At 45.5% G+C, this 57,671-nt stretch carries 55 protein-coding genes, 9 tRNA genes, 1 rRNA gene and 1 pseudogene (1 of these 66 running past the window's edge); 16 read left to right on the forward strand and 50 right to left on the reverse strand.

Annotated features, from left to right (window positions below):
* The 10 genes from OJ16_RS00005 to OJ16_RS00050 all read right to left on the reverse strand — a co-directional run.
* Positions 1–413, reverse strand: a 16S ribosomal RNA gene (locus tag OJ16_RS00005); the annotation flags it as partial.
* A gap of 839 nt (positions 414–1,252) precedes the next feature.
* Positions 1,253–1,660 carry a VOC family protein gene (locus OJ16_RS00010; protein ID WP_040985933.1) on the reverse strand — a complete coding sequence of 136 codons (408 nt, stop codon included), beginning with the start codon at positions 1,658–1,660 and terminating at the stop codon, positions 1,253–1,255.
* 141 nt (positions 1,661–1,801) lie between these two features.
* Positions 1,802–2,530 (reverse strand): serine protease family protein, encoded by a 729-nt coding sequence (locus OJ16_RS00015; protein ID WP_152613800.1) that lies wholly within the window; start codon positions 2,528–2,530, stop codon positions 1,802–1,804.
* A gap of 247 nt (positions 2,531–2,777) precedes the next feature.
* Positions 2,778–3,317: a manganese efflux pump MntP gene (locus tag OJ16_RS00020; RefSeq protein ID WP_040985935.1), complete on the reverse strand. Its 540-nt coding sequence runs from the start codon at positions 3,315–3,317 to the stop codon at positions 2,778–2,780.
* Positions 3,318–3,512: 195 nt separating this feature from the next.
* Positions 3,513–4,280, reverse strand: a complete 768-nt coding sequence (locus OJ16_RS00025) for an ETEC_3214 domain-containing protein (RefSeq protein WP_152613801.1) — start codon at positions 4,278–4,280, stop codon at positions 3,513–3,515.
* 183 nt (positions 4,281–4,463) lie between these two features.
* Positions 4,464–5,855 (reverse strand): transglycosylase SLT domain-containing protein, encoded by a 1,392-nt coding sequence (locus OJ16_RS00030; RefSeq protein ID WP_040985937.1) that lies wholly within the window; start codon positions 5,853–5,855, stop codon positions 4,464–4,466.
* Positions 5,856–5,939: 84 nt separating this feature from the next.
* A complete protein-coding gene (locus OJ16_RS00035) occupies positions 5,940–6,539 on the reverse strand; it encodes an LPP20 family lipoprotein (RefSeq protein ID WP_040986264.1) in 600 nt (199 codons plus the stop codon).
* A gap of 20 nt (positions 6,540–6,559) precedes the next feature.
* Complete coding sequence (locus OJ16_RS00040) at positions 6,560–7,540, reverse strand: hypothetical protein (RefSeq protein ID WP_152613802.1); 981 nt, start codon at positions 7,538–7,540, stop codon at positions 6,560–6,562.
* A 31-nt stretch (positions 7,541–7,571) separates the two neighbouring features.
* A complete protein-coding gene (locus tag OJ16_RS00045; RefSeq protein ID WP_040985941.1) occupies positions 7,572–8,534 on the reverse strand; it encodes an LPP20 family lipoprotein in 963 nt (320 codons plus the stop codon).
* 557 nt (positions 8,535–9,091) lie between these two features.
* Positions 9,092–9,176: transfer RNA gene (locus OJ16_RS00050), tRNA-Leu, on the reverse strand.
* A gap of 190 nt (positions 9,177–9,366) precedes the next feature.
* Here OJ16_RS00050 and OJ16_RS00055 point away from each other — a divergent pair.
* A complete protein-coding gene (locus OJ16_RS00055; protein ID WP_040985942.1) occupies positions 9,367–9,843 on the forward strand; it encodes an RDD family protein in 477 nt (158 codons plus the stop codon).
* 106 nt (positions 9,844–9,949) lie between these two features.
* On the opposite strand, the gene luxS is transcribed toward OJ16_RS00055, so the two are convergent.
* From luxS to pncC, 22 genes are all read right to left on the reverse strand, one after another.
* Positions 9,950–10,468 carry an S-ribosylhomocysteine lyase gene (gene luxS, locus OJ16_RS00060; RefSeq protein ID WP_040985944.1) on the reverse strand — a complete coding sequence of 173 codons (519 nt, stop codon included), beginning with the start codon at positions 10,466–10,468 and terminating at the stop codon, positions 9,950–9,952.
* Between the two features lie 17 nt (positions 10,469–10,485).
* Entirely contained in the window at positions 10,486–11,097 is a 612-nt protein-coding gene (locus OJ16_RS00065; RefSeq protein ID WP_040985946.1) for a transglycosylase SLT domain-containing protein, read from the reverse strand.
* Positions 11,098–11,102: 5 nt separating this feature from the next.
* Positions 11,103–12,668: a glutamate--cysteine ligase gene (gshA, locus tag OJ16_RS00070; RefSeq protein ID WP_040986266.1), complete on the reverse strand. Its 1,566-nt coding sequence runs from the start codon at positions 12,666–12,668 to the stop codon at positions 11,103–11,105.
* A 109-nt stretch (positions 12,669–12,777) separates the two neighbouring features.
* Entirely contained in the window at positions 12,778–15,636 is a 2,859-nt protein-coding gene (locus OJ16_RS00075; protein ID WP_040985948.1) for a M16 family metallopeptidase, read from the reverse strand.
* A gap of 9 nt (positions 15,637–15,645) precedes the next feature.
* Positions 15,646–16,107 (reverse strand): YqaA family protein, encoded by a 462-nt coding sequence (locus tag OJ16_RS00080; protein ID WP_040985950.1) that lies wholly within the window; start codon positions 16,105–16,107, stop codon positions 15,646–15,648.
* Positions 16,101–17,051, reverse strand: coding sequence for an NADP-dependent oxidoreductase (locus OJ16_RS00085; RefSeq protein ID WP_040985952.1), 951 nt, complete (start codon positions 17,049–17,051; stop codon positions 16,101–16,103). Before OJ16_RS00085 ends, OJ16_RS00080 begins: the two co-directional genes overlap by 7 nt.
* Positions 17,052–17,188: 137 nt before the next feature.
* Positions 17,189–18,319, reverse strand: a complete 1,131-nt coding sequence (locus tag OJ16_RS00090) for a sodium ion-translocating decarboxylase subunit beta (RefSeq protein ID WP_040985954.1) — start codon at positions 18,317–18,319, stop codon at positions 17,189–17,191.
* Positions 18,320–18,328: 9 nt separating this feature from the next.
* Positions 18,329–20,107 (reverse strand): sodium-extruding oxaloacetate decarboxylase subunit alpha, encoded by a 1,779-nt coding sequence (gene oadA / locus OJ16_RS00095; RefSeq protein WP_040985956.1) that lies wholly within the window; start codon positions 20,105–20,107, stop codon positions 18,329–18,331.
* A gap of 32 nt (positions 20,108–20,139) precedes the next feature.
* Positions 20,140–20,394: an oxaloacetate decarboxylase subunit gamma gene (locus tag OJ16_RS00100; protein WP_040985958.1), complete on the reverse strand. Its 255-nt coding sequence runs from the start codon at positions 20,392–20,394 to the stop codon at positions 20,140–20,142.
* A 439-nt stretch (positions 20,395–20,833) separates the two neighbouring features.
* Positions 20,834–20,910, reverse strand: a tRNA-Arg gene (locus tag OJ16_RS00105).
* Positions 20,911–20,979: 69 nt separating this feature from the next.
* Positions 20,980–21,056, reverse strand: a tRNA-Arg gene (locus OJ16_RS00110).
* Positions 21,057–21,125: 69 nt separating this feature from the next.
* Positions 21,126–21,202, reverse strand: a tRNA-Arg gene (locus OJ16_RS00115).
* Positions 21,203–21,272: 70 nt separating this feature from the next.
* A tRNA-Arg gene (locus OJ16_RS00120) sits at positions 21,273–21,349 on the reverse strand.
* 75 nt (positions 21,350–21,424) lie between these two features.
* Positions 21,425–21,501 (reverse strand) — tRNA-Arg (locus tag OJ16_RS00125).
* Positions 21,502–21,568: 67 nt separating this feature from the next.
* Positions 21,569–21,661 (reverse strand) — tRNA-Ser (locus tag OJ16_RS00130).
* 23 nt (positions 21,662–21,684) lie between these two features.
* Positions 21,685–21,761 (reverse strand) — tRNA-Arg (locus tag OJ16_RS00135).
* 66 nt (positions 21,762–21,827) lie between these two features.
* Positions 21,828–21,920: transfer RNA gene (locus OJ16_RS00140), tRNA-Ser, on the reverse strand.
* Positions 21,921–22,103: 183 nt separating this feature from the next.
* The gene (csrA, locus tag OJ16_RS00145) at positions 22,104–22,301 is read right to left on the reverse strand and encodes a carbon storage regulator CsrA (RefSeq protein ID WP_009387595.1); all 198 of its coding nucleotides are present in this window, start codon (positions 22,299–22,301) and stop codon (positions 22,104–22,106) included.
* Positions 22,302–22,387: 86 nt separating this feature from the next.
* Entirely contained in the window at positions 22,388–23,596 is a 1,209-nt protein-coding gene (locus OJ16_RS00150) for an aspartate kinase (RefSeq protein ID WP_040986268.1), read from the reverse strand.
* A gap of 153 nt (positions 23,597–23,749) precedes the next feature.
* Positions 23,750–26,347, reverse strand: a complete 2,598-nt coding sequence (gene alaS / locus OJ16_RS00155) for an alanine--tRNA ligase (protein WP_040985963.1) — start codon at positions 26,345–26,347, stop codon at positions 23,750–23,752.
* A gap of 325 nt (positions 26,348–26,672) precedes the next feature.
* Positions 26,673–27,713, reverse strand: a complete 1,041-nt coding sequence (recA, locus tag OJ16_RS00160; RefSeq protein WP_040985965.1) for a recombinase RecA — start codon at positions 27,711–27,713, stop codon at positions 26,673–26,675.
* A 214-nt stretch (positions 27,714–27,927) separates the two neighbouring features.
* Positions 27,928–28,416 carry a nicotinamide-nucleotide amidase gene (pncC, locus tag OJ16_RS00165; RefSeq protein WP_040985967.1) on the reverse strand — a complete coding sequence of 163 codons (489 nt, stop codon included), beginning with the start codon at positions 28,414–28,416 and terminating at the stop codon, positions 27,928–27,930.
* Between the two features lie 84 nt (positions 28,417–28,500).
* On the opposite strand from pncC, the gene mutS reads away from it, so the two are divergent.
* The 8 genes from mutS to yacG all read left to right on the forward strand — a co-directional run bounded on the left by mutS (position 28,501) and on the right by yacG (position 37,280).
* Positions 28,501–31,068, forward strand: a complete 2,568-nt coding sequence (gene mutS / locus OJ16_RS00170) for a DNA mismatch repair protein MutS (protein WP_040985969.1) — start codon at positions 28,501–28,503, stop codon at positions 31,066–31,068.
* A 235-nt stretch (positions 31,069–31,303) separates the two neighbouring features.
* Positions 31,304–31,741, forward strand: coding sequence for a pilin (locus OJ16_RS20250; protein WP_040985971.1), 438 nt, complete (start codon positions 31,304–31,306; stop codon positions 31,739–31,741).
* Positions 31,741–33,447, forward strand: a complete 1,707-nt coding sequence (pilB, locus tag OJ16_RS00180) for a type IV-A pilus assembly ATPase PilB (protein WP_040985973.1) — start codon at positions 31,741–31,743, stop codon at positions 33,445–33,447. The genes OJ16_RS20250 and pilB overlap by 1 nt, the downstream gene beginning before the upstream one ends.
* Positions 33,448–33,479: 32 nt before the next feature.
* Positions 33,480–34,703: a type II secretion system F family protein gene (locus tag OJ16_RS00185; RefSeq protein WP_040985975.1), complete on the forward strand. Its 1,224-nt coding sequence runs from the start codon at positions 33,480–33,482 to the stop codon at positions 34,701–34,703.
* Between the two features lie 51 nt (positions 34,704–34,754).
* Positions 34,755–35,624, forward strand: a complete 870-nt coding sequence (locus tag OJ16_RS00190) for a prepilin peptidase (RefSeq protein WP_040985977.1) — start codon at positions 34,755–34,757, stop codon at positions 35,622–35,624.
* A 4-nt stretch (positions 35,625–35,628) separates the two neighbouring features.
* The gene (gene coaE, locus OJ16_RS00195) at positions 35,629–36,237 is read left to right on the forward strand and encodes a dephospho-CoA kinase (RefSeq protein ID WP_040985979.1); all 609 of its coding nucleotides are present in this window, start codon (positions 35,629–35,631) and stop codon (positions 36,235–36,237) included.
* A gap of 33 nt (positions 36,238–36,270) precedes the next feature.
* Positions 36,271–37,011: a cell division protein ZapD gene (gene zapD / locus OJ16_RS00200; protein ID WP_040985981.1), complete on the forward strand. Its 741-nt coding sequence runs from the start codon at positions 36,271–36,273 to the stop codon at positions 37,009–37,011.
* 74 nt (positions 37,012–37,085) lie between these two features.
* Complete coding sequence (gene yacG / locus OJ16_RS00205) at positions 37,086–37,280, forward strand: DNA gyrase inhibitor YacG (protein WP_040985983.1); 195 nt, start codon at positions 37,086–37,088, stop codon at positions 37,278–37,280.
* Between the two features lie 329 nt (positions 37,281–37,609).
* Here the strand turns inward: yacG and rplS are convergent, their stop codons facing one another.
* The 5 genes from rplS to ffh form a co-directional block, all read right to left on the reverse strand.
* Positions 37,610–37,963, reverse strand: a complete 354-nt coding sequence (gene rplS, locus OJ16_RS00210) for a 50S ribosomal protein L19 (RefSeq protein WP_040985985.1) — start codon at positions 37,961–37,963, stop codon at positions 37,610–37,612.
* 49 nt (positions 37,964–38,012) lie between these two features.
* Entirely contained in the window at positions 38,013–38,762 is a 750-nt protein-coding gene (trmD, locus tag OJ16_RS00215; RefSeq protein WP_040985987.1) for a tRNA (guanosine(37)-N1)-methyltransferase TrmD, read from the reverse strand.
* 27 nt (positions 38,763–38,789) lie between these two features.
* Positions 38,790–39,344 carry a ribosome maturation factor RimM gene (gene rimM, locus OJ16_RS00220; RefSeq protein WP_040985989.1) on the reverse strand — a complete coding sequence of 185 codons (555 nt, stop codon included), beginning with the start codon at positions 39,342–39,344 and terminating at the stop codon, positions 38,790–38,792.
* Between the two features lie 24 nt (positions 39,345–39,368).
* Positions 39,369–39,617: a 30S ribosomal protein S16 gene (gene rpsP, locus OJ16_RS00225; protein ID WP_004410028.1), complete on the reverse strand. Its 249-nt coding sequence runs from the start codon at positions 39,615–39,617 to the stop codon at positions 39,369–39,371.
* Positions 39,618–39,830: 213 nt separating this feature from the next.
* Positions 39,831–41,210: a signal recognition particle protein gene (gene ffh / locus OJ16_RS00230; RefSeq protein ID WP_040986009.1), complete on the reverse strand. Its 1,380-nt coding sequence runs from the start codon at positions 41,208–41,210 to the stop codon at positions 39,831–39,833.
* A gap of 182 nt (positions 41,211–41,392) precedes the next feature.
* Between ffh and OJ16_RS00235 the strand changes: the two genes are divergently transcribed.
* Positions 41,393–42,187, forward strand: coding sequence for a cytochrome C assembly family protein (locus OJ16_RS00235; protein WP_040986011.1), 795 nt, complete (start codon positions 41,393–41,395; stop codon positions 42,185–42,187).
* Between the two features lie 130 nt (positions 42,188–42,317).
* A complete protein-coding gene (locus OJ16_RS00240; protein ID WP_040986013.1) occupies positions 42,318–43,592 on the forward strand; it encodes an HlyC/CorC family transporter in 1,275 nt (424 codons plus the stop codon).
* 81 nt (positions 43,593–43,673) lie between these two features.
* Here OJ16_RS00240 and rpoS read toward each other — a convergent pair.
* The 11 genes and pseudogenes from rpoS to folB form a co-directional block, all read right to left on the reverse strand.
* Positions 43,674–44,657, reverse strand: a pseudogene (gene rpoS / locus OJ16_RS00245) (RNA polymerase sigma factor RpoS).
* 75 nt (positions 44,658–44,732) lie between these two features.
* Positions 44,733–45,653, reverse strand: a complete 921-nt coding sequence (locus OJ16_RS00250; protein ID WP_040986015.1) for a peptidoglycan DD-metalloendopeptidase family protein — start codon at positions 45,651–45,653, stop codon at positions 44,733–44,735.
* Positions 45,654–45,655: 2 nt separating this feature from the next.
* Positions 45,656–46,282 carry a protein-L-isoaspartate(D-aspartate) O-methyltransferase gene (locus OJ16_RS00255; RefSeq protein ID WP_040986017.1) on the reverse strand — a complete coding sequence of 209 codons (627 nt, stop codon included), beginning with the start codon at positions 46,280–46,282 and terminating at the stop codon, positions 45,656–45,658.
* Positions 46,279–47,028, reverse strand: coding sequence for a 5'/3'-nucleotidase SurE (gene surE, locus OJ16_RS00260; RefSeq protein ID WP_040986270.1), 750 nt, complete (start codon positions 47,026–47,028; stop codon positions 46,279–46,281). The genes OJ16_RS00255 and surE overlap by 4 nt, the downstream gene beginning before the upstream one ends.
* 26 nt (positions 47,029–47,054) lie before the next feature.
* On the reverse strand, positions 47,055–48,137 hold the full coding sequence (truD, locus tag OJ16_RS00265; RefSeq protein ID WP_040986019.1) for a tRNA pseudouridine(13) synthase TruD: 1,083 nt from the start codon (positions 48,135–48,137) through the stop codon (positions 47,055–47,057).
* Positions 48,138–48,206: 69 nt separating this feature from the next.
* Positions 48,207–48,686 carry a 2-C-methyl-D-erythritol 2,4-cyclodiphosphate synthase gene (ispF, locus tag OJ16_RS00270; RefSeq protein WP_040986022.1) on the reverse strand — a complete coding sequence of 160 codons (480 nt, stop codon included), beginning with the start codon at positions 48,684–48,686 and terminating at the stop codon, positions 48,207–48,209.
* A 3-nt stretch (positions 48,687–48,689) separates the two neighbouring features.
* The gene (ispD, locus tag OJ16_RS00275) at positions 48,690–49,397 is read right to left on the reverse strand and encodes a 2-C-methyl-D-erythritol 4-phosphate cytidylyltransferase (protein WP_040986024.1); all 708 of its coding nucleotides are present in this window, start codon (positions 49,395–49,397) and stop codon (positions 48,690–48,692) included.
* Positions 49,397–49,678, reverse strand: coding sequence for a cell division protein FtsB (gene ftsB, locus OJ16_RS00280; RefSeq protein WP_040986026.1), 282 nt, complete (start codon positions 49,676–49,678; stop codon positions 49,397–49,399). The genes ispD and ftsB overlap by 1 nt, the downstream gene beginning before the upstream one ends.
* A gap of 104 nt (positions 49,679–49,782) precedes the next feature.
* Positions 49,783–50,586, reverse strand: coding sequence for an undecaprenyl-diphosphate phosphatase (locus OJ16_RS00285; protein WP_040986028.1), 804 nt, complete (start codon positions 50,584–50,586; stop codon positions 49,783–49,785).
* Between the two features lie 21 nt (positions 50,587–50,607).
* On the reverse strand, positions 50,608–51,093 hold the full coding sequence (folK, locus tag OJ16_RS00290; RefSeq protein ID WP_040986030.1) for a 2-amino-4-hydroxy-6-hydroxymethyldihydropteridine diphosphokinase: 486 nt from the start codon (positions 51,091–51,093) through the stop codon (positions 50,608–50,610).
* Positions 51,090–51,443: a bifunctional dihydroneopterin aldolase/7,8-dihydroneopterin epimerase gene (gene folB, locus OJ16_RS00295; protein ID WP_040986032.1), complete on the reverse strand. Its 354-nt coding sequence runs from the start codon at positions 51,441–51,443 to the stop codon at positions 51,090–51,092. Before folB ends, folK begins: the two co-directional genes overlap by 4 nt.
* Positions 51,444–51,591: 148 nt before the next feature.
* Between folB and plsY the strand changes: the two genes are divergently transcribed.
* Entirely contained in the window at positions 51,592–52,188 is a 597-nt protein-coding gene (gene plsY / locus OJ16_RS00300) for a glycerol-3-phosphate 1-O-acyltransferase PlsY (RefSeq protein WP_040986034.1), read from the forward strand.
* A gap of 78 nt (positions 52,189–52,266) precedes the next feature.
* Here the strand turns inward: plsY and OJ16_RS00305 are convergent, their stop codons facing one another.
* Positions 52,267–53,082 carry an alpha/beta fold hydrolase gene (locus OJ16_RS00305; RefSeq protein ID WP_040986272.1) on the reverse strand — a complete coding sequence of 272 codons (816 nt, stop codon included), beginning with the start codon at positions 53,080–53,082 and terminating at the stop codon, positions 52,267–52,269.
* 215 nt (positions 53,083–53,297) lie between these two features.
* The gene (tsaD, locus tag OJ16_RS00310) at positions 53,298–54,314 is read right to left on the reverse strand and encodes a tRNA (adenosine(37)-N6)-threonylcarbamoyltransferase complex transferase subunit TsaD (RefSeq protein WP_040986035.1); all 1,017 of its coding nucleotides are present in this window, start codon (positions 54,312–54,314) and stop codon (positions 53,298–53,300) included.
* Between the two features lie 480 nt (positions 54,315–54,794).
* On the opposite strand from tsaD, the gene rpsU reads away from it, so the two are divergent.
* The 4 genes from rpsU to rpoD form a co-directional block, all read left to right on the forward strand.
* Positions 54,795–55,010 carry a 30S ribosomal protein S21 gene (gene rpsU / locus OJ16_RS00315; protein WP_001145625.1) on the forward strand — a complete coding sequence of 72 codons (216 nt, stop codon included), beginning with the start codon at positions 54,795–54,797 and terminating at the stop codon, positions 55,008–55,010.
* A gap of 25 nt (positions 55,011–55,035) precedes the next feature.
* Positions 55,036–55,479 carry a GatB/YqeY domain-containing protein gene (locus OJ16_RS00320; protein ID WP_040986254.1) on the forward strand — a complete coding sequence of 148 codons (444 nt, stop codon included), beginning with the start codon at positions 55,036–55,038 and terminating at the stop codon, positions 55,477–55,479.
* 146 nt (positions 55,480–55,625) lie between these two features.
* On the forward strand, positions 55,626–57,383 hold the full coding sequence (dnaG, locus tag OJ16_RS00325) for a DNA primase (RefSeq protein WP_040986256.1): 1,758 nt from the start codon (positions 55,626–55,628) through the stop codon (positions 57,381–57,383).
* A 98-nt stretch (positions 57,384–57,481) separates the two neighbouring features.
* Positions 57,482–57,671: the 5' portion of an RNA polymerase sigma factor RpoD gene (gene rpoD / locus OJ16_RS00330; RefSeq protein ID WP_040986258.1), read on the forward strand. The gene runs 1,664 nt beyond the window's last position; 190 of the gene's 1,854 nt are visible here — the first part of the coding sequence; it begins with the start codon at positions 57,482–57,484; its stop codon lies beyond the right edge, outside the window.

The raw sequence follows: 57,671 nt of genomic DNA on the forward strand, positions 1-57,671 counted from the left end.
TCATACACGCGGCATGGCTGCATCAGGCTTGCGCCCATTGTGCAATATTCCCCACTGCTGCCTCCCGTAGGAGTCTGGACCGTGTCTCAGTTCCAGTGTGGCTGATCATCCTCTCAGACCAGCTAGGGATCGTCGCCTTGGTGAGCCATTACCTCACCAACTAGCTAATCCCACCTGGGCTAATCTTAACGCGAGAGGCCCGAAGGTCCCCCTCTTTGGCCCGTAGGCATCATGCGGTATTAGCTATCGTTTCCAATAGTTATCCCCCACGTTAAGGCATATTCCCAGGCATTACTCACCCGTCCGCCGCTCGTCAGCAAAGAAAGCAAGCTTTCTTCCTGTTACCGCTCGACTTGCATGTGTTAGGCCTGCCGCCAGCGTTCAATCTGAGCCATGATCAAACTCTTCAATTTAAGATTTTGTCGGCTCAATGAATACTGACTTCAAAACTGTTCTTACTCGAAAGTAAGAAGTAATTTTAAAGCTATTACCATTCCAACAGAATGGTAATGAATTGACTGTGCCAAATAACTACAAGTAGCTATTTGTATTGGTCACTCAGTTCATTGAACCCAATTGTGTTTCCGGAGAAACAGTCGTTACCGCTCTTTATAAAAAGGAGCAGAACAACTTATTGGATTATCATCAACGAGTGCCCACACAGATTGATAGGTTTATATTTTTAAAGAGCGTCGCTTCGGAGAAGTTATCTCGAAGCGGGAGGTGAATTCTAACGAGTTAATTGAAAGAGTCAAACACTTTTCCAAATTAATTTTCTCGGCATCTTCTACCTCTCCAACAATCGCTGAAGCCTTGCGGCGTCTGCCCTGTCAGTGGATGCGCATTATAGGCACGTTAGTTTTATTGGCAAGCATAAAATGAATTTTTTCTTATAAAAAGTGCTTAATTGCGCAATCATTGTACGAACCACCACGAGCACCTTAGATACCCCCACCTTACCCACCGCTTAACCACAAAATTCTGTTGATAAGTTAAATTTGTTCTTTGGTAAAACATAAGCCCCGAGAACTAAAATTAAGCCGCCGTTTAAATTTCAAAGCATTTAGGCGCTAAAACTGGCCGCCCTCTTATCTATTACTTCCCTTATAGAGAGGTAATAGATAAGAGGGCGAATTGAACACGTCAACGTCCATCTTCTAAAGGATTTGTGAATCGGCACGAACGTCTATCTATATAGATAACGCTTATCCAAGTGTGTTTGATGCATTCATACAAATACTGCCGTCATTCATCACTTAACCAGATCACAATGCAGCATCCAGCGAATACCGAACTTATCTTGCACCTTACCAAATCTTGCTCCCCAAAAAGTATCCGCTAACGGCACCATTACCGCACCATCGCAAGAGAGCTTATCGAACAGCCGTTCTTGGAGATCAAGATCATCTAGCACGAGCGACAACGCAATAGTATTGCCTGATACATCGCTGACCACCATGCCATCGGATAACATTAACTTCATGCCAAACGCTTCAAACTCGGCATGCATAATCCAATTGGGATCGGCGCCTTCAACAGATTGCGGTGCATCGCGAAAATATTGCTTGGTCAATACAACACCACTAAAGCAGCGCTGATAAAACTCAAGCGCTTCTTCACAGCGTCCTGAAAAGCATAGATAGGGGGTTAATTGATACATCGCGATTCTCCAAACTCATTGCTTTAGTTAAAGAATAGCGAACTGTGAGCTTATGTAATTAGAACTTTAGTCCTATTAAAGCGGATAGCGGCGTAGCAATTCATCCAATTGCATCTCCATTTTTCAAGATACTGCGACTTATTACTTATACGCTTGTGGGCCAATTGAGAAAGCGGAAGAGAGTTCAAGTGTATTTTCTGCCTCTAACACTGGCGAAGAGGCATAGTACCCATCCACCTGCTTGATAATCCACTCACTGACATAGAGCAATGGTATAAAAAGGGAGATTCGCTCGGCTTCAATGACCGTTCCATCCGCAAGTTGAATCCCCTCGGCCATTGCCGATATAACTCCCACGAGCTCTGAGTTAGCATTATAGACTCCCCCACCACTCATTCCTGATTGTACTGGCGCATCAGAAATGCTCGCGGGACATCTCTCGAAGAGTTCGTGGCCTTGCAGATAGACATCACGATAATATCGCCCCTCGCCAATTAACGTACGACCAAATGCATTTCGCCCTACCGTTATGAGTATTTGTTCTGAATGAATAATACCAAGCTTAGAAAGTGATTTATCGTGATTATCTTGCTCAATAAGCGCTAAGTCACAATCTGGGTGATAAGCAATCACTTTGCTGTAATCTAGAATCGCTACATGCTTCGCCGTTAAGCTTACCTCTCTCGTTAAAGGCACGCTCGTCCCATGCCCTCCCAAAAGAAAAGGGATACCAACCGGCAAATAGCTCACGTGATGATTATGGTCATCGGAATAACTTAATGACCCATTAGAGCTGATACACCCTTGAGTAAAGGCGATAACAGTCAGTAACAAAGCTGATGGGATATGCATCATAAGAGATATTCTCATTCGCAAGCCATAACAAAAACATAGCTAATGATATAAATATCAACAAGAGGCCGTTACGTATAAATTTAGAATGAGATCGCCCATCGGCAGGCCACAACGCCTTTTGGTACGCCGATGGGGAATTGCATTGAAGCAGATATAGAAGATCATCAAACCATTCAGATCGAGAATATTTTTGACCAAATACAACAAAGCCCCAACTTACGTTGAGGCCTTGCCATTTAATATCGAAAGTTAGCTTGGACCGTCATAGCAACAACATTTTAAAACCAATGAGTATCAAAACAATACCACCTAACAATTCCGCCTTACTCTCCAACCAAGTTCCACTTTTTTTGCCGACAAACACACCAAGCCAGCTAAAACAAAATGTGCACACGCCAATAATAAGACAAGCAAGTAAGGGATTGACATCAAGTATGGTTAAAGTAAAACCTGCCGCCATCGCATCAACACTGGTTGCGATGGCCAGCATTAGCATCACTCTATGGGTAATAATGGCGATGTCTTCTTCAATCCCCTCAGAGAAAGACTCATAAATCATTTTCCCACCGATCAGCACTAGCAATATAAACGCGATCCAAGGAGCATAGGATGCGACCCAACCTAAAACCCCTTTACCTGCCATATACCCCATTAAAGGCATTAGCGCCTGAAAAATACCAAAATATATCGCCGCAATAAAAGCGAGTGAAGTGGTGTTTTGATTGTTTTTAGAGCCTAAACCAATTGAAACAGCGAAAGCATCCATGCAGAGTGCTAATGCCAAAATGAACACTTCTATCATTTCTAATAACTCCGAGTTTATTTGCTATCACTCCTGTGACATCCAAACAGAGAACAAATATGGTTTCGTTACCGTGATATTGTGCAGTCCAGCGAGCACTGCCAAAACCGCCGCTCACTATAGCGCATTTCTAAAAAACAAAAAAAAGGCAAACGCATAGGACGCTTGCCTTTCACCTTTTGATCCCACAGATATTCAGCTATTGATCAAACGAAACTCTGTTAACGTCAAAATAGCGTTCTCGAGAACACCGATGCCCAAAATGCTGTACCCATAGAAATTCGGCACGATAGACTCTCGAAGATTGATAATCTCTTTATCTGAGTTTTTCCCCATAATGAGTCGATCAGATATTTTTTTCAACATACTGCGAGTTTCACTATCGAGCGGACCTAATGTCTCACTGAAGCCAGAAACCGACTGATACAAGCGACTAAACTCCCCGCCTAAATTGGCTTCAAGATAGTAGGTAACTGACGGAGAATCATTCACTCGAACATCATTAACACTTAAATGGTTAAATGGCACTTCGAGCAAAGCGTTACCGCCAGAATGCTCGCTAGTATTAGGCTTAAACCCTTGTTTAGGGAACACGAGGAATGCCACAATCGCATTATCTTGTGTTACTGCGGACAAAATAAAACGTTTGTCACTGTAGTACTCAATCGAGCGCCCATCTACATCCTCTTTAATGTAAACCGGCGCGCCAAAGTGCTCTTCAAGTACGGCTTTAGATGAACGTATATAGATGTGTTCTAGCTTATTGTGGGAAGGAATGTCGGTAAACTGTGACAAGGTAAAGTTAGACATTTTTTCCACCGCATCCCATGAATCATTGATTCCACCCAATGCGATAACAACGATAGATACAAACGTAATCGTCTTGGCCCACTTCTCACGAACTTTATCGCGAATGTTATTTTGCGAATTAGACATCGCTTGAGCCACTTCAGAGTCTGCCATCTGGTTAATACCTTTAAATATTTTTAACGTTCCACACCTTTCATGTGGCGTGAAACACTTACAACGTGATTAAAACAGCCCGTCATATTCCAAGAGAAAATACTCGCCCGCTCTCAGTGACTGACTATCAGAAAAAATAGACACTGAACGCTATATCAGCGATCAGTGCCATCCAAAAGTGCATCAATACAATGCCAGACTGGCCGTTACTCTAGATAAATACGTTTTGGTTTCAACGTGTGGTAGACGGTCCAAAAGCTGTTGATAGACTTCTTCTGGCGTCATTGTATTAATGATGCCTATCGCGTTATCAAGGTTCATTGCACCATCTGGATTAAACGCTCTACCCACATTTCCAGCTCCCGTGTTGTAAGCGGCAATCATGCAATAGACTCTGCTTTGTTCATCTTTGATCTTACTGAGATAATTATCTTGCAAAATCCGCAAATAAACAGTGCCCGCCTCAACATTGATTTCAGGTACAAACAGGTCTTCCGGCGTCATCGGCGCATCAATCTTTCTAACTCGACGATTGACATCATGGCCCGCACTAGTGGGAACAATTTGCATTAATCCATAAGCTGGTGCACCCGATACAATCTTTGGCCGAAATGACGACTCGTTATGCATAATGGCCATAATAAGCGCGGTATCGATCCCCCACTTTTCACCCTCTTTGACGGCAAGTGGACGATACTTTGCTGCCGCTGCGCTTAGGTTATTGTCAGGTATTTTGACGGTATAATTGATGACCTTTTTTTCGATCTTTTGTGGTAATGCTTTTTCCGCTACCAAGTCAGAAGTAGGCACAACATCAGCACTTGGATTTACGGCCTTTTTCGCCGTCACAGGTTGTTCGCTTGAGGTTTTAGTCACCGCGTCAACATTAATTCCAAGTTGCTCGCGCTTCGCGGCAAATTGAGCGCTAATCGCCGCGACGCGTAAAGTAGCAGACTGGATCAATGCCATTTTTTTATCTTGAGCTCGTTGATAAATAAAATCAGCCGGAGCCCCTGTATTCGCCGCAATCAAACGATCGGCTTGTACATCTAATTGACGCAGTTGTGTTTGAACCTGATCAACGACAAACTGTTTTTCTTTTTTCTCTTGATCTATCGAGTAATCAACGAGTACCTCTTTCTTTTGTGCATGCTTGAGAGAGATCGTCTGCCCATCAATTTTAAATTGTTGGATTGGTTTTAGACCGTTCTCTTGTTGATCGGCATCGACAAGCACCGAGACAACCGCGGTATTGTTTTGGTAATCGATAACCTTTTTAATATCACCATCGTACTCCACGGTTCTGGTGGCATTCGATACCTCACCAGAACCCCACTTATCAATGAGCACTGAACGTTCTTTGTCTAACTCCGTCGTGTAATCGACGCGCCACGCTTCATATTGTGAAAAGTATTGATCTAGCCACTGATGGAACTCGGCAATTTTTTGTTGTTGTGGTGTATTGGCTTTATTGATCGCATTTCTAAGATCATCAAATGCATCTTCAGCACTCGATACATTCGAAAAGACGAGTGCGACTGTTGTCGCCAGTAATGAAATATTTTTTCTGAGCATGACTAACCCCTAGCCCGATAAAAAACGAGGCTGTCCAATGACAACCTCGTAATGATTAACCTCAAAACATCTGGGTTAATTCTATTATTGCTGCTTCATACTTTCTAAAGCTTGTTGAAGATCTTTGGCCGCTTGTTCATTATTGAATGTATCCCAAAGCTTCGAATCATTGTTTAATGCATCTACAGCCGTTGTTATATTGGCGTTATAAGTCGCTTGATCCATACCAAGCAATAGGTAGACACCACCTTTAGGACTTACCATGCTCATTTGGATTCGCGCGCCGTTTAAAGTCTGAGACACAACGTTTTCTGTTACGTCTTCAAACGTTTCAATCACCGACTCCAGCGCTTCATCATCAACACCACTGGTTACTGATGAATCAATCAGTTGAGTAAATTTATTGCCAACTTGAGTCTTTAACTGAGTTGCCAAAATCACTTGAGCATTCGCCAATGCCACCTTTTTCATCATCCCCATACCCGCGGCACTTTTCTTAGCGTAGCCCGTCGCTGAAATAGCTAGGTCAGTTGGAGTAATATCACAAACCCAACCTGGTGCGTCGTCAGATGGTGAATCAGGAAACGAACAAGACACAAAATTTTGGCTTTGCTCAATAGTTTGATTATTTGAACACGCAGATAAAAGAAGCGCTAAACTTGCCGCTATAAGAGTTTTATTGATCACTGCTAATCCTCGAAATTTTAGTTAGTTAAAGTACAAGCAATGTCGTACCAGTTACATTTCGGAACAAAGCGTGCGTGGTCACCTTTTTTCACTTGTTCGCCAATCTCATCATCAACATCGACCCAAGAGTGTTTCGTACCGACGGCATTGATCTCATTGTCAATCACGTAGCCTTCACCCAGCGGGTAAATTTCTAACTCACCTTCATCTGATTTAAAGATTTGCGAGATAATAATTGGTGAATTAGGCTGGATATTCTTGTTCTTACCCATCGAAATCTTTAGCTGCATGCCTTCATCACATTGACGCATCTCCATTACGGTTGCTGACGGTGCCAACACCTTTTGTAGAGCCAAGCTTTGCTCAATTGAACTTTGAGCAGCCTCAATCGCCATACCAATGTACGAACCTTGAGTCACTGGACAATCTGAATCATTCGTTTCTGTTTTTGAAGTATCTGTGCCCTCAAGCTCAATACGTTGAATCAAACGCATCTCAGGAAGTGATACCACTTTTAGCGTTGTCTTCACTTCCGTTCTGAAATCACAGTGGGCCGGTATTACTTTGGTTTCACCTTTTTTGTTCTTGTAAGTATCTCGTTCGGTGAAACTGTAAAATAGATTACTCGCGGTAACTTCTGACATTATAGCGATGTCAGCAATTGGTACTCCGTTGGTGTTGTAACGACCACTCTGCTCAGCAAGCTTGATTTCATTTTTTAGTTTGCTCGCCAATTTACGGTCAATCAGTTCACTACCAGACTGGGTAACTGTTGACTCAATATCGTTCAAAATCACAGCTTGTAGACGTTGTTTCGCTGAATCTTTAAAGGCAATATCAACCGGCAGCACAATCACTTTGACGTCTTCTGAGTTTTTAGATTGCACATCGGCAATATCAAGATCCACACGAGAATTTGGATTACACACCACTGAACTTGGGGCACACCCTGACAATACCGATACCAATGCTGCTGCCACTAACGTTTTATTTAACACGACATAACTCCATAACATTTATTATTTATAATTATTTAAAGCCTAACGACGACCAGATGCCCATCTCTTCAATTTGTCGTCCAAAGTGACGTTCAGCCCCTTCATGAGACAACGTAAAGTTAGACATAGAATTGGCTGTCGAAATTATTTCATTGCTTGCTAATGTCTTGCCTGCGCGGCTTTTCAACGTTAGCTGCGTCAATTTGGTCGTGATATACGCCTCACCGACACGATTGCGACGATAGTCTGCGTCCATGACTAGTTGGTGCGTAACTGCATTCGACCAGCGTTGGGTCGTATTAATCTCTTCTGGATTAAAGCTTTGCACCACTAGATCGGCACTTTTCACATCATTGGCATCTGATTTGATATAGATAAGTAAGCCTGATTTCGCCACGGAAACCGCGCTTGTCACCTTATCTACCGAAGAAGAAAATGGGCGTTTTTGTCCCATTGAATCGAGAATGGCAAGACGAAGGTAGTATTCCGCGAGTACCGCGGAGTAATCTTTATTGGCTAACCACCAAGTGAGTTTGTCTTGATATTGGTATTCATTGAGCAAGCGAGTTGCATTCTGCTCTATTTGATCGAGTTCATTATTGAGTTGTAGCTTAACAGCATCGCGCTTAACTCGAACCTGCGCATAATAAGTGCGCTCGTGTTTATCGGTATTTAGAAATTCAGCTCCGGAGAGAACCAAACGCGCTGACTCAACATTCATTCGGTTTCGGATCGTTTCACGATTAAATGTCGTCTCACCATGAGCTCGGTACTCGACGCTTTGCATAAAGTTGGAGTCAACTTGTGTCCAAAGCTGTTCATTCACTTGGGTTAGCGCAGATTTTTGGGCTGAACTTAAACCAAACCCTTCTCCGACCGCATAAATATATTGAGGATCATGATTCATTTCACCCAAGTACCAATCGGGTACCGAGGTGGATTGACAGCCAGAAATAGCGAGCGTAAAAAGCAACAACGATGTTTTAATGTTCATAACAATCATCCATAAGATTCAGTAAGGTAAATGCTCACTAGATTGTCACTTTTACAAAGAAAATAATGGCAACCGCATAATTAATGGATAATTATCTTAAAATACAAACAATTCACAACATTAACCACACCACTAAATGTCATGGCGATGTGTCATGTTTGATAAGTTTGCGTCAAATCACATATTTGTGATCTTAATTCCATAATTAAAAACAAAAAACTCCAACATGGTTATCCAACATCTTTCACAAAAAAAACATAACACTTTGTATTTTAAAAAATGATTAAAATACAACTTGGCGCCAACGGCATAAATCGATGCTCATTGTGCCGCCATCTGCGAACAAAAATCTTGTTCATCCTGGTCTCTTCTCGAGTTACCTACCCAAGCCCCAGATACAACAAAGCCCCGACTTTCATCGAGGCTTTATTTTTATATGACACCATTTAATAGACTGACCGTGACAGGGCAAATACACCTAAATGTGTCCGATTTGATTTTCTAAATTCCAGATACAACAAAGCCCCGACTTTCGTCGAGGCTTTGTCATTTAAATATGGTACCGGTAGGCGGACTTGAACCGCCACGCCCGAAGGCAACGGATTTTGAATCCGTCGTGTATACCAATTTCACCATACCGGCATCTTGAGGCTATCGCCTTTCGATGGTTGGCATTATACGTAACAACACGCGTCGTGCAAGCGTAAAAAGCTGAATCACCAACTGTTTGATGATAATTTAGCCATAAAACACCAACCTGTGCGTAAGGTCTCTTTTCACAAGCGTTTTGAAACATTATCCTGACGCCTATTTTACAGCTTGAGAACCCGTTATGAGTAACCATCAGCCACTTCCACCAGCAGGATTAATGCGACGCTTAGGCGCGCTGTTTTATGATAGCTTAATTATTCTCGCGATTGAGATGATGGCAGCCGGTGTTGTAGTCGCAGCACTACAAGCCTTAATGGCGCTAAACCTAATAACGATGGCACCCTACACGGATATTGGTGACTTTCTATCAAATAGCCCGATTTGGAGTCCCCTCTTTACCTTCTATCTTGCTGCTGTGTGGGTCTACTTTTTTGTTTTCTTCTGGACTCGAGCAGGACAGACGCTCGGTATGCGCGCTTGGAAAATTCAACTGCGTAATTTAGATGGCGGACGTATCACCGTCACTCAGGCACTAATTCGCTTGGCGACATCAGGATTTGGCCTAGCCAACCTCGCGGTACCGCTTGATCCTAAAAAACGCGCATTCCATGACATTTGGGCAAAAACCCAAGTCGTCGTCCTGCCAAAAGTACAATAACCGTCGACAAAGATTATCGAACCGAAATCCCAAACGAAAAAGGAAGGCGCGATGCCTTCCTTTTGTCTTTATTGCCGATTTTCTACGCCGCTGCGGCTGATACTGATTAATCTACGCGTAACTCATTCAGCATCTCAGCAGGAAGAGCAAGATCATCATTTTTATTAACAGAAATGCCAGCGGCAATGATCGCCTGAGCGATCAACTTGGCCTCTTCTAGCGAGTGCATCGCCGCAGTACCACATTGATACTCATTGAGCTCTGGGATCTTATTTTGGCTTTCCACCGTTAATACGTCCGCCATCGCGGCAAGCCATGCGGTAGCGACTTGCTGTTCATCTGGCGTGCCAATCAAACTCATGTAAAAACCCGTGCGACATCCCATTGGTGAAATATCAATAATTTCCACAGAATCACTGTTAAGGTGATTACGCATAAAACCCGCGTATAGGTGCTCAAGCGTATGAATACCTTTCTCGGATAAAATGTCTTTATTTGGCGCGGTAAAACGCAAATCAAAGACTGTAATCGTATCGCCTTTTGGCGTTGTCATGGTTTTCGCTACACGCACCGCTGGTGCATGCATGCGAGTATGATCGACTGTAAAGCTGTCTAGTAGTGGCATCATCCCTCTCCTGCTGATTAGAAAAACCAGCTTCTGTTATTTTCCAACTCTTGGCGGCACTGTTTAAGTTGCCAGCCGTAATCCTTTGCTTGTTGCTCCACTCGTCGAGCGACTTTAATTAATGACGGCTTACGTTGGTAGGTTTTGCGTTTATACCCACCGCGACCTTCATGATAGGCGAGATATTGGTTATACGGATCCCATTTAGAAATCCCTAACTGCTTTTGGGTTTCACTGGTATACCAACCGATAAACATCAAAGCATCATCAAAGTTCGTGCGTGAACCGCCGTGCCCAGTTGCTTTTTGAAAATCTTCCCACGCAGGATCTTGCGCCTGTGCATAACCATAAGCACTGCTCACTCGCCCCCATGGTATGAAGCCTAATAGATAATCTTTTGGTGGTCTTGCATCATGACGAAAGCTGCTTTCTTGCTTTACAAAAGCCAAGGCAATATTAATGGGGGTTCCCCACTCTTCTTGCATATCAACCGCGTCATCATACCAACTCGGGTTTTCACGAAAAATTGAACAGATATTACTTTGATTGGCCGGCGGTGGCGTGGCGCAACCGGCAATGCCCGTTACGCCAATCAATAACGCCAATTTGAGAGTCCTTTCTTTGAACATAATGATTACTTTAAGTAGGCGAAGTAGTCTTCAAGAAATTCATCAAAAGCCTGTGTATCTGACGCCTCTAGCGCTGACTGAGCTTCACGAGAACGAACAACTTCTTGTTCCATTGTGTCTTGATTATAAAAACGGTATTGGTGCGCTAAGTGTTTCTCACGATACTTTTTACCCAAATCACAACCCAACCCACCAAGACCACCAAGGCGTTTGGTTTCTTCCAATATTTGGCCTGAAATCGTCAACTCTGGGTTATCAATCCAAGTGAGCAATTTTTCACACACTGCTTGGTACTCGTTCCCCCCCAGAGCTTTATCCATCTCAACAGCCAGTTGAGATAATTCAGCAAAAACGCGTTTCGCCCATTCTTGTAACGTGAGCGTTTCACCCTTACAGCCGATTTGCAGTTCAAGACCGACCTTACGACCTTCGACAATCACCTTGTTCCAGTTTTCACGCCAGCACGCTTGCTCACAAAAATCCATCGGATCGGAATCCGTCAAGGCTCCCCAAGCAAGGAATAAATCGAGGAAACGAATTTGATCTTTATCCAGCCCCACAGAGCTGTAAGGATTCACATCGAGCGAGCGCACTTCGATGTATTCAACGCCGCCTCGCGTCAATGCTTCTGATGGTTTTTCACCGTCATTGGCGACACGCTTAGGACGGATTGGCGCGTATAGCTCATTCTCAATTTGCAGTACGTTACTGTTTAACTGGCGGTATTCTCCAGCGACTTTAACGCCAATTTCAGCAAACTCCGCCGAAGGGGTGCGAATCGCACTGTTTAACCCATCTAAATATTGTTCAATGCTATTAAAGCCGATTTTCAACACGCTTTGTGCATTGTTGGTATAACCTAGATCGCTTAGGCGCAACGAAGTGGCCTGCGGCAAAAAGAGTGTTTTACCGATATTTTCAAAGGGTAAATCGGTCTCTCGTCCCTTAAGGAACGAAGGACAAATTGCCGGTGAAGCGCCAAAGAAGAATGGAATTAACCAGCCAAAGCGGTAGTAATTACGAATAAGCGCAAAATAGCCATCTGAGCGAGTGGCCTGACGCGCCGCTTCATCTTGCTCACCGTACAATCCATCCCAGAAAGATTCTGGGAATGAAAAATTATAGTGCACACCAGAAATGATCTGCATGAGACTGCCATAACGACGTTTTAGGCCTTCACGGTATAAAGTCTTCATTTGCCCTGAATTTGATGAGCCATATTGCGCAAGGTTAATATCGTCCTCATCGTCAACATAGCAAGGCATCGATAACGGCCACATTTTTTCATCACCCAACTTTGTTTGGGTAAAATGGTGAATATCTTCTAACTGCGCTACGAGCGTATCAATATCACGTGAAACTGGGGTAATAAACTCGAGTAGCGACTCAGAGAAGTCGGTCGTAATCCATTTGTTTGCGTAAGCAGAACCCAATTCCTCTGGGTGCTGAGTAGTCGAAAGCTTGCCATCCTGCTTATAACGTAGGGTTTCTCTTTCCACGCCACGGCCAAAGGTTTTAAACACTTCAGCATTACGGGATACTCGCTCTAATCGCGCAGCAAAATCTGTCAAAATGGGATCGCCTATATTCATTGTTCTCGCGTTAACATGAGAACTGGCTTAAATAATTCGATAACGCGACATTAACTGCCGCGCTACGTATCCACTCTTTATGTGTCCTCTAACGGACAATTTCAAGCTCTTTGATCGGAATCTGTAACGATTCCAGTTGAGGCTTTAAGCGGTTTGCATCACCGACAACGATAATTTGATAGTCACTCGGATTAAACCATTTCGCCGCTAATGCATTTAAAACGGTTTTGTCCACGCTCTCTACAATGTTATTACGCTGCTGCAGATAATCGTCATCCAAACTGTAGGATAAAATGCTACCGAGTAGCTGTGTTTTCTGTGATGGTGTTTCGTATTTTAGCGCATCTTGTTGGCCTACCGCTAAGCGTAAAAATGCCATCTCCTGCGCAGTCATACCCGACTCACTGAAATGCGTTAACTCTTTTTGCATCTCTTCTATCGAAGCGACGGTGGCATCAGCGCGAACTTGCGCAGAGAAGACTAACGCACCCACTTCACGATTTGATGCAAAATAGCCGCTCGCTCCATAAGTGTAGCCTTTGTCTTCACGTAAGTTTTGGTTCAAACGGCTATTAAAGTTGCCTGCCAAGTTAAAGTTTGCCAATTGCGTTAGGAACACCTCACCCGTTGCATCAAACGGTAAACCCTGACGGACCATTCGTACAATGCTTTGTGGCGCTCCAGGCTTATCCACTAAATAAATCGTTTGCCCTTTAAGTGGCTGAATTGACTCCGCTCGTATCATGGGTGCGGGTTCACCATGCCAGTCATTCACAAAACTCAATTGTTCTGTCAGCGCTTTTTCTCTCATATCACCGACGGCTACTACTTGCGTGCCCTCTGGGGTGTATTGCTTCTGATAGAACTGCTTCACATCGTCTAAGGTCAAAGACTGAATCGACGCTTCGGTACCATCACTCGCACGCTGGTAAATTGAACCACCAAATAACACTTGTCGCGTCGCCTGAGAGGCTAACCAATTCGGTTTTTGATGTTGATAAACTAAGCCTTCTAGCATCTGTTTCTTTAAGCGGTCAAAGTCTGCTTGGTTGAAGCGAGGGTTTGATAGCACATCCTCTACAATCGCCAATGTTTGAGGTAAGAATTTCTCTAAGCTCGACACGGAAATCGTGGTGGTGTAGTTCCCTGCATTAATCGACATTTGACTGCCCATGCTATCTAATCGCGCTTGCAGCTCTTCCAGCGTTGAATCGACCGTACCTTCTTGCAACATGGCCGCCGTCAGGTTCGCTAGGCCTTCTTTGCCTTCGGGCACATAACGCTCACCCGCAGGGAAGCGAATATCCATCTGCATCGTCGGCGTTTCATTCGTCACTGTACCGAGTAATTCCACCCCATTATCAAAATAAACGCGGTATAGCGCGGGCATTTGTGCCTTAACTGGCTCCGCAACTTTAGGCATGACGGTACGATCAAAATCATCGCTCGCTCGGCGGTAACTTAGATCACTTTCCGTCACCTTTTGGTAGTCGGGAAGCTGGCGTTCCGGCGTGATGAAGCTAGCGGGTACCACGGCAAAATCCAACTTGCCTTTTGGAACCACACTTAAGGTCACATTATGATGCCCATTCACGTATTGCTTATAAGCCGCCATCACTGACTCAGGGGTGACCATGCGAATGTTGGCCAACTGCGACTGCAAACGATCGGGTTGGCCATAAAAAGTTTCATTGGCTGCCAGTTGACTCACTTTGCCTTTGACACTTTGCAATGCAAACACCGCATCCGCTTCAGCCATGCCATTAATTTGATCTAAACGGCTCTTGCTGATGCCCTGCGACTCAAACTGTTCAAGTACCTGCATGACCTCTTCATACAAAGGCTGCAACTGACCTTTTGAGCCTGATGGTGCCATCGCATACACGTAGAAGTTACAAGAGAGCTCAGCACAATCTTGGAAGGCTCCGGCATCAACGGCTTTTTGTGTTTTCACTAACTGTTGATAAAGCAATGAGTTCGCGCCACTTCCCAGCGCCGATGCTAACGCATTAAGCGCCATTTCATCTTCATGGCCTTTATACTGAGTGGGCCAACCAATCAACACCATCGGCTGTTGGATATTGTCTTCTAATGTAATGTATTTATCTTGTTTTAATTGCGCAGGTTGCTTCGCTGCACTCTCAACCGCGGGACCCACTGGAATTGAGCCAAAGTACTTATCAACCCACGCCAGCGTCTGCTTAACGTCAATATCACCACCAATGGTTAATACGGCGTTGTTAGGCCCATACCAACGCAAAAAGAACGCTTTGAGATCGTTAACGTCTACGCGATCCAAATCTTCGACGTAACCAATGGTTTGCCATGAGTAAGGGTGGCCTTCCTCATACATTGCTTCACCCATTCTTTCCCACATCAAACCATACGGGCGATTATCGTAGTTCTGGGCTCGTTCGTTTTTAACGGTATCTCGCTGAATTTCAAATTTGCGCTGTGAGACTGCATCAAGCAAAAATCCCATGCGGTCTGACTCTAACCACAACATTTTTTCCAGTTGATTGGCCGGTACCGTTTCAAAATAATTGGTTCGATCGCGGTTGGTCGTGCCGTTTAGGCTGCCACCGGCTTCCGTGATCAATCGAAAATGCTCTTGATCACCCACATGCTCACTGCCTTGGAACATCATATGCTCAAAGAAGTGAGCAAAACCTGATTTACCGATCGCTTCACGGGCTGAGCCCACATGATAAGTGACGTCAACATGGACCAGAGGGTCGGAATGATCCGGCGTTAAGATCACGGTGAGACCATTATCGAGGGTGTACTTACTGTATGGAATTGTTGCTTTACCCGCAACAGCATCGACCTCTTCCACCAAAGTCACGCCTTGTGGTAATGAAGAGAAAAACGGCATGGAATAATCGATATTGGAGGTGCAACCAGCTATCGTGGCAAGAGAAAATGCACCAAGTAAAAATTTCTTCATCGTCTTTCCTTAGAAAAAACCGTAATAAAGAGCGGAAAGAAGCGTGTAACGGAATGCTTTACCAATCAAGATAAGCCAAAACGATGGTAAAAATCGCATCCGTAACCAGCCTGCCGCTAGACATAGAGGGTCACCAATGATTGGCAACCAACTAAAAAGTAATGACCAGTAGCCGTATTTCTGCAGCCACTGTATGGCTTTATGACCATGCTTTTCATTCTGAGTTCTATTCGGCAACCACAACCCTAACCAATAATTGGTTAAGCCACCCAAGGTATTACCGATAGTCGCCACTAAAATCACCGTCGCGACCGAATATTGATTGAGACTTAGCGTTGCAATCAGTCCTGCCTCAGAGCCCCCGGGTAATAAGGTCGCACTAAGAAAACCACTAAAAAAAAGCACCCAAAGGGCCGAATCTGAAAACCATAACGCGAAAGATTGAAACGCGGTATTGAATGTTTCTAGCATTGCATATCCAACAAAATTTTTCCTCGTGTATGCCCCGTTTCCATTTGTTTGTGGGCGTCCACTACCTGATCCATTGGGTAGATATGATAAATCGCTGTTTTCAACAAGCCGATGCTCGCCATATAGAGCATAGTATCGAGTTGCTGAGGGTTGGGCTCTACTAGCATGCCCGTCGCTTCAAAGCCAAGCAAGTGCGCTTTTTCACAGATCAATTCCGCGCTTAACGTCGGCAGTGTCACGACCCTTGCTTTGTCTTTCATGCATTTAAGCGCATCTAATGCTGCATCTCCCCCAACAAGATCAATCAGCACGTCAGCTTCTTCGACGCGCTCTGAGACGGGGGAAAAATGATAATTGACAGCATGAGCGCCGAGCGTGGCCAAATAGTCTAAATTAGCCTCACTGCAGGTCGTGAAAACTTCCGCTTTCGCCGCTACTGCGAGCTGCACAGCGATATGCCCAACGCCACCGGCCCCCGCTAAGATCAGGACTCGTTCACCTTCTTGTACCAGCGCTTTATCTAGTGCTTGTACCGCGGTTTGCCCTGCAAGTGGTAATGCCGCAGCCACTTCTAGTGTCACGGATTCTGGCACCCTACTCAAAACTTTTTCAGGTACGGATAGGTATTGACTGTACCCACCCCCTTGCAATGGAAAACCTATCAAGCCAGCGACTCGATCGCCGACGTCCAACTGCTGCACCGTATCGCCACATTGGTATACCTCACCGGAGATATCATAACCAAGCACCCAAGGTAAGTGGTCTTTATTCTGTGCCGCTGCCCAGCCAAGACCGGCTCGCGTTTTTACATCAATCGGGTTAATACCGGCAAAGGCAACTTTCACCACCACTTCACCCGCGAGTGCGCGAGGTATAGACGCTTGTTGGATAGTGAGCACTTCTGCTTCACCAAATTGTGGGATAGCGACTTGTTTATTTTCCATTTCAACCCGTCCTTGTTGATGTAAAAAGGGATGCCGAAGCATCCCTTGAATATATAACATTAGTGTCGCTTTAGTTAACCATTTGATCGAAATTTAACCCTGCGATTACCTAACAGATCAGGCACTTAAAGTTAAAGCTATCCAACCAGCGCTAACAAAATACCCGCAGCAACGGCTGAACCTAATACACCCGCAACATTGGGGCCCATCGCATGCATCAATAAGAAGTTTTGGGGGTTAGCTTCAAGACCAACCTTATTTACAACACGTGCTGCCATTGGCACAGCAGAGACACCCGCAGCGCCAATCAATGGGTTAATGTCTTCTTTGGAGAACTTATTCAATAACTTCGCCATAAGTACACCACCGGCCGTCCCGATACTGAATGCCACCGCACCTAAACCTAAAATGCCAAGCGTTTCTAGATTCAAAAACTCTTCGGCTTGTAGCTTAGAGCCAACACCGAGGCCAAGGAAAATAGTCACGATGTTAATCAGTTCGTTTTGTGCCGTTTTAGATAAACGATCCACCACACCCGCTTCGCGCATTAAGTTACCGAGACAGAACATACCCACGAGTGGTGTTGCTGACGGTAGGAACAAAATGGTCATCATCAAGACAGCCAGCGGGAACAGGATTTTCTCTGTTTTACCGACATGACGCAGTTGAGCCATTTTGATTTTGCGCTCTTCAGGTGTCGTCAGAGCTTTCATAATTGGCGGCTGAATGATCGGCACCAATGCCATGTAGCTGTATGCGGCGACGGCAATCGCACCGAGTAAATCGGGCGATAGCTTACTGGCGAGGAAGATGGCTGTTGGGCCATCGGCACCACCAATAATGGCAATCGAGGCGGCATCTGCCATGCTAAATTCCATACCGGGTATGTAGTTTAATAAAATCGCACCAAACAAAGTGGCGAAAATACCAAACTGTGCAGCCGCACCAAGCCATAAGGTTTTCGGGTTAGCAATCAAAGCACCGAAATCGGTCATCGCCCCTACACCCATAAAGATTAGCAGCGGGAAGACACCCGAATCAATCCCCATATAGTAGATGTAATAAAGCATTCCGCCCGGTTCGGTAAAACCAGCATTGGGGATATTTGCCAAAATGGCACCGAAACCAATCGGTAGCAATAATAAGGGCTCAAAGCCCTTACGAATGGCTAAATACAGCAGAGTACAACCCACTGCGATCATACACAGTTGGCCAAACTCAAAGTTAGCAATGCCGGTTTCGGCCCAGAGAGTCAATAATCCGTCCATGGTACTCCCTTACGCTAGGCTTAGTAGTGGTGAGCCGACAACAACAGAATCACCTTCTTTAACGTGAAGATCTTGTACAATACCGCCACGCGCTGCACGGACTTCGGTTTCCATCTTCATCGCTTCAAGAATCAGCAATACATCACCTTCCGCAACTTCGGAACCGCTTTGTACATTCACTTTAAAAATATTCCCCGCCAGTGGCGCAGGTACCGCTTCTGCATCCCCAACAGGTGCAGCCGCTGCTGTCGCTTTGGCTTGCGGTGAACTGGAGACAACCGACTGCAATTGACCTTGAGGCCCGACTTCAACATCATACACTTGCCCGTCAACTTTCACGCTGTAGGTTTCAATGCCACCTTGCGCAGGCGCGACAACAGGAACGACAGCCATCGGTTCTTTCCCTGGTGCTGGTTCAAACGCATCTGGGTTGTGACGATTCTTAAGGAATTTCAGGCCAACTTGCGGGAACAGTGCGTACGTCAAAACGTCATCTACCGTATCTTCAGCAAGCGAAATACCCTCTTCTTTTGCTTTAATCAATAAATCGTCCGTCAGGGTATGCAATTCTGCTTTCAATAAATCAGCAGGACGACAAGTGACCGGCTCAGCACCATTCAGTACTTTTGCTTGCAACTCTGCATTCACTTCCGCTGGAGCCGCGCCGTATTCCCCTTTTAAGACACCCGCAGTTTCTTTCGTGATGCTCTTGTAACGTTCGCCAGTTAATACGTTGATCACCGCTTGTGTACCAACAATCTGTGATGTTGGCGTTACGAGCGGGATGTAACCCAAGTCTTGACGCACGCGAGGGATCTCTTCGAGCACTTCATCAATACGATCAGCGGCGCCTTGCTCTTTCAACTGAGCTTCCATATTCGTCAGCATGCCACCTGGCACTTGCGCGATCAGAATACGGGAATCCACGCCTTTCATTGAGCCTTCAAATTTTGCGTATTTCTTGCGAACTTCGCGGAAATAAGCGGCAATAGGCTCAAGCTGCTCTAAATTTAAATTGGTATCACGTTCAGTCCCTTGCAGCATCGCTACCACGGTTTCTGTTGGTGTATGGCCATAAGTACAGCTCATTGATGAAATGGCAGTATCGAGAATATCGATCCCCGCCTCAACCGCTTTCACCGCGGTGGCGGTAGACAAGCCTGTCGTCGCATGGCAATGCAGCGCAAGAGGGACGTCACACGATGATTTAATACGAGTAATAAGATCCTCAGCCTCATAAGGCTTAAGTAGACCCGACATATCTTTGATACATAAAGAATGACAGCCTAGATCTTCAAGTCGCTTAGCAATATCTACCCAGGTTTCAATGGTATGAACAGGGCTCGTCGTATAAGAAAGTGTGCCTTGAGCATGTGCACCAACATCCACCGTCGCTTTAACGGCTTTCTGGAAATTGCGCACATCGTTCATCGCATCAAAAATACGGAAGACATCCATGCCGTTGGCATGTGCACGTTCAACAAATTTTTCAACCACGTCATCAGCATAGTGGCGGTAACCTAACAGGTTTTGGCCACGCAACAACATTTGCATCGGGGTGTTCGGCATGGCTTTTTTCAGCTCACGCAAGCGCTCCCATGGATCTTCACCTAAGAAACGGATGCACGCATCAAACGTAGCTCCTCCCCAAGTCTCTAAAGACCAGTAACCAATTTTATCCAGCTCGGCGGCAATCGGTAACATATCTTCAATACGCATACGCGTTGCAAATAACGATTGATGGGCGTCACGAAGTACCACATCAGTTAAAGCTAGTGGTTTAGACATGCTCATTAACTCCTTTTAAATCCTTTTCTATGCTATTTCGCTGGTGAGGTACGGTACTGATGTACCGCCGCAGAAATGGCTGCGACTACCTGTGGGCTTACAGCGGAAGATGATTGAACTTTTTTATTCTGTATTGGGGAAGAGATCGGCTCAGGTACCTCTTCTGGTACCAGTTTTGACATTAACCGAACGAGATATACGAGAAGTGTGAGGAAAATAAAGACAACTGACATTCCCGTGATCATGAGAGTGGCAGCATCTAATAGTTGGCTTCCAATAGTGTCCATTTAGCGTCCTTTCTTTGTCATCCTGACAATAGCGTAAGCAGTGTAACTATTCGGCTTTACCCGCATTCTTGCTTATGCAACTAAGCACATCATCGTGCTATCTGTTGTCGACAGATGCATTTAGTGATCCCGACAAGAGGTCTAGGATTATCTCGATTGGTTAAACTTTGTCAATTTCGTTTAAAGCAGTCTTCACGATAAAGCACATTTCTAGGGCAATATTCGTCACACAAATCACATAAAGCTGAAATATATGCGCTGAAAAGGATAAATAGCTGCTTATTATCTAACGTTATTCCAATTACAGAACACGTGCTGCGATAGGCTTAAAATTTCTTGGATATTTTCTTAAAAAACAGGAGGTTGTATATGAGAAGTGAACAAGGTGATGAATTTTTGTTAATAAAAAAGCCCCGCATTTCTGCGAGGCTTTAGAAGGTGGTGCGCCCTGGAGGATTCGAACCTCCGACCGCCTGGTTCGTAGCCAGGTACTCTATCCAGCTGAGCTAAGAGCGCACGGGTTTCGCTATCCAATAATCATCTAACTGACTATCAGTAACAGGATTAATAATAACCCTTAAAAAGTGGTGCGCCCTGGAGGATTCGAACCTCCGACCGCCTGGTTCGTAGCCAGGTACTCTATCCAGCTGAGCTAAGAGCGCACGGGTTTCGTTATCCAATAATCATTTAACTGACTATCAGTAACAGGATTAATAATAACCCTTAAAAAGTGGTGCGCCCTGGAGGATTCGAACCTCCGACCGCCTGGTTCGTAGCCAGGTACTCTATCCAGCTGAGCTAAGAGCGCACGGGTTTCGCTATCCAATAATCATTTAACTGATTATCAGTAACAGGATTAATTAATAACCCTTAAAAAGTGGTGCGCCCTGGAGGATTCGAACCTCCGACCGCCTGGTTCGTAGCCAGGTACTCTATCCAGCTGAGCTAAGAGCGCACGGGTTTCGTTATCAATCATCAAGTTTGCTAAAAACTTACCGATCAATATCAGGATTTTACAACCCTCAATAAGTGGTGCGCCCTGGAGGATTCGAACCTCCGACCGCCTGGTTCGTAGCCAGGTACTCTATCCAGCTGAGCTAAGAGCGCATCATTCTGTGAAATATATCACAGTTTTTAAACTTTGAAACAAAAAAAAGACCAACGGTCAATTTAATGGCGGTGAAGGAGGGATTCGAACCCTCGATACGGTATTAAGCCGTATACTCCCTTAGCAGGGGAGCGCCTTCAGCCTCTCGGCCACCTCACCGTGTATTCCCTGGTAGTAAAAAGTGGTGCGCCCTGGAGGATTCGAACCTCCGACCGCCTGGTTCGTAGCCAGGTACTCTATCCAGCTGAGCTAAGAGCGCACTATTTTTTACTCATTTTCCAATGGAAAACTTTCAACGCTATGGTTCCGAGGAACCGTGCAAGAATGGCGGTGAAGGAGGGATTCGAACCCTCGATACGGTATTAAGCCGTATACTCCCTTAGCAGGGGAGCGCCTTCAGCCTCTCGGCCACCTCACCGTCTTGCGGAGGCACATATTACGATTTACCGAAAATATGTCAAACCTTTTCTTGATAAAAATAGCAAAAAATCACTCAACTGTTGGCTATTTAATCAAGATGCCGTTTATTCGTACTTTTCTGAACAAACTACTGCTTTTAATCACAAAAAAAGCTGACATCACGCCAGCTTTTTTTCAGTCACTAATAGTTGCCTGAAGTTGGCGCGCTATTACCTTTTTCCGCCTGAATACGCATGTAAATCTCTTCGCGGTGAACAGACACTTCTTTCGGAGCATTAACACCGATACGTACTTGGTTACCTTTTACACCTAGTACCGTTACAGTGACTTCATCACCGATCATTAGAGTTTCACCAACACGGCGAGTTAAAATTAGCATTCTGTGCTCCTTGAGTAATCTCTGAAATATCTTGCTACGTTTCTATTATCCAACAAAAGTTATATTTTCGTAAACTCTATTCTTTATTAAATCGTTTCTACTACGATGCATTTTTGTTGAGAATTGGCAACGTCACTTGAATTTATGTAAGCATGGTGCAGTATGTTTGCAGCTTTGTCGATACTATCTGGAGATATAACGAAAGTAATCGAGAGCGGATTCAATACTGTATCAATCACCGTGATACCTTGTTCAGCCAGCCTTTGATGGCAGCCTTTGGCCAATTGTTCAGCCTGTACTCCCACGGCAGTGACTAAGCCTATAGGCTCACTATTACTAATTTTGCTCTCAATGACTAGCTCAAGCTTAGTGTAAACGTCCTGTTTTATCACTATAGCAACCCATTCTGGACGTTCGATCACATTCCAGATCATAATCCCTAACATTTGACACTGTTTTTGCACATCCGCTAATGCGGTTCTTTTCATTGATATCAGACACATGTCGGATTGAATAGCAAAGCCACATATCGCCTGATGGCAATCATTGCCTTTCACTAAGGTGCCTGAATAAACCTCCCCCGGAGAAGCATCGAAGGTGGAAAGCACTCTTAATGGCACTTGATGTGTCCATGCATAGTGAACCGAGGGTAAATGTAAAACTTTTGCGCCATGCTGTGCCATGCTCGCCATCGATGGAAAATCGATAACCGCTAACTTTTGCGCTGTTGGGACGATTCTCGGATCAATGGTGTAGACACCATCGACATCGGTAAATATTTGACATTCGGCAGCACTAAGAGCGCCGGCCAGCACCACTGCGGTTGTATCCGATCCGCCGCGCCCTAACGTAGTAATGTCACCCGCTGTATTCACGCCTTGAAATCCCGCCACGATCACTATCTTATCCAACGCCAACAAATCGTAGATTCGTGTCGTGTCTATGCGTTGAATCGCAGCGTCATTATGACGGTTATCGGTCATAATGTTGGCTTGAGAGCCCGTTAAAGATACGGCGGGATAACCCAACTTATTCAATGTCATCGCCAATAGCGCCATTGACATCTGCTCTCCAGCGGAGAGTAAGACATCTAATTCTCTTGCGGTTGGGACGTTATCGACTTGTTTTGCTAGTGCCATTAACCGATTGGTTTCACCTGACATGGCTGAAACAACGACAACGAGCTGATTTCCTGATTTTTTTGCGCTGATGATATGTTTGGCAACCGTATGAATATTTTCAATTGTTCCCATCGAGGTTCCACCAAACTTTTGCACAATCAGAGGCTTACTCACCACCCTCTATCCTCCTAAGAACTGAGTCCATTTTCGCCATCATTAAAAGTAATAATGACCATGCTGCGGGGTAATTTTACTTATCATCCTAATATTCAAACACCCAAAAAAAACGCCCAACCAATGGTTGAGCGTTCATTTCTATTTTATAGCTTACAGTCGCTCAGCAATCCAAGCTTCAACTGTTGCAAGAGCCGCTGGTAATGCTGCCGCATCGGTACCGCCCGCTTGCGCCATATCAGGACGACCGCCACCTTTGCCACCAACCTGCTGTGCCACCATGTTAACCAATTCGCCAGCTTTTACTTTGCCAACTAAATCTTTAGTCACACCAGCAATCAAACCAACTTTATCGTCAGCAACGTTGCCTAGCATAATGATGCCGCTGCCCATTTGGTTTTTCAGCTCATCAACCATGCCGCGTAGTGCTTTGTTGTCTGCGCCATCAAGCTGTGCAATCAACACTTTCACACCCGCGATGTCTTTCACTTGATCCGTTAGGCTCGCGCTTGCTTGAGAAGCCAACTTGTCTTTCAGCTGTTGAATTTCTTTCTCTAGCGATTTCGCTTTGTTCGCCGCTTCTGCCAATTTCTCTTCGTATTTCGCCGTTTGCGCTTCAATAACGTCAAGCGCCGCTTCACCCGTTACCGCTTCAATACGACGAATACCCGCTGCGATACCACCTTCAGAGGTGATCTTAAACAGACCAATATCACCGGTGTTTTCAGCGTGGATACCACCACAAAGCTCGGTTGAGAACTCGCCCATTGATAGTACGCGAACTTCGTCATCGTACTTCTCACCAAACAGTGCCATTGCGCCTTTTTGCTTCGCAGACTCAATATCCATCACGTTGGTTTCAATGTCGTGGTTACGACGCACTTGCGCGTTCACGATACGCTCGACTTCTTTAAGTTCAGCTGCTGTAACGCCTTCAAGGTGCGAGAAGTCAAAACGCAGGTTGTCCGCTTTAACCAATGAACCTTTTTGCGTCACGTGCTCACCTAATACTTTGCGCAGCGCTGCATGCAATAAGTGCGTCGCAGAGTGGTTTAGAGTAATCGCGGTACGACGAACAGCATCAACGATAGCGTGTGCTTTATCGCCTTTCGCGAATACGCCTTCCGTTAAGACACCGTGGTGAGCAATTGCATTGCCTAGCTTTTGCGTATCTTCAACGGTAAATAGGCCTGATTCTGTTTTCAGTACACCAGCATCACCAGACTGACCGCCTGATTCTGCATAGAATGGCGTTTCTTCTAGAACGATGATCGCTTTGTCGCCAGCCGATAGAGAATCCACTTCATTGCCTTCAACAAACAATGCTGCGATAACACTTTCACCTTCAGTGCCCGTGTAGCCACAGAAGTCAGTTTCTACGTCGGTTTTGATTACTGCATTGTAGTCAGTACCAAATTGGCCGGCTTCGCGTGCGCGTTGACGCTGCTCTTCCATTGCCTTTTCAAAACCTTCTTCATCGATCGTAAATTCACGTTCACGAGCGACATCGTTCGTTAAGTCAGCTGGGAAGCCGTAAGTATCGTAAAGTTTAAATACGGTTTCACCGTCTAATACTTTGCCGTCTGGACCGGATGCATCAATGTTATCTAACGCTTCGTTTAGAATTGTCATGCCACGTTCAAGAGTGCGTCCGAAGTTCTCTTCTTCGATGCGTAGAACTTTTTCTACCAACACTTGTTGACGTTTCAGCTCTTCGCCTGCGGTGCCCATAATGCCAGCAAGTACGCCAACCAGTTTATGGAAGAACACGCCTTGTGCACCAATCTTGTTACCATGGCGAACTGCACGACGGATAATACGACGCAGTACATAGCCACGACCTTCGTTTGAAGGCATTACACCATCAACGATAAGGAATGAACATGAGCGGATGTGGTCAGCAATAACGCGTAGCGATTGATTCGATAGGTCTTCACAACCAATCAGTTCAGCGGTAGCTTTAATCAACGCTTGGAATACATCGATTTCGTAGTTTGAGTGAACACCCTGCATGATTGCAGAAATACGCTCAATACCCATACCCGTATCTACCGATGGTTTTGGTAGCGGTTCCATCGTGCCGTCAGCTTGACGATTGAACTGCATAAATACGTTGTTCCAGATCTCGATAAAGCGGTCACCATCTTCTTCAGGAGTACCAGGACGGCCACCCCAGATGTGATCACCGTGATCGTAGAAGATTTCAGTACATGGACCACAAGGACCAGTGTCACCCATTTGCCAGAAGTTATCTGACTCAAATGGTTTACCACCTTTCTTATCGCCGATACGAATAATGCGATCCGCTGGAATGCCTACTTTCTGGTTCCAGATATCAAACGCTTCATCATCGGTTTCATAGATAGTGACCAGTAGACGATCTTTTGGTAGCTGAAGGGTTTCCGTTAGGAATTCCCAAGCAAACGCGATCGCATCTTCTTTGAAGTAATCACCAAAGCTGAAATTACCTAGCATTTCAAAGAAAGTGTGGTGGCGAGCAGTAAAGCCAACGTTTTCTAAGTCGTTGTGTTTACCACCAGCACGTACACAGCGTTGAGCCGTAGTCGCTCGAGTGTAGGCGCGTTTTTCTAAACCTAAGAAACAATCTTTAAATTGGTTCATACCTGCGTTAGTGAAAAGCAGGGTTGGGTCGTTATGCGGTACTAACGATGAACTTTCTACGATTTGGTGTCCTTTGGTTTCAAAGAACTTAAGGAACGCGTTACGAACCTCATCTGTGCTCATGTACATGCAGCTCTTCCTGAAAATAGTCGAGATAGAATTTTGCTGTATTGTACACATAAGCAAGCACTAGATGCTAGTTTCGCCATGGCTCTATTTGTGGGGTTTTTGTGGTGTTTTTCTGACCTGACGGGGAAAAGAGTGCCAATTGCTACTAAAACAATCTATTAGGTTCAATGTGCGCCGCCACGCTTTTTACGCTGATATTACTCGCGATCCATTCACTCCGAGTACACACTGATTTTCAGCGTGCTTGTCGATAATATTCGGCCAAAGGATCACTGGATAAAATAAAGCCCCGCTAGATAAGCAGGGCTTCGATAATTCTAAACGTTTAGAACTCTTCTTCTTGTGGCATTTCGCCGACTTCTGGCTCTTCTGGTTCAACCGGAGTTAATAGCATTTCACGCAGTTTGCTATCGATGGTTTTCGCCGCCTCAGTATTCTCTTTTAGATACTTACACGCGTTCGCTTTACCTTGGCCGATCTTGTCACCATTGTAGCTGTACCATGCACCCGCTTTTTCAATCAGCTTGTGTTTTACACCTAGGTCAACCAGCTCACCTTCACGGTTAAAGCCTTGGCCGTAAAGAATTTGTGTTTCAGCTTGCTTAAATGGCGCAGCAATCTTGTTCTTAACCACTTTAATACGCGTTTCGTTACCCACGACTTCGTCGCCATCTTTGATTGAACCCGTACGACGGATATCAAGACGCACAGACGCGTAGAATTTTAGTGCGTTACCACCGGTCGTGGTTTCTGGGTTACCAAACATCACACCAATTTTCATTCGGATTTGGTTGATGAAGATACACATACAGTTTGACTGCTTAAGGTTACCGGTTAGCTTACGCATTGCTTGAGAAAGCATACGAGCTTGCAGACCCATGTGGCTATCGCCCATCTCACCTTCGATTTCTGCTTTTGGTGTTAGTGCTGCTACTGAGTCGACAACCAAAACATCAATCGCACCTGAACGCGCTAACGCATCACAGATTTCTAGAGCCTGTTCGCCTGTATCAGGCTGAGAGACTAATAGAGCATCGATATCAACACCGAGCTTCTTCGCGTAGATAGGATCAAGCGCGTGCTCAGCATCGATAAAGGCACAAGTTTTACCTACGCGTTGCGCAGCGGCAATCAACTCAAGTGTTAACGTCGTCTTACCTGAAGATTCTGGACCGTAAACTTCAACGATACGACCCATTGGTAAGCCACCAGCACCCAATGCGATATCTAGAGAAAGTGAACCGGTAGAGATGGTTTCAACATCCATTGTGCGGTTATCACCAAGGCGCATGATTGAGCCTTTACCAAATTGCTTTTCAATCTGACCTAGCGCAGCGGCGAGCGCCTTCTGTTTGTTCTCGTCCATCACTTTCTCCAAACTACCCATCATCGCTGATGAATAAAAAATTTTGTTGAGTCCTGTCCAGTGACACTGAACAATCAATGAGTGTCATTATACTGTTGATTCATACAGTGTCTATAGCTGTGTGACATTTTTTTGATTTCACTCGATAGAGTACTGATCTCACGACCATTTTAAACTCGCGATAGTGAAACCATGATCTTGGACTCAACTTTTATCAACACTCTGTCAAATAATCACACAGTGTTTTTAACGCGTATTCAACCGCTTGTGAACGAACCGCGCAGCGATCGCCAGAGAAACGCACTGTTTCGACCGCTTGCCAGCTATTCACATCCGCCCAAGCAAAACACACCGTGCCCACTGGCTTATCTTCACTGCCACCGCCCGGTCCGGCAATGCCGCTGATCGATACCGCGATGGTGGCGTTTGAATATTTGAGAGCGCCAGTCACCATTTCTTGCACGACGGCCTCACTGACGGCGCCGTATTGATCTAACGTTTCAGCGCACACCGCTAACATTTCCATCTTAGCTTCATTACTGTAGGTGATAAATGCACGATCGAACCATGCTGAACTGCCTGCAATATCTGTGACGGCAGTGGCGACACCACCACCAGTACATGACTCTGCGGTGGAAAGCACTTGAGAGTGCTTTGCCAATAGTCTACCCAGTTCTGTACTCAATATTTGGTGTGATTCCATATTCAAAATCCTGATTGTGACTTTTCGCCTGAGATCGATTGACGTATCCTAAGCCGCAATTGTCATAAACGAAAGAAGTTAGCCGTGAAAGCCGAACAAAAACACACCCCAATGATGCAGCAATATCTTAAGTTGAAAGCCGAAAACCCTGAGATTATGTTGTTTTATCGGATGGGTGACTTTTATGAGCTTTTTTATGATGACGCCAAGCGCGCTTCGCAATTACTCGATATCTCACTCACCAAGCGTGGGGCTTCAGCTGGTGAACCCATTCCTATGGCTGGCGTGCCTTACCATGCGGTAGAAGGCTACCTCGCTAAGCTGGTTCAATTGGGTGAATCCGTCGCGATCTGTGAGCAAATTGGCGATCCCGCGACCAGCAAAGGGCCTGTTGAACGCAAAGTGGTGCGTATCGTTACGCCGGGCACGGTGACCGACGAAGCACTCTTATCTGAGCGTGTTGATAACTTGATTGCAGCTATCTATCAACATAATGATAAGTTTGGTTATGCGACGCTTGATATTACTTCTGGCCGTTTTCAGCTTACCGAGCCAGAAACCGAAGAGGCGATGGCTGCCGAACTTCAACGCACCTCGCCTCGCGAACTGCTTTTCCCTGAAGATTTTGACGCCGTAAATTTGATGGCGTCACGCACGGGCAATCGACGCCGTCCTGTGTGGGAATTTGAAATCGACACCGCGAAACAGCAACTAAACCAGCAGTTCGGCACGCGTGATTTAGTTGGCTTTGGCGTTGAAAATGCCACGCTAGGTTTGTGTGCTGCGGGCTGTTTGATTCAATATGTTAAAGATACCCAACGCACAGCATTGCCGCACATTCGTTCACTGACGTTTGACCGACAAGATCACTCAGTTATCTTGGATGCAGCGACCCGGCGCAACCTCGAGATCACTCAGAACCTTGCTGGCGGCTTAAGCAATACGCTTGCGGAAGTGCTGGATAAAACGGCGACGCCTATGGGTAGCCGAATGCTCAAACGCTGGTTACACCAGCCAATGCGCTGCGCCGATACGCTTAATCAACGCCTTGATGCGATCAGTGAGATCAAAGATTTAAGCCTGTTTGGCGATCTCCTGCCAGTGCTCAAACAGATTGGTGACATTGAGCGTATTCTCGCGCGACTCGCTCTACGATCTGCTCGCCCACGCGATCTCGCGCGCCTGCGCCACGCAATGCAACAACTCCCTGAGCTAGCCGAAGTCGTTAACGGCCTTAATCACCCTTACCTCGCCAAACTCGCTCAATACGCCGCGCCGCTTGATGATGTTTGTGATTTGCTTGAGCGCGCAGTCAAAGAGAACCCACCCGTGGTGATCCGCGAAGGTGGCGTGATAGCCTCAGGTTATAGCGCTGAGCTTGATGAGTGGCGTGACTTGGCTGATGGCGCCACCGAATACCTCGATAAGCTCGAGCGCGAAGAGCGTGAGCAGAATGGCATTGATACGCTCAAAGTTGGCTACAATGCCGTGCACGGCTTCTTTATTCAGGTAAGCCGAGGGCAAAGCCACCTAGTGCCTGCACACTATGTGCGTCGCCAAACGCTGAAAAATGCCGAGCGCTATATCATTCCCGAATTGAAAGAACATGAAGACAAGGTGCTAAGCTCAAAATCGAAAGCACTGTCGATTGAGAAAAAACTCTGGGAAGAGCTGTTCGACCTCTTATTGCCACATTTAGAGCAGTTGCAAAATTTGGCTTCTGCCGTATCTCAGCTTGATGTACTGCAAAACTTAGCCGAGCGTGCTGATAGTTTAGATTACTGTCGACCAACGTTAACTACGCAACCGGGGATCAATATCCTCGGTGGTCGTCATCCTGTGGTTGAGCAAGTAATGGACGAACCGTTTATTGCGAACCCCGTCGAGCTCAATGCTGGCCGTAAAATGCTGATTGTCACAGGCCCGAACATGGGGGGTAAATCAACGTATATGCGCCAAACTGCCTTAATCGCTCTCATGGCGCACATCGGCTCTTACGTGCCTGCAGAAACGGCCGACATTGGCTTAATCGACCGTATCTTTACCCGTATCGGCGCATCGGATGATCTCGCCTCTGGCCGTTCCACCTTTATGGTGGAGATGACCGAAACAGCGAATATCCTGCACAACGCGACTGAACGCAGTTTAGTGTTGATGGATGAAATTGGTCGCGGCACCAGTACCTACGATGGCCTATCTCTCGCCTGGGCAAGTGCCGAATGGTTAGCGAAGCAAATCGGCGCACTCACCCTGTTTGCTACGCATTATTTTGAATTAACCGAGTTGCCGAAGCAAATTCCTCACTTGGCGAATGTCCACTTAGATGCAATTGAACATGGTGATAGCATTGCCTTTATGCACGCCGTACAAGAAGGCGCGGCCAGCAAATCTTTCGGCCTCGCGGTTGCAGGCCTGGCTGGTGTACCAAAAGCCGTCATCAAGCAAGCACGCGCTAAGCTGACTCAGCTCGAACAACTTAGCCTTGCGACCCCTTCTTCAACACTGGCAAGCAATGCGGTCGACATTGCTAATCAGCTGAGTTTGATTCCCGAGCCAAGTGAAGTGGAAGAAGCTTTGGCCAATATTGACCCTGACGATCTAACGCCACGCCAAGCTCTAGAGGCCTTGTATCGCTTAAAACGACTAATCTAGAACGAAAGTTTAGAACTAAAGCGCCACCATAATGCCGTATCGATTAATCGCTGCGGCATTTTTTGTTCACGATACGATGAGTTATCGCGATCTGGTTCTAAAGATGTTCGTAACAAGTTGTAACTTAACATTTCAAGTCGAATGACCGATCGGAATAAACACAAAACTCATTGTTAATAAATCTCACCCTCCCTCATTCTAAGCGCATCGAAAATTCTAATGTGTGGAGATTCATATGAACAAACAACTTGCCCGCGCTCAACGCGGTTTTACCCTTATCGAACTGATGATCGTAGTGGCGATTATTGCCATCCTTTCCATGTTTGCCGTTCCGGCCTACCAGAACTATACAACCAAGGCTCATGCTACAGAGATGTTAAATTCAATGTCAGCAGTAAAAACAGGCCTTGCCATCTGCTTAGCTTCAAATCCAGCCTCTGAGTGCACTCCGGGCAAGCATGGTGTGCCCACCGAGCAAGATTTCAATACGTATACCGTAGTATCATCTGTTTCAGGAGGCACTGCTACAATTACGTCTAGTGTTAAGGCTTCAGCCAGCAAAGGGACAATCACTGGTGGTCAATATGTTAAACTGACAGCAGCCTCAAGTGCATCAGGTCTAGTGTGGAATATCGGTTGCTCTGTGAGCGGCGCTTGGTGCCCAAGTAATTAATGAACCAATACCTGCTTAAAGTTCTTGTTCAGGAGGGGATACTCTCTCCTGAACAAGAGGTCGACCTTAGGAACCAAGATTGCCCATCATCGCTGGCATTATTGGAACAGGTCGCTGAACTTCCTCAACTCAACTCAGCCAAACTGGCTGAGTTTTTCAGTCACTATTTTTCCATTCCAAAAGTCGATTTAAGCCAATATCGCTATGCAGATCTCTGTAACCATCTTGGCCTCAGCTCTCTAATTCAAAAATTTACTGCGATTCCCATTAAGCAGGATGCACAAACGCTTACTGTCGCGATCGCCGACCCGACCAGCAGCGAAGTCGAAGATGAATTCCGCTTTGCTACCGGCTTACAAGTTGAATTGGTTCTTGCCGATCTGAGCTCAACAAAGAAAGCCATCTATTCACTGTATGGGCGCAACCTTCAATCTGATGGTGGGGCGAAAAAAGAGATTAACGCTTTCGAGCTTGAACAACTGGTTAGCCTAAGTGATGAAGAGCTGAGTGACATTGAAGACCTCAGCCAAGATGAGGCACCGGTCAGTCGTTACATTCACCAAATTTTGCTCGAGGCGATTCGCAAAGGTGCTTCAGATATCCACTTTGAACCTTACGAAAAGTTTTATCGCGTTCGCTTGCGTTGCGATGGTATTTTGGTCGAAAGCCATCAACCCGCCGCGCAACTTGGCCGTCGCTTATCGACTCGGGTAAAAATTCTCGCCAACCTTGATATTGCCGAACGCCGACTGCCGCAAGATGGCCGAACCAAAGTAAAACTTAACGCCGAACTTTCTGTGGATATGCGTGTATCCACCCTTCCCACCTTATGGGGAGAAAAAGTGGTACTGCGGTTACTAGAAAGTAGCGCGGCAACGTTAGACATAAATCGCCTTGGGTACAACGAAGAGCAAAAAAATCGCTACCTCAACGCCTTAAAGAAACCTCAAGGTTTGATTTTAATGACCGGTCCAACCGGCAGCGGCAAAACCGTTTCCTTGTATACCGGTTTAAGCATTCTGAATACGTCGCAGGTTAATATTGCGACTGCAGAAGACCCCGTAGAAATAAATCTGCCCGGGATCAATCAAGTGCAAGTTCAACCGCACATCGGGTTTGATTTTGCGACGGCTCTGCGATCTTTTTTACGCCAAGATCCCGATGTTGTTATGGTGGGTGAAATTCGCGATCTTGAAACGGCGGAAATTGCGATTAAAGCCTCCCAAACGGGCCACTTAGTACTATCGACGCTGCATACCAACTCCGCAGCAGAAACCTTGATTCGACTGCAAAACATGGGGATCCAACCCTACAACCTAGCATCATCATTGAGCTTAATTATTGCCCAGCGACTGATCCGAAAACTGTGTCGCCATTGCAAACTACCTTGCGATCTCGATCTTTCGACCTTAAGCCCTGCTTTATTAGCCCATTTTTCACTTGGCGATACCACTCCAGTTTTTCAAGCGAATAGCTCGGGGTGTGAGCATTGCAACCATGGCTATCATGGTCGACTCGGACTGTTTGAAGTCATGGAAGTGAGTGGGGATTTGCATCATGCGATTTTAAAACAAGCCGGAGCCAAAGAAACCGAAGAAATCGCCAGAAGACAAGGCATGATGACGCTTCAAGAATCGGGAATGGAAAAACTCTTATCCGGAGAGACCAGTTTACAAGAATTACAACGCGTCCTTTTCTTAACTTAAACGGTTCTTAATTGAAATAATAGGTCTGAATAATGGCAAATAAACCTAAAGTTGAACTCAAAGTCTATCGCTGGAAAGGCACGAACACCGTCGGTCGCTTAGTCTCCGGGAAATTTCTTGCGCTTGGTGAAAGTGAAGTACGCGATCGTTTGAAATCACAAAAAATTCGCATTCAAAAGATTTCCTCGCATAAAGTCTCAGCCATACAGAAACGCTTACAGCAGATCAAAACCAAAGACATCACCTTGCTCACTCGTCAACTTTCAACCATGTTGGCAACCGGTATCCCGCTAATACAAGCGCTAAAATTGGTCAGCGATAACCATAGAAAAGCAGAGATGATATCGCTGTTACTCAATCTATCAAAGAATGTCGAGTCGGGCATGCCCTTAAGCAGTGCATTAAAAGAGACGAAGCATTTTGATCCTCTTTATGTCGACTTAATTGCTACCGGTGAAGCGACCGGTAATTTAGCGCAAGTGTTTGAACGTATTGCCTCTTACCGAGAAAAATCGGAGCGCCTCAAAGCCAAAGTAATTAAAGCCATGATTTATCCATCTATGGTGTTAGCGGTTGCACTCATCGTCAGTTGGGGCATGTTAACCATGGTTATCCCCCAGTTTGAATCCATGTTCAACAGCTTTGGCGCCGATTTACCATGGTTTACCCAGCAAGTACTCAATGTCTCCTACTTCGCTCGAGACCATGGGCCTATGATTGCTGCCTCGTTCGCGATTGTGTTTATCGCGATAAAATTTGCTCGTGCACGTTCGTACAATATACGACTCTACTTCAGTCGGCTCAGTTTACGCATGCCCATTATCGGTTCCGTACTCTCAAAAGCGGCGATCGCCAAATTTAGCCGCACAATGGCAACCAGCTTTGGGGCAGGTATTCCTATTTTATCGTGTTTGAAATCTTCCGCGAAAACGACCAACAATTGCTACTATCAAGCGGCGATCGAAAGTGTCCATAAAGAGACAGCTGCAGGGATGCCACTTTATTTAGCGATGCGCCACAGCAACACCTTTCCTGAAATGCCCCTGCAAATGATGATGATTGGTGAGGAAGCAGGGCGACTTGATGAAATGCTCAATAAAGTCGCCACCATCTACGAAATTGAAATTGATGATACCGTCGATAACTTAGGGAAGATCCTTGAACCGATGATCATCGTCTTGCTCAGCGTATTGGTTGGCAGCATGGTGATCGCAATCTATTTACCAATATTTAATTTAATGAATGTTATAGGCTAAAATGGCCGCTCACTATTAAGTCTGTGCGCTCACGCCTTTAACGAGTTATTTATGGAACTGTTTATCTATTACCCTTGGCTATTTCCTCTACTAGCCACGGTATTCGGCCTTATTGTCGGTAGTTTTCTCAATGTGGTGATCCACCGCCTACCGATCATGATGGAAAGAGAATGGCGCCAAGAATGCGTGGAAAACTTCCCGAACAGTCACATTGAAGCGCCAACGGGTGTTTTTAACCTTAGCGTGCCACGTTCTCGATGCCCTCACTGCCAAACGCAGATTCGAGTGATCGATAATATCCCCGTCATTAGTTGGTTGCTATTACGCGGAAAATGCCACCAATGCAAAAGTAACATCAGTGTTCGTTACCCGTTAATTGAACTACTCACCGGGGGATTGTGTTTATTGATTAGCACAAGCTTGCCTGCCGACTACTACTCAATTGCACTGCTATTCTTCACCTTTGTTTTGGTTGCTGCGACGTTTATTGATCTCGACACCATGCTTCTGCCCGATCAACTCACCTTACCACTCATGTGGAGCGGCATTGCATTAGCATTATTTGGCATTAGCCCTATCAGCCTGCAAGATTCAATCATCGGTGCGATGGCCGGTTACCTGTGCTTATGGAGTGTTTACTGGGGCTTTAAGCTGCTGACAAAAAAAGAAGGCATGGGCTACGGTGATTTCAAACTGTTAGCAGCATTAGGCGCTTGGCTTGGCTGGCAGTATTTACCCATGATCATTCTGATGTCCTCGCTCGTCGGGTTAGTGTTCGGCCTCATCCAATTGCGCTTGCAACGTAAAGGCATTGATAAAGCCTTTCCTTTTGGGCCCTACTTAGCGATTGCGGGTTGGATTGCCATGTTGTGGGGGGAACAAATCCTATATAGTTACTATCGTTTTCTATTAGGAGCATAATCTGATGGCATTTGTTGTTGGCCTAACCGGTGGAATCGCGAGTGGAAAAACCACCGTCGCCAATTTATTTCACGATCACTTTCAGATAGAGATCGTTGATGCCGATATTATTGCTCGAGAAGTCGTCGAGCCAGGTAGCGAAGGATTACGTCAAATTCTATCGCGCTATGGTGATGAACTACTGACTCATGACGGCGTATTAAACCGCCCTCGACTGCGTGAGATTATCTTTGCCCAGCCAGAAGAAAAACAATGGCTAGACGCCCTGTTGCACCCATTAATTCGCCTGCGGATGACCCAACAACTCAAGCAAGTCACCAGCCCTTACGCCTTGTTAGTTATTCCGCTAATGGTCGAGAACAACCTTCAAACCCTTGCTGACCATATTTTGGTGGTGGATGTCGATGAGTCTACGCAAATAGAAAGAACCATGAACCGTGATGGCGTTTCTGAAAACCAAGCAAAATCGATATTGAAATCTCAAGCCAGCCGAGAAGCACGGCTTGCGATTGCTAATGATGTGATTACAAACCACACAAAAAACCAACAACTTTTGTACCAAATCACAAAATTACATAAAAAGTACCTAGAAATGTGTAGTACAAATCGGTGAGAATAACCTTACAGAAATTCAGAGCTGCAATTAATGACTACTCACTACTTTGAACATCCGCTGAACGAGAAAACCCGCATCTATCTTCGCGTAGAGGCGCTATTGCATCAGTTGAATGCTTCATCGCACTTTAGTGACGATTTACAGCATCTTAATTTTTTTCGCGCCCTCTTTGATTTATTAGAAATATTTGAACAGATTCAGCTCAAAAGTGAGCTGGCGAAAGATATTGAAAAGCAACGCCAGACCTATCGGAATTGGCGAAATTTTGATGGCGTAGACCAAGAAATGTTGAATACAATTCTTCTCGAAGTCGACCAAGTTCATAGCCAGTTAATGGCAGCAGAACGCTTTGGACAAAGCCTGAAAGAAGATCGTTTTTTGAGTGCGATTCGCCAGCGCTTTAACTTACCCGGTGGTGCGTGTTGTTTTGATTTACCCGCTCTCGACCACTGGCTGCATTTAGCCCAAGAGGCCAAACAAGCCGATGCTTGCAACTGGATGGAAACATTAACGTCGCTATCTCATGCACTGAAGCTGTGGCTAAAGTTAAGCCGAGAAACCGGCCAATCAATGATGCAGCAAGCTCATAACGGCTTCTATCAAAGCGATGCCGAAGAAGCGAATATTCTGCGTCTACACATTCCCATGCATTTTGGCGTGTACCCCATGATTTCTGGCCATAAGAACCGATTTGCCATCAAATTTATTGATTTTAAATCGGGACAAGCCTTTACCGGTAACGTTGAATTTGAATTGGCCGTTTGCGGTTAATCGTATAAAGCTTAATTACGCATACAACCCTAGTTGCTATACTGGCCATAACCTTTACTGAACAATCCTGATTTATGACGAATATAACTAAAGTTCCTTGCCCACAATGTGGTACTGAGGTCGTGTGGGGCGAGCAGAGCCCGTTCCGTCCATTTTGCAGTAAGCAATGCCAAATGATCGACTTTGGCGAATGGGCCGATGAAGAAAACAGCATCGCAGGCGCTCCCGACATGTCTGACAGCGATGGTTGGTCAGAAGACCAATACTGATCAAATCAAGGCGCTAAGAAGAATCGAAAGCTGATGTGAAAACATCGGCTTTTTTGTTGTCTGCGAATACCCATCAAGGTCAGTCATCGGATAAGCATTGATCTAAAAATCAAAATCTGATGTTGATTGATATGAGTCTCAAATTTTTTGAGAGCGATGCACAGGGTATTTTGCGAGCGTAAAGTGAAGAGGGTGTTTCGTTGATATCAATGCGAGTAAATGAATACCGATGACGAAACGGTCATGAGATAGCCCCGCTTAGCACCTAAAACAAAAAAGCGGAGACCAAATGGTCTCCGCTAAATACTATGAGAACGCTAGTTATAGCATTACTTCTTAGTAAGTTTCTCTTTGATACGAGCTGACTTACCAGAACGCTCACGTAGGTAGTACAACTTGGCACGACGTACTGCACCGCGGCGTTTAACTTCAATGCTATCAACTACTGGAGAGTGTGTTTGGAACGTACGCTCAACACCTTCACCGTTAGAGATCTTACGTACAGTGAAAGCTGAGTGTAGACCACGGTTACGGATTGCGATTACAACGCCTTCGAAAGCCTGTAGACGCTCACGCTCACCTTCTTTAACTTTAACTTGTACAATAACAGTGTCACCTGGTGCAAATTTAGGTAGACCTGTTTTTAGTTGCTCATCTTCAAGAGCTTTAATGATGTTACTCATTTTAATAAATTCCTAGAATAAACTGATACTTAATAAAATAGGTTACTGCTTACTTTTCACCTGCGCGATGCGCTTTAATGAATTCAGCCAGTAATTGTTCCTGTTCGTCAGTCAGAGCTAGGTTTTCCAGGAGTTCTGGTCTTCTTAGCCAAGTACGGCCTAGCGATTGCGATAATCGCCAGCGACGAATGTCCTTATGGTTGCCTGACATTAGTACCGCAGGTACATCTTTGCCATCCAACGTTTCAGGGCGCGTATAATGAGGGCAATCTAGCAAACCATTTGCAAAAGAATCTTCTTCTGCTGACGCAAAGTCTCCAAGTACACCAGGAATAAACCTTGATACTGAGTCAATTAGCGTCATGGCTGGTATTTCACCACCCGTCATCACAAAATCCCCAATTGACCATTCTTCGTCAACTTCAGATTGAATGATGCGCTCATCTACCCCTTCATAGCGACCACAAATAAGAAGCAAGTTCTCGTTTGTTGCCAACTCTTCAACCCCAGCTTGGTCGAGTTTGCGACCTTGAGGCGATAGGTAAATAACTTTCGTCTTTCCCGGTGAAGCCTTTTTGGCAGATTGAATGGCGTCGCGCAAAGGCTGAACCATCATCAACATACCTGGACCACCACCGTAAGGTCTATCATCAACAGTGCGATGTTTATCATGAGTGAAATCACGGGGATTCCATGTCTCAATAGATAAAAGACCCTTTTTAACCGCTTGACCTGTTACTCCAAAATCAGTAACAGAACGGAACATTTCAGGAAAAAGGCTAATTATGCCAACCCACATGTGTTCTCTCGCTCTGTAGTTTTGGAATTAGAATCCAGGATCCCAGTCAACTTCGATCCGTTGAGCGACGCGATCAACTTTGATGATCACTTGCTCTTCAAGGTACGGGATTAACCGTTCCTTTTGTCCGAAAGCATCTTTAAGATTCGCTTTAACAACCAGAACATCGTTTGAGCCCGTTTCTAGCATGTCGGTAACGACACCTAGATCGTAACCTTTAGTGGTTACAACTTGCATACCAAACAATTCGCGCCAGTAGAATTCTTCTTCTGACAGCTCAGGAAGTACCGCAGGGTCAATAGCAATTTCAAAGTTGGTTAGCAGTTGCGCACTTTCGCGAACATCTAACCCTGCTAGTTTACATACATAACCTTGGCCATGACGTTTCCAGCTTTCTACTTTGTACTCAACCCATTCGCCTTTTTGGTTTAAATACCAAGGGCTATAATCAAAAATACTTTCAGCATTGTCTGTGTAGGAGAACACTTTAAGCCAGCCACGAATACCATAGGTAGACCCAAGTTTACCCACAATGATTCTGTTATTTTGCTCACTCATAGTTTCTTTACCCTTCATCGACATAAGCTATTTCTCTTTAAAAAAGAATTAAGCCGCTTTTTGAGCGTCTTTAACTAGCTTAGCTACGCGGTCAGATAGAGATGCGCCTTGACCAACCCAATGGTTAACGCGATCTAGGTCTAGACGTAGACCTTCTTCTTGACCTTGAGCAGTAGGGTTAAAGAAACCTACTTTCTCGATGAAACGGCCAGTTGCAGCGTTACGGCTATCCGCAACTACGATTTGGTAAAATGGACGCTTTTTAGCGCCGTGACGTGCCAAACGAATGGTAACCATGTCGTCCTCTTTGCTTTCTCAAAAATAAAATTAACCCCAATAACCGTCTAATTAAGTTAAACAGTTTGGGGTCTCGTGCCAAAATAAAGCTCCGGAATTTTACTCTTATTAGGGAGCAATGCAAGGTGTTTAAGCTATTTTTTCACCACCACAAATCTGAAAAGAAGTATGTGATTTAGCTAACACCTTGAAACTTCATTTGTGTTTGTATGATTAACGACCAAACGGGTTAAAACCACCACCCATGCCGCCACCCATCATACCTTGCATATTACGCATCATTCCTTTCATGCCACCCTTCTGCATTTTTTTCATCATCTTCTGCATCTGAGTGAACTGTTTCAGCAGGCGGTTAACATCTTGTACTTGTGTACCCGAACCTGCTGCAATACGTTTTTTGCGTGAACCTTTAATCAGTTCAGGGCGCTGACGCTCTTTCATCGTCATCGAGTTAATGATCGCTTCCATCTGATGGAACATCTTGTCATCAACTTTATCTTTCACGTTGGCCGGTAAGTTGCTCATGCCTGGCAGCTTATCCATCATGCCCATCATGCCGCCCATGTTCTGCATCTGACCAAGCTGCTCGCGGAAATCTTCCAAATCGAAGCCTTTCTTCTCTTTGAATTTCTTCGCAAGCTTTTCTGCTTTTTCAGTATCAACATTACGTTGCAAATCTTCAATCAGTGACAGTACGTCACCCATACCCAAAATACGTGATGCAACACGATCAGGGTGGAATGGTTCTAGTGCGTCGGTCTTCTCACCCACACCCAAGAATTTGATTGGTTTGCCCGTAATATGGCGAACAGACAGTGCCGCACCACCACGCGCGTCGCCATCAACTTTCGTCAAGATTACGCCCGTTAGCGGGATTGCATCACCAAACGCTTTCGCGGTATTGGCCGCATCTTGACCCGTCATTGCATCAACAACGAATAACGTTTCGATAGGGTTAATTGCCGCGTGAAGATCTTGGATCTCCGCCATCATCACTTCATCGACGGCCAAACGGCCCGCAGTATCGACAATCAGTACGTCGTAGAATTTCTTCTTCGCGTGGTCGATTGCCGCATTAGCAATATCAAGTGGCTTTTGGTCCGCTGAAGAAGGGAAGAAATCAACACCGATATCGGTCGCTAGCGTTTCTAGCTGCTTGATCGCCGCAGGGCGATACACGTCAGCAGAAACAACCAATACTTTCTTCTTCTCACGCTCTTTAAGCAGTTTTGATAGTTTACCTACCGAGGTGGTTTTACCCGCACCTTGTAGACCCGCCATCAAGATAACCGCAGGTGGTTGAGCGGCAAGGTTTAGCGCCTCGTTCGACTCACCCATAACCGCTTCAAGCTCAGCCTGAACGATTTTGATAAATTCTTGGCCCGGTGTCAGAGATTTCGAAACCTCGACACCCACAGCGCTTTCTTTAATACGTTGAATGAAGTCGCGCACCACTGGTAACGCCACATCGGCTTCCAGAAGTGCCATACGGACTTCACGTAAGGTTTCTTTTATGTTGTCTTCAGTCAGACGTCCTTTACCACTGATGTTTTTCAGGGTCTTGGATAGGCGATCCGTTAAATTCTCAAACATCCTTTACTCTTCGCTAATTTCGGCGACATATTACTATGAGTATACCTTAGCCAAGCCTGACTTGGCACTAGGCGATTAGAATTTGATCTCTCATCTCTTACAATTGACTTGATATAAGCCATGGCCCAAGCCGGGGATGCAAGGTATAATTTGTTAAAAATCGACCAGTTTAATTGAGAGTAATGGATAACTTAATCGCGGTAAGCGCAGCAATACTTTACGTATTAGCCATCGCCACTATCATTCCTGGCCTCGTGCATCAAACCGGCATTCGCGCCAAAACAGTCTTAATCAGTGCCTTTCTCGCGCTGTTTTTTCATGCTTGGTCTCTCAGCGATCTTATCTTTGCCGACTCAGGGCAAAATCTCAGTATTTTGAATGTGGCTTCCCTGATTAGTTTTATTGTTTCAATGGTGATGAGTATCGCCATGTTTAAAACTCGGATTTGGTTTTTATTGCCTGTGGTTTACAGTTTCTCTGCGATTAACCTCAGCGCCGCCGCTTTTCTGCCCAGCTCCTACATGACCCATTTCGAGAATGACCCAAAACTGCTGATCCATATTTCTTTGGCTTTGTTTTCTTATTCCACTCTGACGATTGGGGCGCTTTATGCGTTACAACTCGCTTGGTTAGATAACAAACTTAAAAACAAAAAAGCCCTCGCGATCAACCCTAACATTCCACCATTGATGTTGATTGAACGTCAGCTGTTTAAAATCATTCTGATCGGAAATCTATTATTAACCGCCACACTGATCACGGGCTTTACCTTTGTGCAGGATATGTTTGCTCAAGGAAAAGCACACAAAGGCATTCTTTCTTTTATTGCTTGGATCATCTATTCCGTGCTGCTTTGGGGACACTACCAAAAAGGCTGGCGAGGAAAAAAAGTGACTTGGTTTGCGGTGGCTGGTGCCAGCATCCTTACGTTGGCCTACTTTGGCAGCCGATTTGTTCGTGAGATAATCCTCAACTAACCCTTTAGAAAAGCACACTCGTTGTGCTTTTTTATTACCAAAATAAAGAACGACGTTCCATATAAAAAATTGACTTAACAAAATGGTTAGTTCATAAATTAATCACAGCATCACAAGGAAGCAATGCGTTTTGAACGACATATCCACGGGTATCTTATTTGCGCTACTCGCGTGTCTGATTGTTATTTCAGGTTACTTTTCTGGTTCAGAAACGGGCATGATGGCTCTGAACCGTTATCGACTTAAGCACTTATCCAATAATGGCCACAAAGGCGCAAAGCGAGTTGAAAGACTGCTTGAACGGCCTGACCGCTTGATTGGCCTAATTCTTATCGGCAACAACTTGGTTAATATCCTCGCCTCTGCCATTGCGACCATTCTTGGTATGCGGCTATATGGGGATTTTGGTGTTGCAATCGCCACTGGTGTATTAACCTTGACCATCCTTGTGTTTGCTGAAGTCACACCTAAAACACTCGCCGCGCTTTACCCTGAACGTGTCTCTTACGCCAGCAGCATTGTGCTCACCCTACTGATGAAACTGTTGTCACCATTGGTCATCTTTATTAATTTTATTACCAACGGTTTTATTCGCTTAATGGGCATAAAAGCGATTCACAGCAACGACGACCATCTAAGTTCTGAAGAGCTTCGTACTGTCGTCAATGAAGCCGGCAGCCTTATCCCTCATCGCCACCAAGACATGCTGATTTCTATTCTGGATCTTGAACATGTGACCGTGAACGACATCATGGTGCCGCGCAATGAAATTACCGGAATTGATATTAACGATGATTGGAAATCAATCGTCCGGCAACTCACCCACTCTCCCCATGGCAGAATCGTGCTCTATCGAGATCAAATTGATGAGGCCGTCGGCATGCTTCGCCTGCGTGAAGCCTATCGATTAATGCTGGAGAAAAATGAGTTTAATAAAGAGACACTATTGCGCGCGGCTGATGAAGTGTACTACATCCCAGAAAGTACCCCTCTAAACGTACAACTCCTCAAGTTTCAGCGTAAAAAACAGCGGATTGGCTTAATCGTCGATGAGTATGGCGACATTAATGGCCTGATTACATTGGAAGATATTTTAGAGGAAATCGTCGGTGAGTTTACAACCTCAATGACACCAAGCTTGTCGGAAGAAATCATCCCCCAAGACGACGGCAGCTTTTTAATTGAGGGGAGCGCCAATATTCGCGATATCAACAAAGGGCTAAAATGGTCTTTGCCAACCGATGGGCCAAGGACCTTGAACGGTCTGATTTTAGAACACTTAGAAGATATCCCGGAAAGTCATTTAAGCGTGCAAGTTGCAGGGCATCCGATGGAAATAGTCAAAATAGAAGAGAACCGCATTAAGCTCATCAAGGTACATCCTTTACGCTCTAAAGCATCATAACCCAATAATAAAAACGCCTTGGCAAGCCAAGGCGTTTTTATTATTTATCTTGCCTCGAATATCGAAGCAACTGCAACGTGATTAATCGCTTTCTACACTAAACAAGTTTTCCATGCTTAAACCTTGTTTTACCAAGATTTCACGTAAACGACGCAGGCCTTCCACTTGAATTTGACGAACACGCTCACGTGTTAAGTTAATCTCACGTCCAACCTCTTCGAGTGTGGATGGTTCATACCCTAGCAACCCAAAGCGACGCGCTAAGACTTCTTTTTGCTTAGGATTAAGCTCATCAAGCCAGTTAATCAGTGAGTCTTTAATATCGTCATCTTGCGTCTATACCTCAGGGTCAGAATGCTTCACATCTGGAATGATATCCAAAAGCGCTTTCTCACCATCACCGCCAATTGGCGTATCAACAGAGCTAATTCTTTCATTCAAACGCAGCATCTTGCTGACATCATCAACCGGTTTATCAAGTTGAAATGCAATCTCTTCTGCGGTTGGTTCATGATCGAGTTTTTGTGAAAGTTCACGAGCTGTACGCAAGTATATATTCAGCTCTTTCACAACATGAATAGGTAAACGAATGGTACGAGTTTGGTTCATCAATGCGCGCTCAATGGTTTGACGAATCCACCATGTCGCATAAGTTGAGAATCGAAAACCACGTTCAGGGTCGAATTTCTCAACAGCACGGATTAAGCCCAAATTACCTTCTTCAATCAGGTCAAGTAATGCAAGACCACGATTGCTATAACGGCGGGAAATTTTCACCACTAAACGTAAATTACTCTCGATCATACGCTTGCGTGCCGCTTCATCTCCTCTTAATGCTCGTCGAGCATAGAGTACTTCTTCTTCTGCGGTCAGCAGTGGTGAAAAGCCGATTTCTCCGAGGTAAAGCTGAGTCGCATCAAGGCTCTTGCTTGATACTTCATACCCTTCTTTCGTCGTGTCATTGGCTGGAGTGGATTTAGCTGAAGCTTGTGCTTCAACCTCTAACGATTCCATGTTATTGAGATCAAAATCTTCAACTTTTGTAGCTGTATTGCTCATACTCATAGCGCCTCCCCATGGCGAGTTAGCAAGACATTTTAAACATCCTATGCCGCTAATTTTTACCTATTGCAAATCAAGTTATGGTAAGTAGCGTTTTGGATTAACTGACTTACCTTGGTAGCGTATTTCAAAGTGCAAGCGAACACTATTGGTACCCGAACTACCCATTGTTGCGATTTTTTGTCCTGCTTTTACACTTTGTCCTTCGTGTACTAGCAACTTATCGTTGTGCGCATAAGCGCTTAAATATTTATCGTTATGTTTTATTATTACGAGGTTGCCATAACCTCGTAGGGCGTTACCTGAATAGACGACAGAACCTGCTGCAGTGGCATTAATGGATTGACCTCGCTGTCCCGCAATGTCGATCCCTTTATTCCCTTGATCACCCGCAGAGAAATTCTTTATCACTCTCCCTTTCGTTGGCCACAACCATTTGGCAACATTAACATTAGCAGGTGCTTTCTTACTGACAACCTTGTTAACATCTTGTTTACCTTTAGTGCCAACATACTCCTTTGGTTTAGATTGTTCAACCTTTTTGGCGACGGTTTTTTGTGCTACCGGTTTCTTAGGCACCGGCTTGCTTTGTGTAACCTTTTGAGTAGAGCTTTTACTCTGCGCCGGGGTTTTTACCGGTTTACTCGCGGCAACTCCCGCTGTGACTGCGGTTGCGGCAACGACGCTACTGGATTTTCCATAGGAAGGGGTTTGGTACGCGGGTTGCCATAATTTCAATTTTTGCCCAGGAAAAATCGTATAAGGCGCTTGCAAATGGTTATAACGAATAATGTCTTTTACATCTTTATTGGTCACGTAGGCAATAAAGTAGAGCGTATCGCCACGCTCCACTTGATAGTAACTGCCTCGGAAGCTTCCACGCGATATCGCATCATAATCTTTATCCAAACTTGATACTGGTGCAGGGGTATGAGCAGCGCACCCAACGAGCACGCTACCTAGAGCAAACATCAATAACGCTTTAGATTTTACAAACATGATTACGCGAGATCACCTGCAACTAATGGTACAAAACGCACCATTTCAATCACTTCAGACAAATATTCGTCACCTTGACGAACAATTTTTAGCAACTTTTGCTCTTCAACACCAACGGGAATCACCATCACGCCACCGTCGTTCAGCTGCTCTAGTAATACCGATGGAATCGAGTCAGCGGCGGCCGTGACGATAATGGCATCAAAAGGCGCTTTTGCTGACCAACCTTGCCATCCATCGCCATGTTTTGTTGATACATTATAAATATCGAGCTGTTTAAGACGACGCTTCGCATCCCACTGCAACGCTTTAATACGTTCAATCGAGAAGACGTGATCAACCAACTGAGCTAAGACAGCGGTTTGAAAGCCGGAACCCGTGCCCACCTCTAAGACTTTACTTTCTCGTTTTAGTTCGAGAATTTCTGTCATTTTGGCCACGATATAAGGTTGGGAGATCGTTTGACCAAATCCGATGGGTAGCGCGTTGTTATCGTATGCCTGATGAATCATTGCCTGAGAAACAAAACGGTCTCGTGGCAGGCGATAGATCGCATTCAGAACCGCTTGGTCATGAATGCCACTCGCAACAAGTAATTGCATTAATTTGTCGGCATGCGGATTCATCATACCGAATGACCTTTTAACCAAGTATTCATCGCAACAATAGACTCGTGCGCAGTCAGATCGACTTGCAGCGGCGTGATTGATACATAGCCCTGCTCAACCGCATAGAAATCCGTGCCTTCACCCGCATCTTGCTCTTTACCCGGAGGTCCAAGCCAATAGATATCATGGCCGCGTGGATCTTTCTGCTTGATCATCGCTTCCGCGTGATGGCGCGCACCTAATCTTGTTACTTGAGTGCCAGATAGCTCCTCAACCGAAAGGTCTGGAATATTGACATTAAGTAGGCGGTTAGTTGGAATAGGATTTTGCAGGTGTTGCTTCACTAATTCGATCGCAATGTGTGCTGCGGTCGCAAAATGTTGCTTACCCACCAGCGAAAGTGCGATTGATTGAACGCCAAGAAAGTGCCCTTCCATGGCCGCCGCAACCGTACCGGAATAGAGCACGTCATCACCAAGGTTCGCACCGTGGTTAATGCCAGAAAGTACAAGGTCAGGAAGATCGTCTTTCATCAACTCATTCAATGCAAAATGCACACAATCCGTCGGCGTGCCTTGCACCGAGTAGGTATTATCGGCGATTTGATTTACTCGAAGCGGTTGCTCTAACGTCAATGAGTTTGAAGCGCCCGAACGATTACGATCCGGGGCGACAATAACGATATCAGCAAACGGCTTTAGTGCGTCAGCCATGGTGTGAATGCCTTCTGCATGCACACCATCATCGTTGCTCAACAGAATCTTCAAACGAGGTTCAGTGTTGAAAGCTGAGGTCATGAATAAACACGCTCCACTTCAATTTCTTCAATGAGCTCACGAACAATAGAAGTAGCAAAACAACCACAATCTAACGCAAATTTCAGTGTGATGCTGTCGCCTTCCACTGACCATGTTAGATCTTGTGCTTTAAGCGCGATGCTACGACGATCATGACGCATACGGTTACCACGAATCAGAGCCATCAAATCCGGTTCTGAATCCAGGCAAGGCTGTTCTAATAACAACGCCTCTTCTTGCGTTGGCAGTGCATTATCACCCGCCATCGCCGCACTAATTTGCATGCTACCGTTCGCGACAGACTCACGAATACTCACAACGTTTTCAGCCGTAACAAGAATCGGCTTTGCATTCGTTACGCCGGTCTCTTCATCGCTCAGCTTCACATCACTTAACGCGACATCACCCAACATAACTTGAGTGAAGGCATTTTGTTCAATGCGCGCTGAAACAATTTTATTGAAAATCCATGAACGAGCACTCGAAAGAAATAGGCTGCGCTTATTTTGGTCTTTGGTGCGAACGTTATTGCGTCCCCAACGGCGAGCTTCGCTCAGGTTATTACCTTTATGGCCAAAACGCTGGCTACCAAAATAATTAGGCACGCCAACCTCTGCGATATTCTCTAAGCGACGAACAACGTCTGCCACATCGGTCACTTCTGACATCGTCACAACAAAACCATTACTGATGTGATCGCCCGGACGCAGCTTTTTGTTATGGCGGTCAGTCGCCAAAATTTCTATCTGTGGATACTGCGCTAAGAACGCTGAAAAATCTGGCGTTTCACCTTTTGGCAAATGCACGCTTAGCCATTGCTCTGTCACCGCATGGCGATCTTTCAGCCCTGACCAGCTGACATCTTTTGATTTTACGCCACACGCTTTCGCCAGTTCATTGGCCACAAATGCCGTATTTTCACCGGTTTTACGAATGCGCACCATCAGGTGCTCACCTTGGCCTGCAAACTCAAAGCCTAGGTTTTCGGATACTTGGAAGTGCTCAGGTTTTACCTTTAGCTTGCCTTGAGCGGTCGGTTTACCTGTTAGGTAAGCCAATGGAGATAGAATGTCTGACATGATGAGTTCCATCGCTGATCTTGGTCGAGGTGTCAAACGGACAAACACGACCAAATCCAACGATTAAAATTAAAGTTGTTTAACCAGCAATACCACCGCTTCACAAGCGATGCCTTCTTTACGGCCTGTAAAGCCTAAGCGTTCTGTCGTGGTCGCTTTCACGTTAACGTTGCTAAGATCCGTTTCCAAATCTTGTGCAATCGCAGCGCACATCGCTTCAATGTGCGGCGCCATCTTTGGCGCTTGAGCAATAATGGTGATATCCGCATTGCCCAGGGTGTAACCTTGTTCTTTGACACGACGGTAAACATCGCGCAGTAACATTCGGCTATCTGCCCCTTTCCATTTATCATCCGTATCTGGGAAATGGCGACCAATATCCCCCGCTGCAATCGCGCCGAGTAATGCATCACAAAGTGCGTGCAGCGCAACGTCACCATCAGAATGTGCGATCAATCCTTGTTCATAAGGAACAGCAACACCACCAATAATAACAGGACCTTCGCCCCCAAACTTATGGACATCAAAGCCGTGACCAATTCGCATCATGTTTTATCCTTTTTCTCGTTTAAGATAGAACTCAGCTAACGCTAAATCTTCCGGCTGGGTGATTTTGATGTTGTCCGCATAGCCCTGCACTAAAGCAGGCTGTAACCCCGCCCACTCAAAAGCAGAGGCTTCATCGGTAATCATAGCACCCGCAACCAGCGCCTCATTTAAAATGCGCGTTAACGGCTCTGTTTTAAACATTTGTGGAGTGAGAGCATGCCACAATGCTTCGCGATCTACCGTATGGTCTATATCGCCATTCAGGTTTGAACGCTTCATCGTATCACGCACAGGGGAGGCCAAGATTGCGCCAACATCGTGTGTTTGTGATACTGAAATCAGTGTATTTAAGTCTTCTACTCGCACGCACGGGCGCGCAGCGTCGTGCACCATCACCCACTCAGCAAGCTGTTGAGCATGCACATATTGCAATGCTGACAGCACAGAATCAGCACGCTCTTTGCCCCCCGATACGCGAACAACTCGTGGATGGGTCGCGATGCTTAATTCAGGGAAATAGGGGTCACCATCCGTAATCGCGACAACGACAAGAGTCACCGCCGGATGCGCGAGCAGTTTTTCTATCGTGTGCTCAAGTACGGTTTTCTGAGCAATGGTGAGATATTGTTTCGGTTTGCCTGCTTTCATTCGGCTGCCAACACCGGCGGCCGGCACAATCGCAACAAGAGACAGTGGGGATTGAGTCACCATTATTTGTGATCATCTCCAATAATGCGGTAGAAGGTTTCACCTTCTTTAACCATACCGAGTTCATGACGCGCACGCTCTTCAATGGCATCAAGCCCTTGGCGCAAATCGTCAATTTCAGCAAACATTTCATTATTACGCAGCGCTAAATTGGCATTAACCTGATTTTGCACTTCAATATCCGCACTGACCGTTTGCAGGTCAGAGATACCATTCTTGCCCAGCCACAAAGTGTACTGAAGCCAGCCAAATAGTAATAATAAGATCAGTACAAAAGCGCGCATAAAATTTTGTTAAAGAAGAGAAATAGAAAGACCACATATATACCACAATGTCGCGGATGGCGCGAGATTGGGTTATGTGGTCTTTGAGGGAAAATCAGGCTGAATTAGTTAAGCGCTAAAAAGGCCAATAAACCAAAACCTAAAATTAAACGGTAGATAACGAAAGGCATCATACCCATTCGAGAGATCAATTTTAAGAAGAAGTGGATACAGATATAAGCACTAATAAAGGAGGTAACAATACCGGTTGCCAAAACCGAAAAGTCAATCGGAGCACCACTTTCGACAAGCTTAAGGCTCAGATAGCCACCGGCGAGTAGAATGATTGGGATCGACATTAGGAATGAAAAGCGAGCGGCCGCTTCACGAGTAAAGCCTAAATACAATGCCGCAGTAATGGTCGCGCCCGAACGAGAAGTACCTGGAATCATGGCCATTGCTTGAGCAACGCCAATAAACAACGCTTTTTTCCACGTGGTTTGATATTCATCTTCAACAAGCTTGGCATTCTTATCGACATACCAAAGGAGTAGGCCAAATACGATCGTCGTAATCGCGATAATCCAAGCGCTGCGCAAATAAATTTCGATGATGTCTTTCATCAATAAACCAAAGATACAGGCAGGAATCGTCGCTAACACGATCATCCACGCCAATTTTGATTCCTTACTGCGCTCACCTTTAAAGATCGAGCCAAAAAATGCCGATAATAAACTCACCACTTCACTGCGGAAATAAATCATCACCGCGGCCAATGTGCCTACATGCACCGCCACATCAAATGCCAAACCTTGATCGGCCCAACCGAAAACAGCAGAAGGCAAAATAAGATGTGCTGAACTCGAAATTGGTAAAAATTCGGTTAAGCCTTGAATCAAGGCCAAGATAAATGCTTCAAAGGTACTCATTCTAATCTCATTAACGAAAAATCAAAAAAACCATGGTTTAACCATGGTTAAAACTTCCGGGTACTTGGTTGTGGTGAAAATTTGATTCACCGTCCTACCATCTCCTGGGACAATTAATTGGGGACATAGTTCATTAAGCGGTTGAATCACAAACCTAAATTTATAAATATCGTCTCGCGGTATTTGTGGCTGATGCGCAATGATCAACTCTCCGAATAGAATAATATCCAAATCTAACGTACGAGGTTCAAGCTTAGCGGCGTCTTCCTTGCGCCCCCACTTCAACTCTATTTTACGAAGGGCATGTGAAAATTCCGTGACGGCCAGATCCGTTTTCATTTCCACAACGAGATTGTAAAAAGGAGCACTGTCGAAACCAACCGCTTCACACTCGTAAATGGTAGAGATTTTTAAATCCTCTCCAATCTGAGACAATTCGACAAGAGCGGCTTCAATGTGCTTATCTCGATCAATATTGGAGCCAACTCCAATATAAGTGGTGATCATAACTGTCCTCGTTCAATCACCACACCCACCCCTTTGGCTTGTGGTACCGCGCCCGGCTTCGTTAAGCGAATCTTGATCCATGGCACATTAAATTTCGACATCACCAATTGCGCGACTTCTTCTGCAACACGTTCAACCAGTAAAAAGCGTCCATGAACAATATGATTGATCACAGCCGCACTCACTTGGGCATAGTCCAAAGCATCCGCGACATCATCACTCTTACCAGCAACGCGATTGTCATGTGCCATTTCTATATCCAGCACAAGTTTTTGCTTAATCTCTTGTTCCCAGTCGTAAGCACCAATAGTGGTGATCACTTCAAGCTGTTCGATAAATACTTTGTCCATTCTTCGTCACTTCCTATACAGGTCGGATACCCAATAAAGAGAAAAAATCGTACTATTTCGTCATCAACTACTTACTGTAAGTAGTGAGAGCACGATATGATATCAATTACTTGCACCGTAGACACTTTTTTCATCGAGTTGACTATTTATGACGCCATTAGCACTAGCCATGATCATTTTTGCCTATTTACTAGGTTCGATCTCTAGTGCCGTATTGATCTGTCGCATCTTACGCCTACCCGATCCTCGTAAAGTCGGATCAAACAATCCTGGAGCCACCAATGTTCTGCGCATCGGGGGGCGAAAGGCCGCTCTCTCTGTTTTATTGTGCGATATGCTCAAAGGCACTATCCCAGTCTGGGGCGGCTATTTACTAGAAATAGACCCACTCATTCTGGGTATCGTCGCTATTGCAGCCTGTTTAGGCCATATGTATCCGATCTTTTTCCATTTTTCTGGAGGCAAAGGGGTCGCGACGGCCTTAGGTGCGATCGCTCCGATCGGATTGGATCTAACCGCAATGGTGCTCATCACCTGGATCATTACCGCAGCGATCTTTCGGATTTCATCATTAGCCGCAATGGTCACCGTGTTGCTTGCCCCGATGTATACGTGGATAGTCAAACCGCAATATACCCTGCCCGTTGCTATGCTCTGCTGCTTGATCATTTTCCGTCATCATCAAAATATCCGTCGATTATTCGATGGCACAGAGCCTAAATTGGGTCGTAAGAAATTCAAATGATACCGCTTATAACCAGTAATTTATGAAATGAAAAAGGCCTCATCAGAGGCCTTTTGGTATTTTTCGATCAGCATCACCTTAGTGCAATGCCTTACCCAAAAAATCACTTAATAACGCGGTGACAAATTCAGGTTGCTCTAGATTGGAAATATGCCCTGCATTGGGGATTTGCACCAATTGCGCGCCATCAATGCAGTCTTGCATTAAATAGGACTCAAGATAAGGGCGAGGATAATCGTCAGACCCAACCGCAATTAACGTCGGCAACGTAAAGTTCTCAAGTGCATCAATCAAATCACGGCGGCCAAAGACCATGCGACCCACTTTAACGATCGCCTCAGCCTGCTGATCTTTAATTTGACGCAGAGACTGCTTAAACATCGTGACTAATTCCGGGTTCTCTTGCTCAGCATTGCGTGCAAAAAACAGAGGCGCGACACTCTCAACAATCGATTCTGGAACATGCTTGACGGTATTAATCGTGTCTAACATGGCGAAATATTTTTTGTGTGCCACTTCTGGTTCTAGGCCAACAAAAGTATCCATCAGAGCAATCGCTCTCACTCTTTGTGGCGCTGCGGCCACCACTTCGGCTCCCCACATACCGCCCATCGATAAGCCCACGATCGAAAATTGATCAACGCTGAGATGATCCATCAGGCTTAAGATCTGCTTGGCGTAATCTTGCAATGATCGTGTGGATTGTGGAGCAGGGTCAGATTCACCATGCGCCCAAAAGTCAGGCACAATACAGCGAAACGACTGGCTCAACTCTGCGATTTGTGGCGCCCACATTTGACTATCCCACAAATAGCTGTGACCAAAGAGCACGACCGGGCCCTGGCCTACATCCAAATAAGCCATTTCTCGGCCATCAATTGCAAATTTATTCATGCCTTTATCCATTATTTCGCTGTCCTATCATTGGCTTATATTTATCCATGATTTCATTGCCGTGGCAACCCGCCATGCTCGAATACTCCCCGCCCCGACTTGGAGAAAAAAGAGGGAAAAAAAAGGCCGCTATTAAAGCGACCTCAATTCAAGTTCATCCATTACGCGATGGTTCTATGTCATTGGTTTATGTCATAGATTCTATGCGTTAGGATCTATGCGATAGGTTCGAGTTGGTCAATTGGCCAACGCGGCTTCGCTTCAACAGAAAGATCCGTCGCTTCACTGTTCTTCAAACGCTGCATACCAGCATAAGCGATCATTGCACCATTATCGGTACAGAACTCGGTGCGCGGGTAATAGATTTCGCCACCAATTTTTTGCGCTAACTTACCAAGTTCGGCACGTAAGCGCTTGTTCGCACTCACACCACCCGCGATAACGATGCGTTTAAATCCCGTTTGATCCAATGCACGTTTACATTTGATCACCAAGGTGGCACACACCGCCTCTTCAAATGCCAAAGCGATATCCGCGCGAGTTTGATCGTCATCACCATTGGCTGCAATGGTATTCGCCGTGAACGTTTTTAGACCCGAGAAACTCATATCGAGTCCCGGAACATTGGTCATTGGGCGTGGGAACTTAAAACGACCCGGAGTGCCCTTCTCTGCCAGCTTAGACAGCAGTGGCCCACCTGGGTAATCTAGCCCCATCAGTTTCGCCGTTTTGTCGAACGCTTCGCCTGCCGCATCATCGACCGACTCGCCTAGAATTTTGTACTCACCGATGCCCTTCACTTCAACCATCATTGAGTGGCCACCAGAAACCAAGACCGCCACAAATGGGAATGGAGGCGGATTGTCTTCCAGCATAGGGGCAAGTAAGTGGCCTTCCATATGATGAACCGCAACCGCAGGAATATTCCACGCGTAAGCGAGGCTACGACCGATCGTTGCGCCCACAAGCAGTGCACCAGCAAGGCCAGGACCTGCGGTATACGCAATACCATCGATATCTTTCGGGGTAAGGTTCACTTCCGCCATTGCCGCTTTAATCAGTGGAATGGTTTTTTTAACATGATCACGAGAAGCCAGTTCAGGCACGACACCGCCGTAATCGGCATGCAATTTTACCTGACTGTAAAGTTGGTGAGAAAGCAGACCCTTCTCATCATCATAAATGGCAATGCCTGTCTCATCACAAGAGGTTTCGATACCGATAATACGCATGGTTAACTCGGAGGGCTTCTGTTGACTATTTCAAATTAACGTCAATCTTACCTCGCCTTGCCGCTGCAAACAAATATTGTCCTCGTCAACGTCCCCCATGCTTCAACAGGAGAATACGCGCCGAAGACGCCCTTAAAGCAAGAGAATCCCCCCATAAGCGGGCTGAATAACGAGAATTTCGTCAATAAATACGCGGAATTACCTTCCTAGCAATCCAAGGCTAAACTTAATCATCAAGGTTAATTTTTTGATTTAGACATGTTAAGCAATTAAATTACCACCTTGCCCATAATCCACCGGTATCTCAATCAAACTATACCTTGGCGCCGCATGGATATATACTCGACAAAATGCTTTACAAAGCTATTGTGATCGGATTAAAATTCCGCACCATTTTTGATCAAGCTGGTTATAGACCGAACAGCGTTGTTTGGACTTTCGATACCAGCATTAACGAATAACCCCTGAGGTGAAAGGCATATGCCAGTAGTTAAAGTACGTGAAAACGAACCGTTCGACGTTGCACTACGTCGTTTCAAGCGCTCTTGCGAAAAAGCAGGTATCCTTTCTGAAGTGCGTCGTCGTGAGCACTACGAAAAACCAACTACAGTTCGCAAACGCGCTAAAGCAGCAGCTCAAAAGCGTCACGCTAAGAAGCTAGCTCGCGAAAACGCTCGTCGCGTTCGCCTGTACTAATAACTAAGTCCAATAGGAACTAGTTATGGCTCTCATTGATACTCTCAAAGATGAGCAAAAATTAGCGATGAAAGCCAAGGATAAATTACGCCTTGGCACTATTCGTTTAGCCTTAGCAGCTATTAAGCAACGTGAAGTTGACGAGCAGATCACTCTGAACGACGACGACATTCTTGCCGTGCTGACTAAAATGGTTAAACAACGTCGCGATTCTGTTGCTCAATATGAATCTGCAGGTCGTCAAGACTTAGCAGACGTGGAAAGCGCTGAAATTACAGTACTTGAGGATTTTATGCCTCAACCGTTAACTGATGAAGAAGTTGCGCAGCTTATTGAAGCGGCGATGATTGAATCAGGTGCAACGGGCATGCAAGACATGGGTAATGTAATGGGCGTTCTTAAACCACAAATTCAAGGGCGTGCAGATATGGGCAAAGTAAGTGGTTTAGTTCGCGCTAAACTGGCTTAATTGCCCAACCCTATTGCAACGAGCCGTGCATTCCACTGGATAGCACGGCTTGTTTGTATCTGAATGCATGAAATAATAGACCGCTTCTGCGATACTAGATTGCGCACTTTATCCGTTCGATTCTCTTTTCTTTTTTGTTAGGTTTTATGGCTGGACACATCCCACGCAGTTTTATTGATGATCTCCTAGCTCGACTTGATATTGTCGATATCATTGACGCACGTGTGAAACTTAAGAAAAAAGGCAAGAACTACGGCGCTTGTTGCCCCTTCCATAACGAGAAAACCCCTTCCTTTAGCGTGAGCCAAGAAAAGCAGTTTTATCACTGTTTTGGCTGCGGTGCGCATGGTAATGCCATCGACTTCATGATGGAGTATGAACGACTAGAGTTTGTTGAATCGATAGAAGAGCTCGCCTCTTTTGTCGGTCTTGATGTGCCACGTGAGCAACGTCAAGGGGGCGGTTCTCGTCACGATCAACCTCAAGCAAGCAGCGATCAAAAGCGATCACTTTATGATCTTCTGGGTGGCATTGGTCAGTTTTATCGTGACCAGCTCAAACAGCCAAGCAGTAAGATCGCGATTGATTATCTAAAAGATCGTGGGCTTTCCGGTGAAATCGTTCAAAAATTTGGCATCGGCTATATCGCAGATGAATGGGATTTAGTCCGTAAAAACTTCGGCCAACAGAAAAATACGCAAGATATGCTGGTTTCTGGTGGCATGCTGATCGAAAACGACAAAGGCAATCGCTATGATCGTTTCCGCGGCCGAGTGATGTTTCCGATCCGAGATCGTCGTGGACGTGTGATTGGATTTGGTGGCCGCGTGATTGGCGAAGGCACCCCTAAATACCTCAACTCCCCGGAAACCCCTGTATTCCATAAAGGCAAAGAACTGTATGGTCTTTATGAAGTTTTACAGGCATATCGTGAACCACCTCGAATCCTTGTCGTAGAAGGCTATATGGATGTGGTCGCTTTAGCGCAATATGGCGTCGACTATTCGGTCGCCTCGCTTGGCACCTCGACGACCGGTGATCACATTCAGATGTTGTTCCGTCAGACGAATACCGTCGTCTGTTGTTACGATGGTGACCGAGCAGGTAAAGAAGCCGCTTGGCGCGCGCTCGAAAATGCACTTCAATACCTTAAGACAGGTAATACATTGAAGTTTCTTTTCCTGCCCGACGGTGAAGACCCAGACAGCTACGTTCGTAAGTTTGGTAAAACCGCTTTTGAACAACAGATTGAACAAGCGACGCCACTATCAAACTATCTGTTTGATAACCTCATTGAACTTCACCAAATTAATTTGGGGAACAATGAAGGTAAATCCGCGCTAAGAGCGTACGCTAGCGCCTTGATAGAAAAAATTCCTGATCCATATTTTCAGGAATTGCTCGAGAAAATGCTGGATGAACGCACGGGGTTTGATAACCGCTTACGTCAGCCTCGAAGAAAAAGCAATGAAGCTAGACCTCAGCCGCACAAAGAGATCAAGCGCACACCGATGCGCGAAGTCATCGCTTTGCTAATTCAAAATCCGAGCTATGCTGAAATGGTACCGGATCTCAGTAGCGTGAAAGATCTCCAGGTTCCAGGGTTAAGTTTATTCATTGGCGTGCTTGAATATTGTCAATCACACCCCCATATAAACACAGGCCAATTGCTTGAGCATTGGCGAGATAGTAGCCACAGCGCTCTATTGTCACGTCTCGCGGGATGGCAAATCCCCCTCGTTGACGACAATGAAAAAGATATATTTTTAGATTCATTGGATAAAGTCATATCCCAGTGCGTCGAAAAGCAAATTGAAAATCTGCAAGCCAAAGAAAGAAGCATCGGTTTATCAGCCGAAGAGAAAAGGGAGCTACTAGCGTTAATGCTAGATTTAAAAGCGTAACCCTGTTTGATTAGGCAGCAAACAATTAATTTGTTAACATGTATGGTTTGCATATCGCATACTAATTCCTTCACCAGATACTAAGTTGGATACCGTCTATGGATCAAAATCCGCAGTCACAGCTAAAACAACTTGTCATTAAAGGCAAGGAACAAGGCTATCTGACCTACGCAGAAGTTAACGACCACCTGCCTGCAGAAATCGTAGATTCTGAGCAGGTTGAAGACATCATTCAGATGATCAATGACATGGGTATTCGAGTGGTGGAAACTGCTCCGGATGCTGATG

Source organism: Vibrio renipiscarius (genome assembly GCF_000827885.1).
Classification (GTDB): domain Bacteria; phylum Pseudomonadota; class Gammaproteobacteria; order Enterobacterales; family Vibrionaceae; genus Vibrio; species Vibrio renipiscarius.

Bases quoted from the DNA above. Each gene is read 5' to 3' on its own strand.
- OJ16_RS00010 (WP_040985933.1), bottom strand. From the start codon at position 1,660: ATGTATCAATTAACCCCCTATCTATGCTTTTCAGGACGCTGTGAAGAA.
- OJ16_RS00015 (WP_152613800.1), bottom strand. From the start codon at position 2,530: ATGAGAATATCTCTTATGATGCATATCCCATCAGCTTTGTTACTGACT.
- OJ16_RS00020 (WP_040985935.1), bottom strand. From the start codon at position 3,317: ATGATAGAAGTGTTCATTTTGGCATTAGCACTCTGCATGGATGCTTTC.
- OJ16_RS00025 (WP_152613801.1), bottom strand. From the start codon at position 4,280: ATGGCAGACTCTGAAGTGGCTCAAGCGATGTCTAATTCGCAAAATAAC.
- OJ16_RS00030 (WP_040985937.1), bottom strand. From the start codon at position 5,855: ATGCTCAGAAAAAATATTTCATTACTGGCGACAACAGTCGCACTCGTC.
- OJ16_RS00045 (WP_040985941.1), bottom strand. From the start codon at position 8,534: ATGAACATTAAAACATCGTTGTTGCTTTTTACGCTCGCTATTTCTGGC.
- OJ16_RS00055 (WP_040985942.1), top strand. From the start codon at position 9,367: ATGAGTAACCATCAGCCACTTCCACCAGCAGGATTAATGCGACGCTTA.
- luxS (WP_040985944.1), bottom strand. From the start codon at position 10,468: ATGCCACTACTAGACAGCTTTACAGTCGATCATACTCGCATGCATGCA.
- OJ16_RS00065 (WP_040985946.1), bottom strand. From the start codon at position 11,097: ATGTTCAAAGAAAGGACTCTCAAATTGGCGTTATTGATTGGCGTAACG.
- OJ16_RS00075 (WP_040985948.1), bottom strand. From the start codon at position 15,636: ATGAAGAAATTTTTACTTGGTGCATTTTCTCTTGCCACGATAGCTGGT.
- OJ16_RS00080 (WP_040985950.1), bottom strand. From the start codon at position 16,107: ATGCTAGAAACATTCAATACCGCGTTTCAATCTTTCGCGTTATGGTTT.
- OJ16_RS00085 (WP_040985952.1), bottom strand. From the start codon at position 17,051: ATGGAAAATAAACAAGTCGCTATCCCACAATTTGGTGAAGCAGAAGTG.
- OJ16_RS00090 (WP_040985954.1), bottom strand. From the start codon at position 18,319: ATGGACGGATTATTGACTCTCTGGGCCGAAACCGGCATTGCTAACTTT.
- oadA (WP_040985956.1), bottom strand. From the start codon at position 20,107: ATGTCTAAACCACTAGCTTTAACTGATGTGGTACTTCGTGACGCCCAT.
- OJ16_RS00100 (WP_040985958.1), bottom strand. From the start codon at position 20,394: ATGGACACTATTGGAAGCCAACTATTAGATGCTGCCACTCTCATGATC.
- csrA (WP_009387595.1), bottom strand. From the start codon at position 22,301: ATGCTAATTTTAACTCGCCGTGTTGGTGAAACTCTAATGATCGGTGAT.
- alaS (WP_040985963.1), bottom strand. From the start codon at position 26,347: ATGTACATGAGCACAGATGAGGTTCGTAACGCGTTCCTTAAGTTCTTT.
- recA (WP_040985965.1), bottom strand. From the start codon at position 27,713: ATGGACGAGAACAAACAGAAGGCGCTCGCCGCTGCGCTAGGTCAGATT.
- pncC (WP_040985967.1), bottom strand. From the start codon at position 28,416: ATGGAATCACACCAAATATTGAGTACAGAACTGGGTAGACTATTGGCA.
- OJ16_RS20250 (WP_040985971.1), top strand. From the start codon at position 31,304: ATGAACAAACAACTTGCCCGCGCTCAACGCGGTTTTACCCTTATCGAA.
- pilB (WP_040985973.1), top strand. From the start codon at position 31,741: ATGAACCAATACCTGCTTAAAGTTCTTGTTCAGGAGGGGATACTCTCT.
- OJ16_RS00185 (WP_040985975.1), top strand. From the start codon at position 33,480: ATGGCAAATAAACCTAAAGTTGAACTCAAAGTCTATCGCTGGAAAGGC.
- OJ16_RS00190 (WP_040985977.1), top strand. From the start codon at position 34,755: ATGGAACTGTTTATCTATTACCCTTGGCTATTTCCTCTACTAGCCACG.
- coaE (WP_040985979.1), top strand. From the start codon at position 35,629: ATGGCATTTGTTGTTGGCCTAACCGGTGGAATCGCGAGTGGAAAAACC.
- zapD (WP_040985981.1), top strand. From the start codon at position 36,271: ATGACTACTCACTACTTTGAACATCCGCTGAACGAGAAAACCCGCATC.
- yacG (WP_040985983.1), top strand. From the start codon at position 37,086: ATGACGAATATAACTAAAGTTCCTTGCCCACAATGTGGTACTGAGGTC.
- rplS (WP_040985985.1), bottom strand. From the start codon at position 37,963: ATGAGTAACATCATTAAAGCTCTTGAAGATGAGCAACTAAAAACAGGT.
- trmD (WP_040985987.1), bottom strand. From the start codon at position 38,762: ATGTGGGTTGGCATAATTAGCCTTTTTCCTGAAATGTTCCGTTCTGTT.
- rimM (WP_040985989.1), bottom strand. From the start codon at position 39,344: ATGTCGATGAAGGGTAAAGAAACTATGAGTGAGCAAAATAACAGAATC.
- rpsP (WP_004410028.1), bottom strand. From the start codon at position 39,617: ATGGTTACCATTCGTTTGGCACGTCACGGCGCTAAAAAGCGTCCATTT.
- ffh (WP_040986009.1), bottom strand. From the start codon at position 41,210: ATGTTTGAGAATTTAACGGATCGCCTATCCAAGACCCTGAAAAACATC.
- OJ16_RS00235 (WP_040986011.1), top strand. From the start codon at position 41,393: ATGGATAACTTAATCGCGGTAAGCGCAGCAATACTTTACGTATTAGCC.
- OJ16_RS00250 (WP_040986015.1), bottom strand. From the start codon at position 45,653: ATGTTTGTAAAATCTAAAGCGTTATTGATGTTTGCTCTAGGTAGCGTG.
- OJ16_RS00255 (WP_040986017.1), bottom strand. From the start codon at position 46,282: ATGATGAATCCGCATGCCGACAAATTAATGCAATTACTTGTTGCGAGT.
- truD (WP_040986019.1), bottom strand. From the start codon at position 48,137: ATGTCAGACATTCTATCTCCATTGGCTTACCTAACAGGTAAACCGACC.
- ispF (WP_040986022.1), bottom strand. From the start codon at position 48,686: ATGATGCGAATTGGTCACGGCTTTGATGTCCATAAGTTTGGGGGCGAA.
- ispD (WP_040986024.1), bottom strand. From the start codon at position 49,397: ATGGTGACTCAATCCCCACTGTCTCTTGTTGCGATTGTGCCGGCCGCC.
- ftsB (WP_040986026.1), bottom strand. From the start codon at position 49,678: ATGCGCGCTTTTGTACTGATCTTATTATTACTATTTGGCTGGCTTCAG.
- OJ16_RS00285 (WP_040986028.1), bottom strand. From the start codon at position 50,586: ATGAGTACCTTTGAAGCATTTATCTTGGCCTTGATTCAAGGCTTAACC.
- folK (WP_040986030.1), bottom strand. From the start codon at position 51,093: ATGATCACCACTTATATTGGAGTTGGCTCCAATATTGATCGAGATAAG.
- folB (WP_040986032.1), bottom strand. From the start codon at position 51,443: ATGGACAAAGTATTTATCGAACAGCTTGAAGTGATCACCACTATTGGT.
- plsY (WP_040986034.1), top strand. From the start codon at position 51,592: ATGACGCCATTAGCACTAGCCATGATCATTTTTGCCTATTTACTAGGT.
- OJ16_RS00305 (WP_040986272.1), bottom strand. From the start codon at position 53,082: ATGAATAAATTTGCAATTGATGGCCGAGAAATGGCTTATTTGGATGTA.
- tsaD (WP_040986035.1), bottom strand. From the start codon at position 54,314: ATGCGTATTATCGGTATCGAAACCTCTTGTGATGAGACAGGCATTGCC.
- rpsU (WP_001145625.1), top strand. From the start codon at position 54,795: ATGCCAGTAGTTAAAGTACGTGAAAACGAACCGTTCGACGTTGCACTA.
- OJ16_RS00320 (WP_040986254.1), top strand. From the start codon at position 55,036: ATGGCTCTCATTGATACTCTCAAAGATGAGCAAAAATTAGCGATGAAA.
- dnaG (WP_040986256.1), top strand. From the start codon at position 55,626: ATGGCTGGACACATCCCACGCAGTTTTATTGATGATCTCCTAGCTCGA.